This window comes from Delftia sp. PE138, from assembly GCF_018320755.1.
Lineage (GTDB): Bacteria > Pseudomonadota > Gammaproteobacteria > Burkholderiales > Burkholderiaceae_C > Comamonas > Comamonas tsuruhatensis.
In genome coordinates this window covers 1-56381 of sequence record NZ_JABEPN010000009.1, presented here as the reverse complement: position 1 = coordinate 56381, position 56381 = coordinate 1, and the positions used below count along the sequence as shown (strand labels likewise).

Genomic DNA, 56381 nt, shown 5'->3' with positions numbered 1-56381 from the left:
GCATCGAGGCCGGCATCTGCCACGTCAACGGCCCCACCGTGCATGACGAGGCACAGATGCCCTTTGGCGGCGTGAAGAACTCGGGCTACGGCCACTTCGGCGGCCAGGCAGGCATCGATGCCTTCACCGAGACGCGCTGGATCACCATGCAGACCGCGCCCCGCCACTATCCGTTCTGATCGGCAGGACTCGCCGCCCGGCCTGCGCAGCAGCCGGGCCGCCGTGGGAAAATCGCGCCAACGCGGCCGCCGGCATGCCTTCGTCAAACAAGGGCGCGCGCGGCGGTCTTTCTTTTTCCCCACCGCGGCATGGGCCGCACAAGCTGCACACCATGGAAATCACAGAACAATGCGTGGTCGCTCTGACCTGGACCCTCAAGGACACCCTGGGCGAGGAACTGGACGTGCTCGATGAGCCCGTGGAGTTCCTGGTCGGCGGCGACGACCTGCTCAAGCGCATCGAGGAGGCCCTGCAGGGCCACGGCCAGGGCAAGGTCCTGGACCTGCACCTGGAGCCCGAGGAAGCCTTCGGCGACTACAACGAAAGCCTGATCTTCCTGGAGCCGCGCGCCCTGTTCCCGGCCGAGCTGGAAGAAGGCATGAGCTTCGAGGCCAGCGCCCTGCCCAAGGGCTGCAGCGCCGTGCCGCCCGACCTGCTCTACACGGTGACCGAAATCTATCCCGAGCATGTGGTGCTGGACGGCAACCATCCGCTGGCCGGCATCGCGCTGCGCCTGCACCTGAAGGTCGAAGGCGTGCGCGAAGCCACCGAGGAGGAAATCGGCCGCGGCTCGGCCGGCACCGGCTTCTTCCGCATCCAGCCCATGGCACCGGGCAACGACACGCTGCACTGAAATTGCCGCGCTGAAATGGCAAAGGGCTCCCTTCGGGGAGCCCTTTTGCATGGAGCGAGCCTGGTACTCAGCGCAGCAGCTGGTTGTTGTCCACGCGCACGCTCTCGCCTACGCGCAGCTGCGGATTGCTCTGGTAGTCGAACACGCGCGTGCTGCCGTCGTTCAACTGCACGGTGACACGGTAGACATCGCGCAGGTCGCCAGGGCCGGTGTTCTTCTCGATGGCATTGCCCGCCATGGCACCGCCCACCACGCCCGCAATGGTGGCGATGTCGCGCCCGCTGCCCTTGCCCACCTGGCGGCCCAGCACGCCGCCGACCACGCCACCCACCACGGCCCCGGCGCCTATGCCCGAGCCGCCAATGCCGCTGGGCTGCTGGATCTGAACCAGTTGCACATTGGTCACGCGCCCCTGCTGCACATAGCCACCGCCGCCCGGGTAGGCCGTGCCGGGCTGGCCGCTGACGGGATAGCCCCCGCTGGGGTAGCCCCCGGCGGGATATCCGCCAGCGGGATAGCCACCTGCAGGGTAGCCGCCACCCGGATATCCGCCCTGCTGTGGATAGCCCGCGCAAGCGCTGAGCATCAGCGCTGCAATGCAGCTGGTGCCGATGGCGCCCAAGCGATGAATGGAAGGGGGCATGGAAATCTCCTGTGTACTGTCCGTGGATCGATCAAGGGCAGCCGCCGACCCGGCCTGCGGCTGCATACCACTGCAACGCCCCAGGCTGCATGTACGCCGACCGGACTGAACACTTGCTGACAAAAATCAGCCCGCCGGCCCGGCCTCAATTGCGTGCGCGAATGCTGAGCACGTTGCCGTTGTTGCCATCGACATAGAGCTTCACGGGACGGCCATCGCTGGTCTGGCCCTTGACCTGGTAGAGGCCGTCTTCCCACTCGATCTCGCGCAGGTCGCGGTAGCCCAGGCCTTCCATGCGCTCGAAGACTTCGCGGATGCTCAGGCCCGGCCCCTGGAAGGCGCCGCGCACGGAGGCCACCGTGGTGGCCACGGCTTCGCCGGCCTGCACGGTCACCGAAGGACCGCCAGTGGCGGCGGCCTGGGCCTGCACCTGGGCGACCAGCCCGGCAGTGGCGATCAGAACAATGCCCAGGCCCGTCAGGCCATGGCGTGCAGCGCGGGAAATCAGTTGTCGGATGGAAGGCATGAGGTTCTCCTTGGCATGTGAAGGTCGGCGTCTGGGCCGGCGACTGGGCCGGCGACTGGGCCGGCGACTGGGCCGGCGATTGGGTCGGCGATGCATCTGAAAAGGCCGCATCTGCCGGCTGCTGCGCCTTCGTTTCCGGTGGATTGCGACGGCGTGCAGCCATTGTTCGATGCAGGCCATGAACGCAAGCTGAAGCAGCCGTTCATCCGAGGTTCATCCACGCTGGGCTATAAAGTTTTCCATGCCCACTCCATCCTTCTCCACCCCTCGCAGGCCCTGGATGCTGCTGGCCGCACTGCTGCTGATGGCGGCGGCCCTGGCCTCCTGGACCACGCCCTCGGATGCCGGCGACAGCGACCATGAACTCGCGCGCCAGGCCCTGCAGCAAGGCCGCGTGCTGCCGCTGCGCACCGTGCTCGACCAGGTCGAGCGCGACTACCAGGGCCAGGTCATCAAGGTCGAGTTCGAGCATGACGACGGCCGCTTCATCTACGAGATCCGGCTGCTGCAATCGGGCGGCCGCGTGGCCAAGCTCAAGATCGATGCACGCGATGGCAAGGTGCTGAGCTTCAAGCGCAAGGACTAGACGCAGATGCGAATCCTCGTGGTGGAAGACGAGCCCACGCTGAGCAGCCAGCTCGTGCAGGCGCTGCAGCAGGCCGGGCATACGGTGGAGACGGCGGCCGACGGCGCAACGGCCCAGTACCTTGGCGAGGTCGAGGAGTTCGATGCCGCCGTGCTGGACCTGGGCCTGCCCGTGCGCGATGGCCTGACGGTGTTGCGCGCCTGGCGCGACCAAGGGCGGGTCATGCCGGTGATGATCCTCACGGCGCGCGGCGCCTGGCATGAGAAGGTGGCCGGCATGGATGCCGGCGCCGACGACTATCTGGCCAAGCCCTTCCACATGGAAGAGCTGATGGCCCGCCTGCGCGCCCTGCTGCGCCGGCTCAGCCCGCACGCCAGCGCCCAGTGGCAATGCGGCCCCATCGTGCTGGACTCGCGCCAGGCGCGTGTGAGCGTGGCGGGCCAGCCGCTCACGCTGACCAGCCATGAATTCAAGGTGCTGGCCCTGCTGATGCAGCGCGTGGGCCAGGTGATATCGCGCACCGAGCTGTCCGAACACATCTACCCGCAGGACAGCGACCGCGACTCCAACACCATCGAGGTCTTCGTCGGCCGCCTGCGCAAGAAACTACCGGCCGGCAGCATAGAAACCGTGCGCGGAATGGGCTACCGGCTGGTGGAAGGCGCGCCCGCTGCATGAACGCACCACAGGAAGGACAGGTATCCCGGCTCGGTGATTCGCTGCGCCTGCGCCTGCTGGCCGGCACGCTGGCCTGGGTGCTGGCGGCCGTGCTGCTGGCCGGCTGGGGACTGCGCGGACTGTTCCGCGATCACATCGCGCAGCAGTTGCAGGCGCAGCTGGTGCTGCAGCTCGACCAGCTCAGCGCAGCCGTCAACAGCCTGCCTGGAGGGCGAATCGAAGTCGGACTGGCCGTGGGCGATCCGCGCCTGGCGCAGCCGCTGTCAGGCCTGTACTGGCAGATCGACCAGGTGAGCGATGGGGCGGGCCCGCCCGAGAAGGCCGGCCTGCTGCGCTCTCGTTCGCTGTGGGACCAGACGCTGGACTGGCACCAGTTCCGTGCCGATGCCGGCAATCCCGGCGAACACCGGGAAGACACGGCGTTGAGCACGGGCATGCTGCCCGATGGTCAGGGCCACCCGCTCGTGGCCGTGGCACGCCCCCTGCAATTGCCCGAAGCCGACGCGCCGCCGTTGCGCCTGATCGTTGCGGCCGACAGCGCCCTGCTGGCCGAGCCCATGCAGCGCTTCACCACCATGCTGATCGCCGCACTGGGCACGCTGGCGGCCGGGCTGGCGCTGGCCGTGGTGCTGCAGCTGCGCCTGGCGCTGCGGCCGCTGCAGTTGCTGCGCACAGGCCTGGCCGACGTGCGCAAGGGCGCCACGCCGCGCCTTGAAGGCCGGTTTCCGCAGGAACTGCGCCCCCTGGTGCAGGAGTTCAATCATGTGCTGGATGTGAACGCCGACATGGTCCAGCGCGCGCGCACGCAGGCCGGCAATCTGGCCCATGCCGTGAACACGCCCCTGTCGATTCTTGGCAACGCCGCCGCGCAGGAAAGCGGAGCGCTGGCCGAACTGGTGCGCGAGCAGGTGACCAGCGCCAGCCGCCAGGTGGACCACCATCTGGCCCGGGCCCGCGCCGCAGCGCGCCAGGCCACCGGCTTGCGCACGCCCTTGGAGCCGCCACTGGCCTCGCTGGTGCGGACCATGGAGCGCCTGCATGCCGGACGCGGCATCCGCTTCACGCTGAAGAGGGATGCGCAGCCTTGGGACTTTCTGGGCGACGGCCAGGACCTGATGGAAATCCTGGGCAACCTGCTGGACAACGCCGGAAAATGGGCGGCCCAGGCCGTGAGCCTGGAAGTCCAGGGCCTGGAGCACGATCAGGCCGGCGGCCCCTTGCTGCTGACGGTGGACGATGACGGCCCTGGCATCGAAGACGCCGACCTCGACCGCATCTTCGAGCGCGGCGAGCGCCTGGACGAGCGCAGGCCCGGCGCAGGGCTGGGCCTGGATATCGTGCGTGACCTGGTGCAGACCTATGGCGGCAGCATCGCAGCCAGCCGCTCGCCGCTGGGCGGCCTGCGCATGCAGCTGCACCTGCCCGGAGCGCGACGAGAGGCATGAGCGCGGGAGGCCGCAGGGCAGCGGCTCAACCCCCTCTCAGCGCACGCAGCACCTGCACCAGGGTGTCTGCCTGGGGAAACAGCCAGTCGGCCGCAGCGCCCAGCGCCACGGCGGCCACCAGCGCGCCCAGCACCGGCTTCCAGCTCAGGCGCAGCGCGGCCAGCAGCCAGCCTTCGCGCTCCACCACGTAGAGCGTGCGCGCCATCAGCAGCGCAAAGGCCACCTCCACCGCCACGGCCAGGAACAGGTCGGCCCCAAAGACCAGCCACAGCAGCGACCCGGCGCCCGTGACCGCGACCAGCAGCGCCGCAAACACCAGCAGCACCGGCACCAGGACGACAGCGCCTTCGTCCAGCCCATCGATGCCGGGCACGTCAAAGCCTTGCGACGCCGAGGAAGCGGCTTCGGACATGGCACCGCCGTCGTCCCAGCTGCCGCTGGAGCCACCGCCGCCATAAGAGCCGCCCTGCCCGCTCTCGAATCCGCCAGCCTCGGGCGTGCGGGCCGGTGAAGAACCGCTGCCGCCGGGCGTCACATCGGGAACATCGGACACCTCCCAGTCGCGGCGCAGCATGCATTCGGCCCACAGGCGTACCAGCAGCAGATACAGCAGATAGCCGCAGACCAGGGCCACGCCGTAGCGCAGCGCCATGCTGTGCACGCCCGCATGCAGCAAGGCCAGGCTCAGCAGCGACATGCCGGCCAGGCTGAGGCCGCCCGTCAACGCCGCATGCAGTCGCAGCCAGTGGCGCTGCTGCAGGCGGCGGCGCATGCGGTCTTCCTGCGTGAGCACCACGCGCGTCCACGACGCGGATGGGCGATGGCGCGTGCGCCGGGATGGCCTGGCCATGCGGACTCCTCCCTGAAGCGATGCCCTGGCAGCGCAGCTGCGGGCGATGTCTGGCGGAAAGCCTTATTGCTTGCCGGTGGAGCCGTAGCCGCCCGCACCGCGCTCGGAGGCCGACTCGAACTCCTCGACCACATTGAAGCTGGGCTGCACCACGGGCACGATGATCAGCTGGGCCAAGCGGTCCATGGGCTGCAGCGTGAAGGCCGTGGCCGAGCGGTTCCAGGCGCTGACCATGAGCTGGCCCTGGTAATCGCTGTCGATCAGGCCGACCAGGTTGCCCAGCACGATGCCGTGCTTGTGGCCCATGCCCGAGCGCGGCAGGATCATGGCCGCGTAGCCGGGGTCCTTGAGGTACATGGCCATGCCAGTGGGCACCAGTTGCCATTGGCCGGGCTCCAGCGTCAGCGGTGCATCGATGCAGGCGCGCAGGTCCAGGCCCGCGCTTCCCGGCGTGGCGTAGGCGGGCATGTTCTCGCGCAGGCGCGCGTCAAGGATCTTGATATCAACGTTCATGGAAACAATCTGGGGAGCGCCTCACGGCAGGCTCTCTTGAAAAGCAAAGCGCGCATTGTGCCCCGCGCCGTCACCCGGACGACTTGAGCCCGCTGCGAAAGCCTTTGACGATGGCATTGATGATGGTGAGCAGCAGGATGAAGGGGCCGATGCCCGGAATCACCACGGCCAGGATCAGGCCGATCACGATACCCAGCAACTGGCCCGGACCTATCTTGAAGACCGTCTTCTTGACAGCCTTGGCGGCGGAGGAGGCCTGGGCTTGCTGTGCCCGCGCCGCCTGCCGGCCGCGATCGGCCCTGCCACCATTCCTGTCGCCGTTCCTGTCGCCTGCAGACGGCGGGCGCCCCGGCAGGGCAGGCACCGACGCCTGCTGCGCAGCAATGCGCGCCTTCTCGGCCGCAGCCTGCACCTGCTCGCGCACGCGCTCGACCACGGACTGGGACTGCGCGCCCGGCGTGGCCACCGCATCGGTGAAATCGCTGCGTCCCTGCGCCATCCAGCCGTGGGCCGCAGAGCGGTACAGGGGGCTGGCGCGCAGCAGCTCATCCACATAGCGCACATAGTCGCCGTGGCGGGGACCTTCGTAGGTGTTCTGTGACATGCGGGCCTTCGATGGTGTCAAGGGGCGGGTGGCAGGCGCCGGGCGATCTCGGCCACCAGCTGGCGCGCCAGCAGGGACTTGGAGGCGTGCGGCAGCTCCTGGGTGCCGGACTCGTCGATCAGCAGCAGGGCATTGTCATCCCGCCCAAAGGTTGCGGGACCGATATTGCCCACCAGCAGCGGCACCTGCTTGCGCAGGCGCTTGGCGCTGGCGTGCTGCAGCAGGTCATGGCTTTCGGCGGCGAAGCCCACGCAGTACAGCCGTCCGCTGCGTGCGGGCTCGGACTGCGCGGCGGCCGCCAGGATGTCGGGGTTCTCGACGAAGGTCAGCGTGGGGGTCTGGCCCGAGCCGTCCTTCTTGATCTTCTGGTCTGACGCCGTGGCCGGGCGCCAGTCGGCCACGGCCGCCGTGGCGATGAACACGCCAGCCTGGGGCAGTTGCTGCTGCACGGCATCGAACATCTGCTGCGCCGACTGCACGTCGATGCGCTGCACGCCACGCGGCGTGCGCAGGTGCACGGGCCCGGCCACCAGGGTCACCTGGGCGCCCGCCTCGCGTGCGGCGCGCGCAATGGCAAAGCCCATCTTTCCGCTGGAATGGTTGGTAATGCCGCGCACGGGGTCGATGGCCTCGAAGGTCGGGCCCGCCGTGACCAGCACCTGGCGGCCCTGCAGCAGCTTGGGCGTGAAGAAGGCGGCCAGCTCCTCCATGATTTCCTCGGGCTCGAGCATGCGGCCGTCGCCCACCTCGCCACAGGCCTGGTCGCCCGTTCCCACGCCCAGCACCAGTGCGCCGTCGGCGGCCACCTGCGCCAGGTTGCGCTGCGTGGCCGGGTGTGCCCACATCTCGCGGTTCATGGCCGGAGCCAACAGCAGGGGCACGCGGTCCATGGGGCGCGCCAGGCACATCAGGCTCAGCAACTCGTCGGAGCGGCCCTGCACCAGGCGCGCGATGAAGTCGGCGCTGCAGGGCGCGATCAGCATCGCGTCGGCCTCGCGGCTGAGGTTGATGTGGGGCATGTTGTTGGGCTCGCGCGCGTCCCACTGCGATCCGTAGACAGGGCGGCCCGACAGCGCCTGCATGGTCACCGGCGTGATGAACTGCTCGGCCGCCTCGGTCATCACCACCTGCACGGTGGCCCCGGCCTGTACCAGCAGGCGCACCAGCTGGGCAGATTTGTAACAAGCCACGCCTCCGGAGAGGCCGAGCACCAGATGTTTACCAGCGAACACTTCAGTCATGGCGCGCAATTTAGCAGAGCCGCAACGTCCGAGCAGCCCCGCGCGGCGCGGCGAATTCGGCGGCGCATCTATAATCCTGCTTTACCACCACCAATAAAAGACATGACCAAATTTGTCTTCGTCACAGGCGGTGTGGTGTCTTCCCTGGGCAAGGGAATCGCCTCAGCCTCCCTTGCTGCGATCCTCGAATCGCGCGGCCTCAAAGTCACTCTCATCAAGCTGGACCCGTACATCAACGTGGACCCGGGCACCATGTCGCCCTTCCAGCACGGTGAAGTGTTCGTGACCGACGATGGCGCAGAGACCGATCTGGACCTGGGCCACTACGAGCGTTTCATCGAAACGCGCATGAAGCAGTCCAACAACTTCACCACCGGCCGCATCTACCAGAGCGTTCTGGAGAAGGAGCGCCGCGGCGACTACCTGGGCAAGACCGTGCAGGTGATCCCTCACGTGACCAATGAAATCCAGGAGTACATCAAGCGCGGCGCCGGCATCGGCACGCCGGATGCCGTGGACGTGGCCATCTGCGAAGTCGGCGGCACGGTGGGCGATATCGAGTCCCTGCCCTTCCTCGAAGCCGTGCGCCAGCTGGCCCTCAAGCAGGGCCCCAACAACACGGCCTTCGTGCACCTGACCTACCTGCCCTGGATCGCCACGGCTGGCGAGCTCAAGACCAAGCCTACGCAGCACACCGTGCAGAAGCTGCGCGAGATCGGCATCCAGCCCGACGCCCTGCTGTGCCGCGCCCAGCACCGCGTGCCGGACGAGGAAAAGGAAAAGATCTCGCTGTTCACCAACGTTCCCGAATGGGGCGTGATCTCCATGTGGGACGTGGACACCATCTACAAGGTGCCCCGCATGCTGCACGAGCAGGGCCTGGACGGCCTGATCTGCGACAAGCTGCGCCTGAACACGCCGCCCACCAACCTCAAGCGCTGGGATGACCTGGTCCACGAGACCGAGCACCCGCAGGGCGAGGTCAAGATCGCCATGGTCGGCAAGTACGTCGAGCTGTCGGACGCCTACAAGTCCGTCAACGAGGCGCTCAAGCACGCCGGCATGCAAAGCCATGTGGCCGTGAAGATCACCCATGTGGACTCCGAGACCATCAGCGACGCCAATGCGCGCGACAAGCTCTCGCAGTACGACGCCATCCTCGTGCCCGGCGGCTTCGGCTCTCGCGGCGTGGAAGGCAAGATCTCCACGGCCCGCTACGCCCGCGAAAACAAGGTGCCCTACCTGGGCATCTGCCTGGGCATGCAGGTGGCCACCATCGAATACGCCCGCCATGTGGCCGGCCTCGAAGGCGCCAACTCCACCGAGTTCGACCCCAAGTCCGCCAACCCCGTGATCGCCCTGATCACCGAGTGGAAGGATGCCGACGGCACGGTCAAGACCCGCGACGAGAACTCCGACCTGGGCGGCACCATGCGCCTGGGCGCGCAGTCCTCCGACGTGCAGGCCGGCACGCTGGCCCACAGCATCTACGGTGACGTGGTCACCGAGCGCCACCGCCATCGCTATGAAGCCAACGTCCAGTATCTGGACCAGCTGCGCGAAGCGGGCCTGGTGATCTCGGCGCTGACCCAGCGTGAGCAGCTGACCGAGATCGTCGAACTTCCCAAGGAAGTTCACCCCTGGTACATCGGCGTGCAGTTCCACCCCGAGTTCAAGTCCACGCCGTGGAGCGGCCACCCGCTGTTCAATGCCTTCGTGAAGGCTGCGATCGAGCGCCAGAAGGCACCGCGCAAGTCCTGAGCCCCGCAACGCCGCCCACCATTTCCCAAGGAATCCCCACCATGAAACTCTGCGGCTTCGACGTCGGCCTCGACCGGCGCTTCTTTCTCATTGCAGGCCCCTGCGTCGTCGAGTCCGAGCAGCTGCAGATGGACGTGGCGGGGCAGCTCAAGGAAATCACGGCGGCCCTGGGCATCCACTTCATCTTCAAGAGCAGCTACGACAAGGCCAACCGCAGCTCGGGCGCCAGCTTTCGCGGCCCGGGCATGGACAAGGGCCTGGAGATCCTCGCCAAGGTGAAGAAGGACCTGCAGGTCCCCATCCTGACCGACGTCCACACCGAGGCCGAGATACCGGCCGTGTCCCAGGTCGTGGACGTACTGCAGACGCCGGCCTTCCTGTGCCGCCAGACCGACTTCATCCGTGCCGTGGCCCAGTCGGGCCGGCCGGTGAACATCAAGAAGGGCCAGTTCCTGGCCCCGCATGACATGAAGAATGTCATCGACAAGGCCCGCGCCGCCGCCAAGGAGGCCGGCCTGCCCGAGGACAGCTTCATGGCCTGCGAGCGCGGCGCCAGCTTCGGCTACAACAATCTGGTCTCGGACATGCGCAGCCTGTCCATCATGCGCGAGACCGGTGCGCCCGTTGTCTTCGATGCCACGCACAGCGTGCAGCTGCCCGGCGGCAACGGCACCAGCAGCGGCGGCATGCGCGAGATGGTGCCCGTGCTCTCACGTGCGGCCGTGGCCGTGGGCGTGGCGGGCCTGTTCATGGAAACCCATCCCAATCCTCCCTGCGCCCTCAGCGACGGCCCCAACGCCGTGCCGCTCAAGCACATGAAGGCCCTGCTCGAAACCCTGGTCGCGCTCGACGACGTGACCAAGAAGAACGGCTTCCTCGAAAACGACTTTGGAGTCTGACCCATGGCCAGCGGCTACATCATTGCGTCCGTCACCGTCACCAAGCCCGAGCAGTACGAGGAGTACCGCAAGTGGAGCACCGAGGCCATGCGCGCGCATGGCGCCGAAGTCTGCGTGCGCGGCGGCAAGGTCGAAGTGCTCGAAGGCGACTGGAACCCCGGCCGCACCGTGATCCTCAAGTTCCCCAGCTTCGAAGCCGCCAAGGCTTTCTACGACACGCCCGAGTACCTGCGTGCCCGCGAAGCCCGCGAAGGCGCGGCCATCATGCGCATGGTCTGCGTCGAGGGTGTCTGACCGCGGCCAGCGATACCCGGCCCGTCAAGAGCGCAGCGCATACAAAGCCATCCACCCAATTTGTGCACAATGGCCGCCGCCCGATCGCAGATACTGCGCCGCGGAGCATGGCTGTGCACGGTGGCGCGGCAGCCTGCCACGCCACCGACCACACATACCGCTTGCCCGGCAAGCACCAGGGCGCAACCTCACCGGAACCCGCCTGCACACCGATTTCAAAAACCGCAAAGGAAATGCCATGAGTGCAATCGTTGACATCGTAGGCCGCGAAGTGCTGGACAGCCGCGGCAACCCCACCGTCGAGTGCGACGTGCTGCTGGAATCGGGCGTGATGGGCCGCGCGGCCGTGCCTTCGGGCGCGTCCACCGGCTCGCGCGAAGCCATCGAGCTGCGTGACGGCGACAAGAGCCGCTACCTGGGCAAGGGCGTGCTCAAGGCCGTCGAGCACATCAACACCGAAATCTCCGAAGCCGTGCTGGGTCTGGACGCCTCCGAGCAGGCCTTCCTGGACAAGACCCTGATCGACCTGGACGGCACCGACAACAAGGGCCGCCTGGGCGCCAACGCCATGCTGGCCGTCTCCATGGCCGTGGCCCGCGCCGCTGCCGAAGAGGCCGGCCTGCCGCTGTACCGCTACCTGGGCGGCATGGGCGGCATGCAGCTGCCCGTGCCGATGATGAACGTCATCAACGGCGGCGCGCACGCCAACAACAGCCTGGACCTGCAGGAATTCATGATCATCCCCGTGGGCGCGCCTTCGTTCCGCGAAGCCGTGCGCTGGGGCGCCGAAGTCTTCCACGCGCTCAAGAAGATCATCCACGACAAGGGCATGAGCACGGCCGTGGGCGACGAAGGCGGTTTTGCGCCTTCCGTGGAAAACCACGAAGCCGCCATCCAGCTGATCCTGCAGGCCATCGAGAACGCAGGCTACAAGGCCGGCGAACAGATCGCCCTGGGCCTGGACTGCGCCGCCAGCGAGTTCTACAAGGACGGCATGTACGTGCTGGCCGGTGAAGGCAACCTGACGCTGACCGCCACCCAGTGGACCGACATGCTGGCCGGCTGGTGCGACAAGTACCCCATCATCTCCATCGAGGACGGCATGGCCGAAGGCGACTGGGATGGCTGGAAGATCCTGACCGACCGTCTGGCCGCCAAGGTCCAGCTGGTGGGCGACGACCTGTTCGTCACCAACACCAAGATCCTGAAGGAAGGCATCGACAAGAAGATCGCCAACTCCATCCTGATCAAGATCAACCAGATCGGCACGCTGACCGAAACCTTCGCCGCCATCGAAATGGCCAAGCGCGCAGGCTACACGGCCGTGATCTCGCACCGCTCCGGTGAAACCGAGGATTCGACGATTGCCGACATCTCGGTGGGCACCAATGCCGGCCAGATCAAGACCGGCTCGCTGAGCCGTTCGGACCGCATCGCCAAGTACAACCAGTTGCTGCGCATCGAGGAAGACCTGGGTGACATCGCCCACTACCCCGGCCGCGAGGCTTTCTACAACCTGCGCTGAAAAGCGTTAGGCTTGCAAGCCATCGGGCCTGCAAGCCTTTTTCCTTTCCGCAACATCTGCTGCCATGGTCAACCGCGTCGTCCCCCTTGTCCTGCTCGCCCTGCTCGCCGCCGTGCACGCGCAGTTGTGGCTGGGCCACGGCAGCGTGGCCTATGTGAAGGAACTGCAGCAGCAGATCCACGACCAGAACGTGGCCAACGCGCTGGAAAAAGCCGAGAACGACCGCCTGGCCTCCGAGGTCAACGACCTCAAGGACGGCTTGGCCATGGTCGAGGAAAAGGCCCGCAGCGAACTGGGCATGGTCAAGCCCAACGAGATCTTCGTGCAGATCGTGCGGCGCTGAACATAGTTCACGCCATCGATTTGAAGCCGGCCCTCAGGCTGTACGTGTCAAGGACATGGGTAACAACTCAGCTCACAGACATGGGTAACACTTCAAGCTCACATAGTCCTTCTGGGGTCCTCGCACATCCTCTTCGTTGAAGCAGCCCAGTCGCACCGGCCCCAGATACACATCCCACTGCCCAGCGGCCACCTCCTGCATCCCGATCCACTGCCCCGCCAGCAGGTAGCCTATGTAGATCCGCAGCGCTCGCCAGTAAATCAAGCCGTTGTGGCTGACCCGAACTCTTTCCCAATGCTTCGGATACTCCAGCTCCGGTAGCTTTGAGGGGTATGGCCTGACCGAGTCGCTGTAGTGCTGGGCCGGCATGCTTTGCTGCAAGGCCTCATGCGGGCGCTGCTGGTTGTAGTGCTCCACAAAGGCATCGAGCTGCATCTGCAATGCCGCTTTGTCCGCCGCAGGCTCTTTGCCCAGGGCATGCTTGACCGTGCGGTGCATCCGCTCGTGGCGACCGTTTTGCTGTGGCTTGCCCCTCTCGATGCGCTCCGGCCTGATGCCCAGCCTTATCCACCATATCGCCAGGCGTGACAGGCCCGCCACGCCAGTAGTCGCGAACGGCGGACCGTTGTCACTGCGTATGCGCTCGGGCAGTCCGTATTGCCGAAACACCTGTTCGAAGCTGCGTTTGGCATCCTCGTAGTTGGGGCTGTCGTAGACATGCACGGCCAGCAAATAGCGGCTGGCGTGGTCCATGATGGTCAATGGGTAGCACCAGTGACCATCGGCTGTCTTGAACTGGCCTTTGTAGTCTGCACTCCACACCCCATTGGGCTGCTTGCTCGTTCGCAAGGGCTGGGCCGTAGGCACCGAGCGTCTGCGTACACGCCTGCTGCAAACAAGCCCCTCAGCCTTCAGCACGTTGTAGATGGTGGTTTTGCTGGGTGTCTCCTGTGGGCCCCAGCGCTGCAGGAGCAAAGCGTGCAGCTTCTTGGGCCCCATCTGTGACCTTTGCTGCGTGCGCAGCTCAATGATGGCCCGGCGCTGTGCATAGCTGATCGCCTGATTGTTCCCGTGGGGCCTGCGACTGCGCTCTTGCAATCCATCCATGCCCAGTTGGCGGTAACGCTCAACCCACTTGTAGGCCGTCTTGCGGCTGATGCCGTAGCGCCTGCACAGCTCGCTCAGCGGCACGCCACTGCGCAGATGGTCGGCTATGAAGAGCAGTTTCTCGTCCATGGGTGCGCACTCCTTCCAGGGCATGGTGATCGCTCCTTGGCTGCTGTTGGCTCCAGCTGCCAAGCTTGGATCTGTTACCCATGTCCTTGTACTGATGTGTCACCTATGAGTGTGAGTCGTACCGGCCGGCTTTTTTTCGCGAATTTCTTGCACTTGGCAATTAGAATAAGGTAAAAACAGTCCGCACGCGACATGTGCCCAACGGTCTCTTGCATACCAACATCATGAATGGATTCTCAATGCCTATCCAAGGAAGAGCCGCATCAACTGCTGCCATACTTTCTATATCCATGTTAACGACAGCATGCGGTGGTAGCGACTCTACACCACAGACAGCAGCACACTGCTTCGATGATGCAATCTACCAATCAAGCAACAAAATTGAGCAAAAATTAAGCCTTCCCAATGAGGGGAATGCACAACGCACCTATACGACCAGTGCTCAGAAATCCAGCTTCAATGGGCAAACCGATCTTATAGAGCACAATGTTCAGTATCTGAGATTGAACAGTCTTCCAACCGGCTCGTATTCCAACACATATTACTTATCCCCCGAGTCCCCGCATATCTACAAAAATTACGGATTTATCCACGAAACTCGCACAGATGTTATTCGCAAAGGAATCTACACCTATTTTTCACCAGCCATTGATCGCCGCGCCCTACTTGAATTAGGGTCATCCCTGGAATATCGTATTCAGGGCAATGCCAAACTAGAACCTAACGGAACCACCACACCGATAAATGAATTTTATATCATCACCTATGCAGGAGATGAAAACATATCCATCGGCAACAGAAATTTAAAAGCATGTAAATTCAAGATCTCTAAAAATGAAAAAATCAGCTTCGAATGGATTTATAAAAGTATTCCTATCCAAAGCAGCCACATCCTGCAAGGCAATCTTGCCGAAGAAAATATAGTTATTGAAAAAACGACCCAACTGACAAATAACGGGCAGGACTTTTAATACCAACAAAAAATACTTACAGAGAGCCAAAGGGGGTACGACTCACACTCATAGGTGACACATCAGTACAAGGACATGGGTAACAGATCCAAGCTTGGCAGCTGGAGCCAACAGCAGCCAAGGAGCGATCACCATGCCCTGAAAGGAGTGCGCACCCATGGACGAGAAACTGCTCTTCATAGCCGACCATCTGCGCAGTGGCGTGCCGCTGAGCGAGCTGTGCAGGCGCTACGGCATCAGCCGCAAGACGGCCTACAAGTGGGTTGAGCGATACCGCCAACTGGGCATGGATGGATTGCAAGAGCGCAGTCGCAGGCCCCACGGGAACAATCAGGCGATCAGCTACAGACGTGCATGTGCGTTGGTGAACCGCCAGCGTGCGGCACGGGGCGCCCCGAGGGTCAATGCCAAACGCGTCTATCGCGTCATGGCACAAGCCGCTCTGCTGCTACCCAAGGCGCCTCGCCGGCGCTAGTCCGCACGCACGCATGAGGGCCGTATTGCGGTCTCGCGCAGCGACCTTCGATGGTGCTCCGATGGTCTGGAAATCAAGTGCGATTCAGGTCATACCGTGACGGCCACCTTCACCAAGGATTGCTGCGTCCGTGGGGTGATGGCTTGGCGCGCGTGGGAGGGCAAAGGGCTACCAGGTGAGCCGGTACGCGAGATGCTCATCGAGGCCGTGGAGCGCCGCTTCGGCTCGGTCGAAGCGGTCCCGCAGGGCCAGGAGTTGGAGTTCCTCAGTGACAACGGCGGTGCCTACATCGCCGCCGAAACGAGGGCGCTGGCGCGCGCTCTGGGTCTGATCAACATGCCCGTCTGCAGCCCGCAGAGCAACGGCATGGCCGAGAGTTTCGTCAACACCTTCAAGCGCGACTATGTGGCGCGCATGGACCTGAATGACGCGCAGACGGTACTGGCACAACTGCCAGCGGCCTTCGAGCACTTCAACGAGGTGCATCCGCATTCTTCGCTGAAAATGCGTTCGCCTCGGGAGTTCAGGCGGCAACAGGCAGCAGGGGCTGAGCAGGCGCTTTATTGCGAATAGGGCGGGAATACGGGGGCAACATCAGGAGGACATGCTTCACATTTAGCTCGAGCACATCGTCAGACCCAGTCACCGAGTGACTGGCAATCAGCATAACTCAGTCGATGAGGCCAGCTGAGAGACGTTTTTCGTGGTCATCGGCGACCACGCGCGCATCGCTTTTTGCCGCCATACACCCCAATATAAAGAAGCACGAAGCCACCGCGTTCCCGCACAATATTTGATCCTTATGCGAATCTCAGGGCCATACTTGAAATAGAAAAACCTCTAACACATCGGATCGAGACTAAAGAAGAAGTAATCAAGATACTGACATCCAAATCATTGAAGAAACCGATATCCAAATTCACCCCGGAGACGTTCAATTAATCACAAGAAAACGCAAGATCAATGTTTGCAAATTTTATACCAAAATGAAGAATATGAATCTCCCGAATCGATGCGCAAAGCTGTCCAATACTGCGAACCAACATCGATGCTAATCCGTTTACATAAAATCCAACAAGATGGCACTGTACAGCAAAGACTATTGATCCCCAAAGGTCAGCATCTTTGTCAGATTTCTTATATCCGCGCCATAATATGGACGGGCAAAATTACGGCATCGGCTAAATGAAATCCACCACAAAGTGATTTACGCAACCATGGCACGGCACCTCGACCTTGCCATCCTTGGCACTCCTGCGCAGGTCAGTCTCATGGCCTATGCATTGCGTCAAGTGTGGCTGAAAAACAGCAGTGACAGCGAGAACTGGCGCTGTCTGGCGCCAGAACCAAGCGACCATCTTGCACCCGAGACCATGCTCTATCTTCTGGGAATCGATTGGCGCGCGGCAGATCCGCAGGCCACATTACGGCACCAACTCTGGCGCCAAAGGCTGCATGTCGAAGGGCGCGGCTACGTGGTGCTCCATGGCAACATGCAACAGCAATGGCAACAGATGACGCAATCCCTGCGGTCACTGGCTTCAACCGTAAACTGGAGCTGGCTGCCGCAGGAGCCCACTCGCCAATCCTCCCGCCTTCGCCCCTACGGCTGCGAGCAATGCAGCGACCCGGACTGCGAGCGGCGATTGTTCGACGCGCTGCGCAGCGGGCGAGACTGAAGCCGGGCGTATTTACTGGACGTTCGTCGAGGTCGGCGGCTGCTTGCCGGCCTCGGTGAACAGCTGAGCTGCGTCGATGGGATCGAATTCGTACTGCTTGCCGCAGAAGTCGCAGCCCACCTCGATGCTGCCGCGCTCCTCCAGGATGCTCTCCACCTCTTCGGAGCCCAGCGACACCAGCATGGACGCCACACGGTCACGGCTGCAGGTGCACGCAAAGCGCGGATGCTCCTCGTCCTGCTGGGGCACGAAGCGCATCAGCTTCTCTTCCCAGAACAGGCGGCGCAGTATGGTCTCCACATCCAGCGTGAGCAGCTCGTCGCGCGTGAGGCTGGAGGCCAGCGTGGCGATACGGTTGTAGTCCTCGTTCAGCCCGATGGCATCCTGACCCGACTGCTCGCTTTCGGTGGCAGCGGCCAGGTTGGCCTCACCCTTGACCGGCATGCGCTGGATCAGCAGGCCGGCGGCCACCTGGTCGTCGGCCGCCAGCACCAGCACGGTGTCCAGCTGTTCCGACTGCAGCATGTAGTGCTGCAGCGCGTCGGACACCTTGGTGAAGCGCCGGCCCTGCGCATCCTGCAGCGGCACCACGCCCTGGTAGGGCTGCTGGCCCGGCTGGCGCCCCTTGGGGTCCAGCGTGATGGCGCAGCGGCCGCCGCCGTGCACATTGAGCAGTTGTTCCAGCGTGGCGCCTTCGGGAGGGTCGCCGATCAGGGTGGCGGTGGCGCGCAGGCCGAAATCGGACTGCACCTCGGCCACAGCCAGCTTGACCGGGCCATCGCCCATGACCTGGAAGACCAGGGCGCCGTTGAACTTGATATTGGACTGCATGAGCACGCCCGCAGCCGCCATTTCTCCCAGCAGTTCGCTCACGGCAGCGGGGTAGGCGCCGGTCTCGCCGTTGCCCGCGCGGCGCTGCAGGATTTCCTGCCAGGCATCGGTGAGGCGAACGATGGAGCCGCGCACGGGCAGGCCTTCGAAGATGAATTTATGCAGTTCAGACACGCTGATGGATTCCGTAAAAAAGTGCCGGGCCTCGCTCAGCCCAGCTTGCGCAGCCCGGTCTTGAACCGTCGCGCATTGTCGACATAGTGTTGGGCGCTGCGGCGCAAGCCCTCGATCTGCTCGGGCGTCAATTGGCGCACGGCCTTGGCCGGGCTGCCGATGATCATCGAGCCATCGGGAAATTCCTTGCCTTCGGTGATGAGGGCGCCTGCGCCGACCAGGCAGTTGCGGCCGATCTTCGCGCCGTTGAGCACCACGGCACCGATGCCTATCAGCGACTCGTCGCCAATGGTGCAGCCATGCAGCATGACCTGGTGGCCCACGGTCACGTGGCGCCCCACGACCAGCGGCTTGCCCAGGTCGGCATGCAGCACGCTCGCGTCCTGGATGTTGCTGCCCTCACCGATGGTGATGCTCTCGCAGTCGCCACGCAGCACGGCGCCGAACCAGATGCTGGCGTCTTCGGCCAGCTGCACATTGCCCATCACTTCGGCGCTGTCGGCCACCCAGGCCGACGCCGCCACTTCAGGGGCCACTCCATCCAGTTCATAGATCGCCATGGGTCTTTGTCTCCGTCAATTATTGGTGATGGCAGGAAACCTAGAATTGTAGGGATGGAGTTACGTCACCGCGCCCTTGAGGTCTTGTGCCTCACGGACCCCGAAGAAAAGGCCGCCGCCGCGTTGGACATGTATGCGCGGCAGGCGCTTTATTCAATAGCACCGCAGGCACCGGCCCTGCCGGATCCCGTGCCGGACCTGCCGGGCCGCCCGCTGCGGCCCGAGCTGCGCCACCACACCGCCGTTGCAAGGCGTTCGCCGGCGACGCCGGAAGGCCGGGCCGTGCTGATCCACGCCATAGCCCACATCGAGTTCAACGCCATCAATCTGGCGCTGGACGCCGTCTGGCGCTTTGACGGCATGCCGCAGCAGTACTACCTGGACTGGCTGCAGGTGGCCGCCGAGGAGGCCAGGCACTTTCGCCTGCTGCGCGAGCATCTGCGCGCGCACCTGGGCCACGACTACGGCGATTTCCCGGCCCACCAGGGCCTGTGGACCATGTGCGAGAAGACCGCCCATGACGTGGTGGCCCGCATGGCCCTGGTGCCGCGCACGCTGGAGGCGCGCGGCCTGGACGCCACGCCCCAGATCCAGAACAAGCTGCGCAACACGCGTGCGCCCGATGCGCTGGCGGCGGTGGACATCCTCGACATCATCCTGCGCGAGGAAGTGGGCCACGTGGCCATAGGCAATCATTGGTACCGCTGGCTGTGCGAGCGCGAAGGCCTGGAGCCCGAGGCCCACTACCAGGCGCTGACCCTGCGCTACGAGGCGCCGCGCCTGCGCCCGCCCTTCAACGAACGCGCACGCCGCGCCGCAGGCTTCACCGATACTGAACTGGCCTGGTTGCAGCAGGTCTGAAGAAAGCCTGCCTGCGCCGTGCGGACAGGCCCAGGCCGCTCGTGAAGCCACACAATGGTTTACAAACTAGGATGGGTCCGACTCCGCAATCGGACTTGTCCCAGCAGACACTGCCTGTCGGCATATTTATTCAGAACATTCCTACAATCAGATCTGCTGCTTCCCGTGTCCCTTCGACCGAACACTCCATGACCGAATTGCCTGTCCATCTCTTCAACGATGCCCCTGTGGCCAGCCCCGCGTCCACGGATCGGGGAATGATTGCGCGCCAGGCCATCGTCAACGGGGTGCAGCAGATCATCGGCTATGAGCTTTTCAACCGTTCGCGCGCCTACCCGGACCATACGGCGGCCTCGGATGTGTCCCTGGTGTTCACGGCCCTGTCGCATGCGGGCGAAGAAGATCTGGTTGGCACCAAGCTGATGTTCGTCAACTGCACGCATGAAAGCCTGGCCGGCGGGCATCTGGAGCTGCTCAACCCCGACAAGGTGGTGCTGGAGATACCGCCGCTGGGCCTGGCCGCCCAGCAGGAGGTACAGGCCCGCCTGCCCATCCTCAGCAATCTGCGCGCACGCGGTTTCAACCTGGCCTTCAATCACACGGTGCTGGAGTCCGCCTATGCAGCCTGGCTGCCCCTGGCCGACTACATCAAGTTCGACCTGTCCGTGCTGGCCCCTGACCAGTTGGCCGTGCTGGTCAATTTTGCCGGCCGCCACACGCGCGCCGAGCTGATCGCCGAGAAGGTGGAAAGCGCCCAGCAGCATGAGCAGGTGGGCCGCCTGGGCATACAGCTGTTCCAGGGCTTCTGGTTCGCGCGGCCCACGGTGGTGCGCACCAAGCTGCTGTCGCCCTCGCAGCAAAGCATTGTCCAGCTGCTGAATCTGGTGCGCCAGCAGGCCAGCACCGATGCCATCGAGGATGTGCTCAAGAAGGATGCGGGCCTGGCCTTCAACCTGATGCGCCTGATCAATTCCGTGGGCTTCGGCGTGCAGCGCGAGATCACCTCGTTCCGCCAGGCCGTGATGCTCATGGGCCTCAAGAAGCTGTTCCGCTGGGCGGCCATGCTGCTGACCGCATCGCGCAACGGCGGCCCGCCGCCGGCCATCGGCCAGACCGCCGTGATCCGCGGGCGGCTGATGGAGCTGCTGGCCCAGGAATCGCTGAGCGAGGAAGACTCCGACCAGGCCTTTGTCGTCGGCATCTTTTCGCTGCTGGGCAGCATGCTGGACCTGCCGCAGGACGTGGCCATGAGCCTGATCCCCGTGCCCGATGCCGTCTCCGCCGCCGTGCTGCGCCACGAAGGCGTGCTGGGCGAGCTGCTGATCCTGGCCCAGGCCTGCGAAGCCAGCGACGATGCAGCCTTCCACCGCAGCGCAGGCGCGCTGCGCCTGAGCAGCCAGCAGATCAACTGGGCCCATCTGCAGGCCCTGGCCTGGACCGACCAACTGGCAGACAGCTCGCTATAGCTATAAGCTATAGAACGCCATCGAAAGCCATCGCTCATCCATCTTTCTCAGCTTCCAAATGACTACCAACGACAACTCCTCCGCTCCGCCGCCCCCCCTGCCAGCCGGGGTGGAGGACGGGCAGGTGGCCGTCATTGCGCGCCAGGCCATCGTCAACGAGGCGCGCGATGTCTTCGGCTATGAGCTTTTCGACCGCTCCACGGCCCAGCATGCGCACACGGCTGCCTCCGATGCCGCCCTGCTCTTCAACGCGCTGTCGTATGCGGGCGCCGAAGCGCTGGTGGGCAAGAAGACGGTCTTCATCAACTGCACGCATGACAGCCTGGCCGGCGGCCACCTGGAACTGATCCACCCCGACAAGGTGGTGCTGGAGGTGCCCACGCTGGGCGAGAACGCCACGGCTGCCGATATCGAGGAACGCCTGCCCACCTTCCAGGCCCTGCGCCAGCGCGGCTTCCGCCTGGCCTTCAACCAGCACCTGCTGCGCCGCGCCTATGCCAGCTGGCTGCCTGCGGCCGCCTTCATCAAGCTGGACATGCAGACCTTCGCACTGGCCGATGCCGAGACCCTGGTGAAGTTCGCGCGCGCCCATACCAATGCCCAGATCGTGGCCGAAAAGGTCGAGACCTCCGAGCAGTTCGAGCGCATGCGCGACCTGGGCGTGCGGCTGTTCCAGGGCTTTTGGTTCGCCCAGCCGCAACTCGTGCAGGCGCGCACCATCCGCCCCACGCAGGCCACCATCATCCAGCTGATCAATCTGGTGCGCCAGCAGGCCAGCACGGACGAGATCGAAGCCCTGCTCAAGAAGGATCCCACGCTGTCCTTCAACCTGCTGCGCTTCATCAACTCCTCGGGTTTCGGCCTGTCCTGCGAGATCACCTCGTTCCGCCACGCGGTGATGATCCTGGGCCTCAAGAAGCTGTTCCGCTGGGCGGCCCTGCTTTTGACCACTTCGCGCGCGGGCGGCACGCCGCCGGCCGTGGGCCAGACCGCCGTGGTGCGCGGGCGCCTGATGGAGTTGCTGACGGCCGAGCTGCTCTCGCCCGAGGAGTGCGACAACGCCTTCGTGGTCGGCGTGTTCTCGCTGCTGGACGTGATGCTGGGCCAGCCCATGGAAAAGGCGCTGGAGTCCATCGCCCTGCCCCAGCCCGTGATCGATGCGCTGGTGCACAACAAGGGCGTGTTCGCGCCCTTCCTGGAGTTGACGCGTGCCTGCGAAAGCGGCGATGACGAAGGCTTCGCGCGCGCAGCCAATGCACTGCAGCTGTCCAACCACCAGGTCAACTGGGCGCATCTGCAGGCCCTGGCCTGGGCCGACAATCTCACGGCGGACGACGCCACGGTCTGAACGGGCCAGCCACCATGGCAAAGGGCTTGTGGCCGGGAAGCCGCAAGCCCTTTTTGCATGCCACGCGCCGCAGCGGTATCAGTTCAGCTTGATCCCTGCAGCCTGGATGATGCGCGCGTTGGACTGGGACTCGGCCTCGATCTGGCGCGCGAAATCCTCGGCCTTGCCGCCCGTGGCCACGTTGTCGGTGGCCTCCAGCTTGGCTCGCATGTCGGGCTGGGTCAGCACCTGGTTGATCTCGGCATTGAGCCTTTGCAGCACGGGCGCAGGCGTTCCTGCGGGCGCGAAGATGCCGAACACCGAGGTCATGTTGGCGCTCTTGTAGCCCAGCTCGGCCAGCGTGGGCACGCCGGGCAGCGACTCCAGGCGCTGGGGGGCGCCCACGGCCAGGGCCTTGAACTTGCCCGCCTTGATGTGCTGCAGCACGGCCGGCCCGGCGTTGGTGGAGAGCACCTCGAACTGGGCGCTCAGGCCATCATTGAGCTGCTGGCCGCCGCCCTTGTAGGGGATGTGCGTGATCCTGGCCTGCGAGGCATACATGATCTGCTCGAGCATGATGTGGCCCAGCGAGGCCAGGCCGGCCGTGGCCCAGCGGACTTCGCCGGGCTGGGCCTTGGCCTGCGCCACCAGTGCCTTGAAATCGGTCGCCGTGGAGCGCGCCGTGCCCAGCAGCAGCACGGGCGAATACATCACGCTGGTCACGGGCACGAGATCGCGCTGCGGATCGAACAGCGGCTTGCCCAGGTGCGGGCTCAGCGTCAGCGGGCTGATGGAGGAAAAGCCCAGCGTATAGCCATCAGGTGCGGCCTTGGCCACCAGGTCCAGGCCGATGGCGCCGCCGGCGCCGGCCTTGTTGTCCACCACCACGGGCTGGCCCAGGCGGGCAGCCAGCTTCTCGCCCAGGGCGCGGGCCACCACATCGCTGACGCCGCCGGCCGGGTAGGAAACCACCACGCGGATGGGCCGGTTGGGCCATGCCGCATCGGCAGCCGACACAGACATCGGCAGGGCCGCGGCAGCCACCGTCGCCGCCAGCATGGAAGTCACCAGCACATGCCGGCGCAGGAAATCAGTCATCGAGAACTCCGCAGAAACACATCGAACACGGCGGTGATTGTTGTGCAAAGCACATATCCCCGAGGCGGGCTTTGCCACTTCGACGGTTTCAACGCCAGAAATAGGCAATCCGGCGAACCGACCACATCCAATCAACCACGCGGATGGTGCAAAGCGTGCAGGGCCTTGAGCCGCTCGCGCGCCACATGGGTGTAGATGGTGGTGGTGGAGATATCGGCATGGCCCAGCAGCATCTGCACCACGCGCAGGTCAGCGCCGTGGTTGAGCAAATGCGTGGCGAAGGCATGGCGCAGCGTGTGCGGCGACAGCGGTGCCGTAATGCCGGCCATCTGCGCACAGCGCTTGACGATGACCCAGAACATCACGCGGCTCATGGCAGCCCCGCGCTGGGTCACGAAGACCGCATCGCTGCGCTGCCCGCCCAGGATGGCGCCGCGCGCCGTGGCCAGGTAGCGCTCCAGCCACCAATGTGCCTCCTGGCCGAAGGGCACCAGTCTTTCCTTTTGCCCCTTGCCGGTCACGCGCAGCACGCCCGAGCGCAGATCGATGCCATGCATCGGCAGATCCACCAGCTCGCTCACGCGCAGGCCGCTGGCGTACATCAGCTCCAGCATGGCGCGGTCACGCAGGCCCAGCGGCGTATCGACATCGGGCGCCTTGAGCAGCGCCTCCACCTGAGCCTGCGTCAGCGTATGCGGCACGCGCGGCGGCTGCCGTGCCGCCAGCATGCGCACCGTGGGATCGGCCGCAATGCGCTGCTCGCGCAGCGCCCAGTGGTAGTAGCGGCGCAGCACCGTCAACCGCCGGTTGGAAGAACTGGCCTTGGTCTGCTCCACCCGCACCGCGAAATAGCCCTGCAGTTCCAGCTCGCCCGCCGCATCCAGCGCCAGCGGCGGCCGCTGGTGCGCCAGCCACCGGCCCCAGGCCATCAGATCGCGGCGGTAGGCCGCCAGCGTATTGCGCGACAGCCCGTCCTCCAGCAGCAGCGCATCCATGAACAGGTCCAGCGCATCCAGGCTGGCCGGCAGCGGCGCGGGCCAGGATGCAGGATCGGCAGCAGGTTCGGCTTCGGCAGCCGAGGGGGACATGATGGAAGCGGCAGGCACTTGGGACATCCCATCAAGCCTACAACGAAAAAACCCGAGGTCCGCAAGGAACCTCGGGCTCTGAGCCAACCGCTCAGGGCGGTGCTTACTCCAGCGTGAGTTTTTGCTGGGCAACCACCTTCTTGTAGGTCTCGTACTCTTCCTTGATCTGCTTGGCGAACTCTTCAGGCGAGTTGCCGATGACCAGGGAGCCCGTGTCCTCGATGCGCTTGCGCACGGCCGGGTCCTGCAGCACCTTGCGCACGGCGGCGTTGATCTTGTCCACCACATCCTTGGGCATGTTCTTGGGGCCCAGGATGCCGTAGTAGGCCATGCGGTTCACCGGCTCCAGGCCCACTTCCTTGAAGGTGGGCACATTGGGCAGCACGGCCAGGCGCTGGGGCGCGGCCACCACGATGGGCACCAAGCGGTTGTCCTTGATGAACGGCAGGGCCGAGGGCAGGTTGTCCAGCACCATGGGCACCTGGCCCGCCACCACGTCGTTGAGCGCAGGGCCCGCGCCGCGGTAGGGGATGTGGGTGACGAAGGTGTTGGTCAGGCTCTTGTACAGCTCCATCAGCATGTGCTGGATGCCGCCCGTGCCCGAGGACGCATAGGAGTACTTGCCCTGGGACTTCTTGAGTTCGGCCTCGAAGCTCTTGTAGTCCTTGGCGGGGAACTTGGGGTTCACCGCAATCACGTTGGGCGTGGCCGCCACGTTGATGATGGGCGTGAAGTCCGTCAGCGTGTTGTAGGAGATCTTGGGGTTGATCGCGGGGTTGGTCGCCGTGGTCGAGACCGTGGCGATGCCCAGGCTGTAGCCATCGGGCTGCGAGCGCGCGGTTTCCATGGCGCCGATGACGCCACCGCCGCCGCCGCGGTTGTCCACCACCACGGGCTGGCCCAGTTCCTTGGTCAGGGGTTCGGCGATCACGCGGGCGATGATGTCGGTCGTGCCACCGGGGGCGAAGGGCACCACCAGCTTGATCGGCTTGGTGGGGTAGGCCTGGGCCAGGGCTCCGGTGCTTGCGAGGACCAGGGTCAGTCCCATCCAGCTGCGACGATTCATACAGGATCTCCTTTTGGGGGTCGTGTTGACGAAGAGGTTTTCATGGACATCCGCAAGGCCGTGCCTGCGGATGGATGGTCTGCGAAACGAAGGCTCGCAAACGCTGCCACGGAACAGCCATAGTGGGGCCTGGAGCCCGCTGCGCGCTTGACGGTCGTCAGGACCTGCGCTTTCGGATCGGCTGTGTGGACCCAGCGATGCTAAGGCCCGGGGCCCGGTTGTCACAGTTTGTCGCAGCACTGATTTCCCGGTGTTTACCCCTAGCCTCGCGCCATGGTTTCTCGGGCGACGCGGCGACTGCGGGGTTGCGCTTATGCTCAGCCCCCGTGAACTACGCCGTGCTGCTCTTCCCCGATTTTTCGCTCATCGTGCTTGGCTACGTGCTGTGCCGCTTCACACAGCTCAATCGCACGGTCTGGCAGGCGGTGGAGGCGCTGGTGTACTACCTGCTGTTCCCGGTGCTGCTGTTCCACTCCATCGTCAAGAGCCCGGTGGACTGGGGTGCCACCTCCCACTTGCTGGCCGCTGGCGTGTGTGCGGCCCTGGTCGGCATCGGCCTGGCCTACAGCCTGCCCTGGTGGCCGGGCCTGCGCGGCCGCATCGATGTGCGCGAGCATGCCGGCGCCGTGCAGGTGGCGTTTCGCTTCAACTCCTTCATCGGCCTGGCGCTGGCCAGCCGACTGGCGGGGCCTGAGGGCCTGCTGTTCATCTCGGTGCTGATCGGCGTGAGCGTGCCGCTGTGCAATATCGCGGCCGTCTGGCCCATGGCGCGCGGCAGCAACCAGCACTTCCTGGGGCAACTGGTGCGCAATCCGCTGATCGTGGGCACGCTGTCGGGCCTGGTGTTCAGCGCGCTGGGGCTGAAGCTGCCCGCACTGCTCGAGCCGTCAGTCTCCCGCATAGGCGCAGCCTCCATCGCGCTGGGCCTGATGTCGGCCGGCGCCGGCATGCAGTTCGGCGCGCTGGCCGCCGGCAAGCTGCTGGCCGTGTGCCTGCTGGCCGTGCGGCATCTGGTGCAGCCGCTGATCGCCTATGCCATGGTGCGGGCATTTGGCCTCAGCGGTGCGCAGGCCCTGATCCTCATGGCCTTCTCGGCCCTGCCCACCGCATCGTCATGCTATGTGCTGGCCGCGCGCATGGGCTACAACGGCTCATATGTTGCGGGGCTGGTCACGCTGTCCACGCTGCTGGGCGTGCTCAGCCTGCCGTTTGCGCTGAGCCTGCTGCAGTACTGATGCCGCGGTGCCGCGGCGCCCCTACAGCACGGCACGCATGTCGTCCGTGAAGGCGGCCGTGATGTCGTCCTGGCGTGCGCGCTTCCTGGCCACCATGGTGATGTCCACGTCATAGCTGAAGAGGGATTCGTCCAGCGCATGCAGCAGGCCAGCAGCCACATAGGGCGCTGCGTAATGCTCTGGCAGGTAGCCCAGGTGGGCGCCTGACAGGATGAGGATGGCGGCCGCCTCCATGTTGTCCGCCTCCGAGGTGACATGGCGCGGGCGCCCCGTCAGCGGCGCCTGCGGCAGTGGATAGGTGCGCCAGGTCCAGTCGGCTTCGCCCGCCTCCTGCGCGCCGATGCGGCCCGCGCGCGCGGCAAAGGGATGGCTGGCGCTGCAATAGGCCACCTGCCTTTCGCTGAACAGCCGCGTGTATTCCAGCGCCGGGGCGCGGTGCAGGAAATAGCCCACGGCGACCTGCAGCTCATCGCGCAGCAGCATTTCCTCCAACTCGCGCGGCCCGCGCACCAGCACAGACAGGCGCACGGCCTCGTCGCGCTGGCGAAAGCGCTGTATGGCCCGCCCCATCAACGCGTTGTATTCCGTGGGTGCATTGCCGATCAGGCCGATGGCCAGGCTGCCGACCAGCTGCCTGTGCATGTTGCGCGCCTGCGCGCTGAATCCTTCCAGGCCTTGCAGCGCAGCGCGGGCCAGGTCGACGAAGCGCCGGCCCTTGGCCGTCAGGCGAAAGCCGCCGCGCCCGCGCTCGCACAGGCTGAACCCCAGGCGTGTCTCCAGCGTGGACAGCTGGCTGCTGAGCGTGGACTGCCCCACGCCAAGAATGGCCTGCGCAGCCGATACACCGCCCGCGTCAACGATGGCCAGAAACACGCGCAGCAGCCGCAGGTCGAGATCTGAAACGGTATGGAGCATGGGGTTTTCACTCAGCAAAGATCGATGTTCATCGATGTTTGTAGATGGAACTTGAAATGGATGCAAGCCCGGCTGCTGTCTAGCATTCACGGCTGTTGCGGCGCGCTTCGGTTCACCGAAGCACGCCGCCAGCGCAGAACAAGAGGGGCGGTCCGTGACATTAACTTGCGTGAATACCGCTGTTTCAGAAGGACCCTGCACACGGGGTCGGAACAAAAGGGGAGAGAGACCATGGTGCTTGATATCTCGGTGGTAGTGATCTACGCGGCAGCCATGCTGCTGCTGGGCTGGTACGGCATGCGCCGCGCGAAGACGCAGGAGGATTTTCTCGTGGCGGGCCGCAACCTCGGGCCGGGCCTGTACATGGGCACCATGGCTGCCACGGTGATCGGCGGGGCCAGCACGGTGGGCACGGTACGCCTGGGCTACGTGTACGGCATCTCGGGCTTGTGGCTGTGCGCGGCTCTGGGTGCGGGCCTGCTGGTGCTGAACCTGTTCCTGGCCAAGCCCCTGCTCAGGCTGCGCATCTGCACCGTGACCCAGGTGCTGGAGCGGCGCTACAGCGCCCGCACCCAGCAGGCCAGCGCACTGGTGATGCTGGCCTATGCGCTGATGCTGGCGGCCACGTCGGTGATCGCCATCGGCACCGTGATGCAGGTGCTGTTCGACCTGCCTCTGTGGATCTCCATCCTGGTGGGCGGGGGCGTCGTGGTCATCTACTCGGCTGTGGGCGGCATGTGGTCGCTGACGCTGACGGACATCGTGCAGTTCGTGATCAAGACCGCGGGCCTGATGCTGATCCTGCTGCCCATCTGCCTGTACCGCGTGGGCGGCTGGGACCAGCTGGTTGAACGGCTGCCTGCGTCCAGCTTCGATGTCACATACATCGGCTGGGACACCATCGCCACCTACTTCGTCATCTATTTCTTCGGAATCATGATCGGCCAGGACGTGTGGCAGCGCGTGTTCACGGCCCGCAGCGAACGCGTGGCCGCCGTGGCGGGCAGCCTCGCCGGCCTGTACTGCGTGGTCTACGGGCTGGTCGGCGCCCTGGTGGGCATGGCGGCGCGGGTGCTGCTGCCGGAACTGGACAACCCCAACAACGCCTTTGCCGCCATCGTGCAGGCCAGCCTGCCGGACGGCGTCCGCGGCCTGGTGATCGCTGCCGCGCTGGCCGCCATGATGTCCACCGCCAGCGCGGCCATGCTGGCGGGCTCCACCGTGCTGGCCGAAGACCTCGTGCCCCTGCTGCGGCAAGGCAAGCCGCTGGCCGATGTGCGCTGGCACCGGCTGCTGACGCTGCTGGTGGGCCTTGCCGTGCTCGGCATCGCCCTGGTGGTGGACGACGTGCTCAATGCCCTGACCACCGCCTACAACCTGCTCGTGGGCGGCATGCTGGTGCCGCTGATCGGCGCCATCTACTGGCGCCGCGCCACCACGGCCGGCGCCATTGCCAGCATGCTGCTGGGCTGCGCCACGGCAGTGGTCTTCATGGTCCGCGACGGATTGGCCGCCAACACGCCGATCTACGCCAGCCTGGCCATGAGCACGGCCAGTTTCATCCTCATCAGCCTGGCGCAGCGCTCGCAGCAGCGCTCCCTGTCGGGCATCCAATCCTGAACCAAGGGACACCCATGACCCTCTTTACTGCAGACAGGCTGGCCGCGCTGCGTGCGCGCTTCGGCGGAGACAACGAGTCCGTCATCCACGATCCGCATTTCCGCACCGTGGCCGCCCACATCATCGACGCCAGCGGCACGCGCAGCGCACCCTACGCAGGCATTCCCACGCTGCTGGATGCCCCCATGCACCCCATGGACTGGAGCCGCCCGGACTTCGGCGAACTGCAGGCCGCGCTGATCGGCGTGCCCATGGACCTTGGCATCAGCAACCGCAGCGGCTGCCGCTTCGGGCCCAGGGCGCTGCGCGCGATAGAGCGCGTGGGCCCCTACAACCATGTACTCAGATCCGCGCCCACGCGCGAGCTGCGCGTGGCGGACATCGGCGACGTGCCGCTGTCCAGCCGCTACAGCCTGGAGCAGTCGCACCGCGACATAGAGTCGGCCTACGCGAAGATCCATGCGGCCGGCGTGATTCCGCTGTCTGCGGGCGGAGACCACTCCATCACCCTGCCCATACTGCGCGCGCTGGGCCGCGACCGGCCACTGGCCCTGGTCCACTTCGATGCCCACTGCGATACTGGCGGCCCCTTCGACGGCAGCCGCTTCCACCACGGCGGCCCCTTTCGCCAGGCCGTGCTGGATGGCGTGCTCGACCCCACGCGGACCATCCAGATCGGCATACGCGGTGCGGCCGAATATCTCTGGGAGTTTTCCTATGAGTCGGGCATGACGGTGATCCACGCAGAGGACCTTCCCGCGCTGGGCGTGGACGGCGTCATTGCCCGCGCACGCGAGGTGGTGGGCGATGCGCCCGTCTACGTCTCCTTCGACGTCGACTGCCTGGACCCGGCCTTTGCGCCCGGCACGGGCACGCCCGAGGTGGGAGGCCTGACGGTGCGCGAAGCCCAGGCCATGGTACGCGGCCTGGCCGGCATCCACATCGTGGGCGGTGACGTGGTCGAGGTCTCGCCCGCCTACGACGCCACCACCAACACCGCCCATGCGGGCGCGCAGATGCTGTTCGAAATCCTCAGCCTGATCTGCGCACGCCACGCCGACCGAGGCGCCGCAAGCCCTGTCTAGGTGTCCGCCCCGTCCCCGTGCCGGGTGGACGGCCCCATGCCCTCCGCCCCCGGCTCACGCAGCAGCTCCAGCGGCGTGCTGCCGTAGCGTGCCCTGAAGCGCCGGGAAAAATGCGCGAGCGAGTTAAAGCCGCAGCGCTGCGAGATTTCCGTGACGCCCAGCGTTCCCGGCTTCGCTGCGCGCAGCAGCGCATGGGCGCGCTCCAGTCGATAGTCCATGAGTTCGGCGCTGAGGCTGGTGCCTTCGCGCGACAGCCGCGATTGCAGCGAGCGCACGGAAAGTCCCAGCCTCGATGCCACGCGCTCCGGCCCCAGCGCCGGGTCCGGATATTGGCGGGCGATCAATTGGCGCACCCGGCACAACAGCACGTGCATGGGCGCGTCAGGCCGGGCTGCAGCCCTTTCGGCCCCGGCCTGCAGCACGGTCTTCAAGGTGTTGATGACCAGATCGGACAGCTGCGCGGACTCGCCCTCGGGCAGGGGAGCCTGCCATGCATGGATCAGTTGCATCTGCTGGACGAGCAGCTGCAACGACGCGCAGTCAGGCAGGCTGCGTGCCAGCAGTTGCGAAGCCATGCCTGCGCACGAATCGATCAGCGCCAGCGGCACGGCCAGCACGAGCAGGTCCACGGCTTCGTCCTGCCAGATGCGGTAGCCGCACCGCTCGTCCAGCAGGAACAGTTGGCCGGGCTGCGCATGCGACTCGCCGCCCGCAACCGCCGCGCCCGGCCCATCGAGCGCAGACACCCGGGCGCGGCCCTTGAGGTAGAGCAGGCACAGCAGGCTGGCCGGGCTCGCGCGCTGGCAACCCGCCTGCAGGCGCTGCATGCCGTGGCCCGCCGCCATCTGGATGCGGTTGAACACCACCGCGCCCACGCCACGCGATGTGAGCACGGCCTCGAAGCGCTCGGGCTGCGCCACCAGGGGCGTGTGCGGCATCTGCGCCTCACGGCTGGCATCGCTCCAGAATTGCGCTCGCCCCAGGGGGGCGACATGCATCGTGGACCACCGGTTGTATGTCATACATTCCTCGCCCGGCGCGCAGCGCGCGGCCTGTTTTTGTGAGGGGCTGTGCGGGGAAGTCGATCGCGCCCCGGGGACTCGGGCAGACGGACCGACGACAGGGCCACGCGGCAGCATGAACCCTGGATTTTCGGGATTCCGGCGCCATCAGGCCATTGGACCATTCTGAAAATCGGCAGTTGACCGGGATGAATTCCTAGGCCGTTGCGCCGAAGCGGCCCGGATCACCGCGCGATGGCTGGCAGCCGCTCGCTCCACAGCGTGGACTGGTTGCGGCCATTGCGCTTGGAGTAGTACAGCGCCGCATCGGCCCGCTCCAGGCAGCCCTGGGCCGATGCATCGCTGCGCTGCAGCTCGTACACGCCCAGGCTGATGGTGATGTGCAGGTCTCCGGCCTTGCCCGCATCGATGGCCTGCCCGGCAATGGCTTCGCGCAGGCTTTCGGCGCGCCGCAGGCCCACCTCCGCATTGGTGTCGGACAGCAGCACAGCGAATTCCTCGCCGCCCAGCCGGCCCACCATGTCTTCCCTGCGCATCTCCTGCGCCACCGAGGCCAGCAGTTCCTTGAGCACGATGTCGCCCACCGCGTGGCCGTAGCCGTCGTTCACCTGCTTGAAGTGGTCTATGTCCAGCATGATCAGCGTGGAATGCGCGACCAGGCCGCTGCGCAGATGGTCCAGCTCCATCGCCAGCCGCTCCAGGAAGGCGCGGCGGTTGGGAATGCCGGTCAGCGCGTCGGTCAGCGCCAGCGTTTCCAGCTGGGATTCGCGCTGCTGCCGCTCCGTCGCATCGTGGAAGACCCAGCAATGGCCGATGGAGCGGTCGCCGTCGCGCAGCTGCATGCCCTCGATCTCCACATAGTGGCCATCGGGCAGCGCATGCAGGGAGCGGCCGGCCACGGGCCCTGCGCTGAGTACGTCCGCCACCGACGCCGGCAGCAGCTGGATCAGCGCCGGCATGCCCAGCCCCACAAGGGCGGCAGGCGCCATGTCCAGTTGCAGGGCAGCGGCCAGCATGCGGTTGGCCGCCAGCACATGGCGGCCCTGCGCGTCGGTGACCAGGATGCCTGCGGGAAAGCGGTCGATGATGGCCTCCAGCCGGTGCTGGGTCTCGGCCAGCGCGGTCTCGGCGCGCCGGCGCGCATCGGTGTCGATCATGGTCCAGATGACGCGGCCATCGTCCTCGTCGGGGTCCAGCAGCGAGCCCTGCATGTCGAACCAGTGGTCCGAGCCCGACGGCATGCGCAGGATCCATTCCGTGCGCACCGTGCCGCGTGCGTTGAGCTGCCCGTACAGCTGGCCAAAGCGTTCGAAACTCTCGTCGCTGACATGCAGCGAGCGCAGGTTCACGCCACCGGGCAGCCGCTCCGTCTCGATCTGGAAGGTCTGCGCCGCGCGCTCGTTGGCATAGAGGATTTCGCGCTGGGGACCGGCCATCACGATGAGGGCGCTGCCCCGGTCCAGCAAGGCCTTGATCAGGCGGGACTGCTCCACGCGCTGCTGTATGTCGGTGTGCGTGCCCAGCATGCGCACGGGCTTGCCGTCGGCATCGCGCTGGGTGATCTCGCCGCGCGACTCCACCCACAGCCAGCTGTCGGCCGAGCCGCGCAGCCGCATCTCCACACGGAAGTCGGCACCGGCCTCGGCATGGCGCTGCAGCCGCGCCAGCACGCGCGCCCTGTCCGAGGGATGGACCATCGCGCAGAAGGCGTCGTAGTTCATGGGGAACTGGCCTGCCTCGAAGCCCAGCATCTGGTAGCAGCGCGCATCCCACTCCACATGGCCGCTGCGGCAGTCCCACTCCCACAGGCCGTCACGCACGGCGCCCACCGTCAGGCGCAGGCGCTCCTCGCTGTGGCGTATGGATTCCTGTATGGCCTGGTCCTGCGTGACGTCGTGCACATAGCCATGCCACAGCAGCGAGCCGTCTTCCTCCTGCTGCGGCCGGGCGTGGCCGTGCAGCCAGCGCAGCTCGCCTCCAGGCCCGTAGACGCGGTATTTGTGCTCCCAGACATCCTTGCGCCCCACGCTGTCCTGCACCGAGGTCGCCAGGGCGGGCAGATCCTCGGGGTGCACGCGCTTGAGCAGTTCATGGTCGGCGAAACGCACGGCGTCGGCCCTTGCGCCATGCAGCTCGAAGAACCCCGGGCTGGTGAAGGGAAACTGGAACTGGCCATCCGCGCCGATGCGGAACTGGAACAGCCCCCCGGGCACCTCCTGCGCCAGCCGCGCGAAGCGCCGCTCGCCCTGCAGCCGCATGCGCTCGCTGAGCTGGCGCTGGCGCGCCAGCCACAGCGTCAGCAGTACGGCCAGCAGCAGCACCGCCGTGCCTATGCCATTGCGCAGCAGGCCGCGCTCCAGCGATTCCTCCAGCGATTCGAAGATGGCCTTCTTGTCCAGCCCTGCGCTGACGATCAGCGGATAGCCCTCCACCCTGCTCCAGGCATACATGCGCAGCACGCCATCGACCGAGGACTCGGCCTCGTAGGTGCCGCGCTCCATGGCCGGCGCGAACTGTGACACGCGCACATCGGAGACCGAACGCCCCATCACCTCGTCCTGTCCCTGAGAGCGCGCCAGATAGACACCGTCGGTGCGCAGCAGCAAGATCACGTCCTTGGCGCCATCGAAGATGGACTGGAAATACCCCGAGATGTAGTCGGGCGACAGCGACAGCACCAGCACGCCCGAGAAGCGCCCCTGGCGGTACAGCGCGCGGCTCAGCTGTATGGTCCATTTATGGGAGACGCGCCCCTGCACGGGCCGGCCGATGAACATCCCCATGGTCTCGCGGTTGGCATGGACCTGGAAATGCTCCCGGTCGCGGATCGAGACCTTGGCGGCCCGGGTCTGCGCATCCTGCTGCAGATTGGAGTAGACGATGTCCCCGCTCTCGTCGGCCACGGCGATCTGCAGGAAGGTGCCGGCCGGATAGGCATCGAAGGTGGTCTGCACGGCATGCTGAAAGACGTCGGCCTCGCCATCGGCAAAGTCGGACTCCAGGCCGCGCATGGTGTAGTCCAGGCCGGACAGCAGGGTCTGCACCTGCACCGAAACCGCATGCGACATCTGCCCCACGCGCAGCCAGGACTGGGCTTCGGTGAAGTTTCGCTGCGTGCGATGGCTGTCCACCAGCACCGTCCAGTACGCCACCGTGGCCAGCAGCACGCAGCACAGGCCTACCCAGACGGCCACGGCGGTCTGGGTGAGAGGTTCGGCGTTCAGCAGACGGAAAGGCTTTGCGCGCATATCGAACACCATGTTGAGTCACACAGACCCCGCGCCCTCAGGGGCGGTGGCCCGCAACAGGCCGCCGGGGAGCCATCAGACTGAGCGCAACAATTGTTTCACACACCAGCGCCCCGGCTTATCAGCTCAATCCGATCTTTGCGACAGTGCCCAGGCCACATGCTCGCGCACCATGGCGTCGGGATGTTCGGCGCGGCTGGCCAGCGCCTGGCGCAGTGCCGTATCGCCGGTTTCACGCCAGGCGTTTCCCAGCGCCACGGCCACGTTGCGCAGCCAGCGCGCATGGCCTATGCGCCGGATGGGACTGCCTTCGGTCAGGCGCAGGAAGGTCGCCTCGTCCCAGGCGAAGAAGTGCACCAGCTGCCCGCCAGCCAGGATCTCGCGCGCATCAAAATCAGGCAGGCGGCTGGGCTGGGCAAACTTGTTCCAGGGGCAGGCCAGCTGGCAGTCGTCGCAGCCATAGATGCGATTGGCCATCAGCGGCCGCAACTCCTCGGGAATGGCGCCCGCATGCTCGATGGTCAGGTAGGAGATGCAGCGCCGCGCATCCACCCGGTGCGGCGCCACGATGGCGCCCGTGGGGCAGGCCGTGATGCAGGCCGCGCAGCTGCCGCAGTGCGCGGTCACCGGCGCCGTGGGCGCCAGCGCCAGGTCCACATAGATCTCGCCCAGGAAGAACATGGAGCCTGCCTCGCGGTTGAGCACCAGCGTGTGCTTGCCGCGCCAGCCCTGGCCGCTGCGCCAGGCCAGCTCGGCCTCCAGCACGGGAGCGGAATCGGTGAAGGCGCGGTGGCCGAAGGGGCCGACCTCCTGGGCGATGCGCTCTGCCAGCTTCTGCAGCCGGTTGCGCAGCACCTTGTGGTAGTCACGGCCCCGGGCATAGACGGAGACGATGCCCTCGGCGGGCCGCTGCAGCCTCTCCCACTCCATGGCCTGCCAGGCGCCGGGCGCGTCGGCGGGCGTGTCGCGCGGCAGGTAGTCCATGCGGGCCGTGATCACGCTCACGGTGCCTGGCACCAGCTCGGCAGGCCGCGCGCGGCGCAGTCCGTGGGCCTGCATATAGTCCATCTCGCCATGGAACCCCTGGGCCAGCCACTGCATCAAACCCGGCTCCGCAGACGACAAATCCACGCCAGCCACGCCAATTTGGGAAAATCCCAGTTCGCGGGCCCAGCCTTGCATCAAAGGAACCAATTGACTGCTGCACAACATACTCCCTCGATTGTAGAAAGCGCCCGGCCGCAGGATGCGGAAACTGCGGGCCATCGCTGGATATGGGGCAGCGAGGAAGACACGCAGCGGTTTGCGCAGCAGCTCGCGGACCATCCGGCGCTGCGCAATGCCTACGTCACGCTGCACGGCGACCTGGGCGCCGGCAAGACCACGCTGGTGCGGCACTGGCTGCGCGCACTGGGCGTGCAGGGCCGCATCAAAAGCCCCACCTATGCCGTGGTGGAGCCGCACGAGGCGCCGGGCCTGTCCATCTGGCATTTCGACTTCTACCGCTTCGATGATCCGCGCGAGTGGGAGGATGCAGGATTTCGCGATATTTTCGCCAGCCCCGGTCTCAAGCTGGCAGAATGGCCCGAAAAGGCCGCAGCGCTTACGCCTGCGGCAGATATAGCTATTCATATCGAAGCAATCGACGAGACGCAGCGCCAGGTGAGCCTGATCGCCGGCACGCCCGTCGGACGCGCCGTGATCGAAGCACTCAAGGCATGAGCGACGCCCAATCCTTCTCCTATCCGTCCGGCCTGTCGCGCCGCAACCTGCTGCAGGCGGGCTCCATCGTGCTGCTGCTGGGCCGCCAGCACATTGCGCACGGCGCCACCATCGTGGCCGTGCGCGTCTGGCCTGCGCCAGAGTACACGCGCGTGACCATCGAGTCCGACCGGCCGCTGGCTGCCAAGCAGTTCTTCGTGGACCAGCCGCCTCGGCTGGCCGTGGACATCGAAGGCATCGACCTCAATCCCGCGCTGCGCGAGCTGGTCGCCAAGGTGCGCTCCGACGACCCCAACATCGCATCCATCCGCGTGGGCCAGAACTCGCCCAGCGTGGTGCGCCTGGTGATCGATCTCAAGCAGCCCGCCAAGCCCCAGGTCTTCACCCTGCAGCCGGTGGCGGCCTACAAGCACCGGCTGGTGTTCGACCTGTACCCGGCCAAGGCCGTGGACCCGCTGGAGGCGCTGATCAGCGAGCGCCTGCGCGATGCCTCCGGCGACGACACCGCCGTGGCGTCGGCACCTCCACCACCTCCTGCACCCGCAATGCCCCGCCCCCCAGGCGCCGCGGCGCCGGCCCCCGACCCCCTGGGCGACCTGATCGCCCAGCACAGCGGCGGCCCGGGCGGCAAGACGCCTGCGCCGCCGCCTGCCGTGATCGCGCAGGCGCCGGCTCCCGCGGCTGCGCCGCGTCCTCCTGCCCCAGCGCCTGCGCCCGTTCCGGCCCCTGCCCCCATTGCCGCGCCCAACATCGCCACCTCGCGCCAGACCGACCGCATCATCATCGTGGCGCTGGACCCGGGCCACGGCGGCGAGGACCCCGGCGCCACCGGCCCCAGCGGCACGCGCGAGAAGGATGTGGTGCTCAAGATCGCCCACCTGCTGCGCGACCGCATCAACAACACCCGCATCGGCGGCAGCCCCATGCGCGCCTTCATGACGCGCGACGCCGACTTCTTCGTGCCGCTGGCCACCCGCGTCGAAAAAGCCCGGCGCGTTCAGGCCGACCTTTTCATCAGCATCCATGCCGATGCCTTCACCACGCCAGCTGCGCGTGGCGCCAGCGTCTTTGCGCTCAGCGACAAGGGCGCCTCCAGCACGGCCGCGCGCTGGCTGGCCAACAAGGAAAACCAGTCCGACCTCGTGGGCGGGCTGAACATGGGCTCGCAGGACCAGCACGTGCAGCGCATGCTGCTGGACATGAGCACCACGGCCCAGATCAAGGACAGCCTCAAGCTCGGCGGCGCCCTGCTGGGCGAGATCGGCAACATGGCCAAGCTGCACAAGCCGCGCGTGGAGCAGGCCGGCTTTGCCGTGCTCAAGGCGCCCGACATCCCCAGCGTGCTGGTGGAGACCGCCTTCATCAGCAACCCCGAGGAAGAAGCCCGGCTGCGCAGCAGCGCCTACCAAGTGCAGCTGGCCGACGCGCTGATGCGCGGCATCCGCAACTACTTCGCGCACAACCCGCCGCTGGCCCGCAGCCGCTCCGTCTGAGCCGCGAGGGTTGCCACAGGCACGGCGGCATGCCGTCCGCCGCCCCTGTCGGACAGGCAGGACCGGACGCTTCCAAACCGCCCGGCCCCAGCTCGGGCAACTCTCCTACCACGGCCGCAGGCCGTGAATGAGAGCATGCCAACATGTTCCACACAATGCTTGCGCCACCATCCATCCGCCGAAGCAACGCAGGCCACGACAGGAGATGAACATGAAGACACGCCTTTATTCCATTGCCGCCGCTGCTGCCATTGCCTTGTTCTCTGCCGGCTGTTCCACCAACCCCAGCAACGCCCAGATCGGTACCGGCGTCGGCGCCGTGGCCGGTGGTGTGGTGGGTGACGCACTGTTCGGCAGCACGCTGGGCACCGTGGGCGGCGCAGCCGCTGGCGCACTCATCGGCAACGAGGTGGGCAAGCGCAACGACCGCCGCTGACCGCTGCCGCCGCCGTTCGGCCACTGAACGAAAAAGCCCCTTGCGCCATCACGGCGCAAGGGGCGTTTTGCTGGGCGCTGAAGGCTCAGGAAGCCGTCTTGGGCGCGCGGCCCGCGCGCCATGCGCCGAAGATGGCGATCAGGCCCGGCACCAGGATCAGGCCCCAGATGATCTTCTCCAGGTTCTCGCGCACCCAGGGCAGGTTGCCGAAGAAATAGCCGGCGGCGCTGATGCCGAACACCCAGACAATGGCTCCGCCCACGTTGAAGGCCGTGAACTTGCCCCGGTCCATGGCAGCCACACCGGCCACGAAGGGGGCAAAGGTGCGGATGAACGGCATGAAGCGCGCCAGCACGATGGTGATGCCGCCGTAGCGCTCGTAGAACGCATGGGCCTGGTCGAAGGCACGCCGGTTGAACCAGCGCGAATCCTCCCACTGGAACACCTTGGGCCCTATGTAGCGGCCTATGGTGTAGTTGCACTGGTCGCCCAGCACGGCCGCCACCAGCAGCACGGTGCAGGCGATCGAATAGTCCATCAGCCCCACGCCGCACAGCGCGCCGACGATGAACAGCAGCGAGTCGCCGGGCAGAAAGGGCATGACCACCACGCCCGTCTCCACGAAGACGATGAGAAACAGCAGCGCATACACCCAGGGTCCATAGGCCACGACGAAGGCCTCCAGGTGCTTGTCTATGTGCAGGATGAAGTCGATCAGGAACTGAATGATTTCCAAAAGAAGGTCCTCCGCGGCGGGCGCCGCACCGGCCCGTACTGTACTTCGCCGGCATGCCCCCACAGCCGAGCCAGAGCCAATCGCACCGCCGCGCACACCGGCGCTTGCATGGAACTACAAATGCTTGGAATCGCGCCTGTTTTGTTACACAACTTGATAAAACTCTACGAAAAACTCACGAGTGCGTCAGCTTTTTGCAGGCAAAGTCCTTGCATGCCGTCGGCACCGCCGTCCCGGCCTCACCACCATCATCAGGACAAAAGGAAGCAAGCCATGAACAAGACCCTTCGCACCTTCGAGCGCATGACTGAACGCAAGTCGGGCACCACCATGGGCCGCAGCCTGGCCGTCGCCGCCCTTGTGGCCGGCTCGCTGGCCCTGGGCGGCTGCGCCCACCGTCCCAACAACGCGCAGCTGGGCACGGGCGTGGGTGCCGTGGCCGGTGGCGTGCTGGGCAGTGCCCTGTTCGGCACCACGCTGGGAACCGTGGGCGGCGCGGCCGCCGGTGCGCTGGTCGGCAACCAGATGGGCAGCAACAGCGACCGCGCCGGCCGCCGCCGCTGAGGCCGCGCGGCCCCGGCCGCTCTCATCAAAGAGTGCCCCCGGCTCTGGCCTTTGTGGCCGGGGACGCCTCTTGGAGCCGCCTGTGCGGCTCCTTTTTTTGCGGGTGCCCAAGGCACTCCGACCCCATTCCCACAGGCCTCAAGCGGTGGATGCGAGCCCCTAGAATTGCCCTGTGAACGCATCCACCCCCTCCCCAGACACCCTTCCCCGCCGCCCCATCCGCGACCTGCCCGACGAGCTGATCAGCCAGATCGCGGCCGGCGAAGTCGTCGAGCGTCCTGCCTCGGTGGTGCGCGAACTCGTGGACAACGCCCTGGATGCCGGTGCCCGCCAGATCAACGTGCGGCTGCTGGCCGGCGGCGTGCGCCTGATCTCGGTGGAGGACGACGGCGGCGGCATCCCGCGCGATGAGCTGCCCGTGGCATTGCGCCGCCATGCCACCAGCAAGATCACCGATCTGCACGACCTGGAGACCGTGGCCACCATGGGCTTTCGCGGCGAGGCGCTGGCGGCCATCTGCTCGGTGTCGGAGGCGTCCATCCTCTCGCGCCCTGCGGGCCAGGAATCGGCCTATCTGCTCGATGCGCGCAGCGGCGAGCTGCGCCCCGCCGCCCGCAACCAGGGCACGACGGTCGAGGTCAAGGAGCTGTTCTTCTCCACGCCGGCCCGCCGCAAATTCCTCAAGAGCGATGCCACGGAGCTGGCCCACTGCATAGAGTCCGTGCGCCGCCATGCCCTGGCCCGGCCCGACGTGGGCTTTGCCATCTGGCACGAAGGCAAGCTGGTCGAGCAGTGGCGTGCCGCCGGCAGCATGTCGGACGAAGCCCTTGCGCGCCGCCTGGGCGATGTGCTGGGCGACGCCTTCGTGCAGAACTCCGTGACCGTGGAGCACTGGTCGGGCGCCGTCCATGTCACGGGCCGCGCGGGCATTCCCGATGCGGCGCGCTCCCGGCCCGACCACCAGTTCTGCTACGTCAATGGCCGCTTCGTGCGCGACAAGGTGCTGACCCACGCCTCGCGCAGCGCCTACGAGGATGTGCTGCACGGCCACAAGCAGCCCGTGTATGCGCTGTATGTGGAGATCGACCCCGCGCGCGTGGACGTGAACGTGCACCCCACCAAGATCGAAGTACGCTTTCGCGACAGCCGCGAGGTGCACCAGGCCGTGCGCCACGCCATAGAGAACGCGCTGGCCGCACCGCGTGCCGCCGCAGCAGCCGCTGCGGCTGCCGAAGAGGCCGCGCGCACGCCCGAGCTTGCGCCCGCCGCTGCGGCAGCGCCGGCCACGGCGCCCAAGGCATCCATGCCCGCCTGGCCCCAGGCCCGCATGAGCTTTGGCGATGAGCAAGGCGGCCACAAGGTCAGCAATATGGCGGGGCTGTGGGCCCCCATGCGCGAGGCCGCAGCCGCAACGGTTGCAAGTCCGGCCCAGGCCTTGGCCGCCGAGCAGCCAGCCGTGCTCGCCGTACCCGCTGTGCCCACTGCTGCCCTGGCCCCCGTCAGCTACGCGCCCCCGGCTTACGCGCCGGCCGTCCAGTCCCCGACTGTTGCCGTTGCCGAGCCTGCTCCTGCGGATTTCTCTGCGCCCCGCACATCATCCGCAGCGGCCCCGGCAGCGTCCGACGAGCCCGTCTGGCCCCTGGGCCGCGCCGTCGCCCAGATCCACGGCGTCTACATCCTGGCCGAGAACGCCCAGGGCATGGTCGTGGTGGACATGCATGCGGCGCACGAGCGCATCGTCTACGAGCAGCTCAAGAATGCCGTCAATGCGGCAGAACAGATCCCCAGCCAGCCGCTGCTGATTCCCGCCACCTTCGCCGCCACGCCCGAGGAAGTGGCCACGGCCGAGGCCCATGGCGACACGCTGCAGGCGCTGGGCATGGAAGTCTCGCCCTTCTCTCCCAAGACGCTGGCCGTGCGTGCCGTGCCCGCCACCCTGGCCCAGGGCGATGCCGTGGAGCTGGCGCGCAGCGTGCTGGCCGAGCTGGCCCAGCACGACGCCAGCACCGTGGTGCAGCGCGCGCGCAATGAGATCCTGGCCACCATGGCCTGCCACGGCGCCGTGCGCGCCAACCGCCGCCTGACGCTGGACGAGATGAACGCCCTGCTGCGCCAGATGGAAGTCACCGAGCGATCCGACCAATGCAACCACGGCCGCCCCACCTGGCGGCAGATGAGCATGAAGGAGCTGGACGCGCTGTTCCTGCGCGGCCGGTAAACCGCCCCGGCAACACTCAGTCGCGCATTTTTGCGAAGGCCGCGAGCTGCTCGTACTTGCGGTCTTCCTCGGCGATCAGGCGCGCCAGGTCCTCGCGGCCCGTGGCCGGCACCATGCCGGCATCTTCCAGGCGCTTGCGCACGGCGGGCTCGGCCAGCGCCTCCTGCAGCGCAGCGGTGATGCGCTGGGCCGTGTCCGCAGGCAGGGCGCGCGGCGCCATCAGCGCAAACCAGCCCACCAATTCATAGCCGCGCAGCGGCGCCAGCTCGGCCATGGCCGGAACCTGGGGCAAGGCGGACAGGCGCTGCGCGCTGGTGACCGCCAGCGGCACGATGCGCCCGCTCTGCAGGAACGGTTGCGCCGCCGTGGGCGAGAGCACGGCCAGGTCCAGGCTGCCGCCCGCCAGGTCGCTGGTCAGCGGCGCCACGCCCCGGTAGGGCACATGGGCGATGGAGATGCCCGCGCGCTGGTTGAGCAGCTCGCCCGCGAAATGCAGGGTCGATCCCACGCCCGAGCTGCCGTAGCTGAGCTTGCCGGGCTGGCGCTTCGCCAGCTCCAGCAAGTCGGCCATGCTCTTCACGCCCAGGCCGGGGCGTGCGGCCAGGATCAGCGGGCTGGTGGCCACCAGGCCCAGCGGCGTGAAATCGCGGCGCCCGTCATAGCGCTGAGCGGGGTTGACGATGCGCGTGGCCACCAGTTCGTTGCTGGCCCCCACCAGCAGCGTGTAGCCATCGGCCGGTGCCGAGGCCACGCGCTGGGCCGCAATGGCGCCGGCCGCCCCGCCCACGTTGTCCACCACCACCGTGCCGCGCAGCCGCACGGCCAGCCCATCCCCCACCACGCGCGCCGCCAGGTCCACCGATCCACCGGCCGGGTATCCGACGACCAGCTTCAAGGGCTTGGAGGGGAAGCTGCCCTGAGCAACGGCCGGCAGGACCAGCCCCAGCGCGGCCGCGCCCAGGAGGCTGCGGCGGCTCAGGACCTGGCGGGCCTCGGAGAAGAGAGGAAATGCAGTGCGCATGGTGGCAATCGCAGGTGAAGTCGTGAAAGGAATCCGGTGCGGGCGCGGCGCCTCAGGCGGCGGACAGAAAGCGCCGGGCCAGCTTCACCCAGTATGTGGCGGCCAACGGCAGGATGCGGTCGTTGAAGTCGTAGCCGGGGTTGTGGACCATGCAGCCGCCCGTGCCATGGGTGTCGCCCACGCCGTTGCCCACGATCAGGTAGCTGCCCGGGCATTGTTCGAGCATGAAGGAGAAGTCCTCGCTGCCCGTCAGCGGCTGCAGGTCGGGGATCAGCGCCTGCTCGCCCAGCCAGTCGCGCGCCACCTCGCGGGCGAAGGCCGTACTGGCCGCATCGTTGACCAGGGCCGGATAGCGCCAGCGGTAGTCCACCACGGCCTCGGCCCCCAGCGTGGCGGCCTGGGCATGGGCCAGCGCGGTGATGCGTTCACGCAGCAGGGCACGCACCTCGGGCCGGTAGGCGCGCACGGACAGGCGAAGCTCCACCTCGCCAGGGATCACGTTGGGAGCATCGCCGCCATGGATGGCGCCCACGCTGACCACGGCCATGTCGCGCGGATCGACATTGCGCGAGACCACGGTCTGCAGCGCCAGCACCAGGTGGGCCGCCGCCACCACCGGGTCGGCCGACAGGTGGGGCGCCGAGCCATGGCCGCCCTTGCCGCGCACGGTGATGATCACCGTGTCCGACGAGGCCATGAACGAGCCCTCGCGAAAGCCGAACTGCCCCTCGGCAAAGCCCGGCATGTTGTGCAGCGCAAAGATGGCATCGCAGGGGAAGCGCTCGAACAGGCCGTCCTCCACCATCTTGCGGCCGCCGCCCAGGCCCTCCTCGGCCGGCTGGAAGATCAGGTGCAGCGTGCCGTCGAAGCCGCGTGCCTGGGCCAGCTCGCGCGCGGCGGCCAGCAGGATGGCGGTATGGCCGTCGTGCCCGCAGGCATGCATGCGGCCCGCATGGCGGCTGGCGTAGGGCAGGCCGGTCTGCTCGTGGATGGGCAGCGCATCCATGTCGGCGCGCAGGCCCAGCCGGCGCGTGCCCGAACCGCAGCGCAGCGTGCCGACCACGCCCGTGCCTCCCAGGCCCCGGTGCACTTCATAGCCCCAGGAGGCCAGGCGCTCGGCCACCAAGTCGCTGGTGGCGAACTCCTCGAAGGCCAGTTCGGGATGGGCATGCAGGTGATGGCGCAGGGCCACCATCTCGGCCTGCGTGGCACGAATGCCGGCAAGCACCGGATCGGCGGCTTCGGCCGTGGTGGAAACGGGCGGATCAATGTTCATGCCCGCAGTCTAGGAAGCGTGGGCAGCGGGCGGAAGACCGCCAGCGCCTGCCCTGCCAGGCATTGCCTGTCATCCCCCGGCATGCGCCGATCACAGCAATGGCAGGGATGGCGGCCATGGCACGAAACCTGCAAGATCGGCCCATGCATTCCCAGCCCCACCTCGATGCCGGTCCCGCCATGAAGCTGCACCAGATGCGCTACCTCGTCGCCGTGGCCGGCTGCGGCAGCGTGCGCGCCGCGTCACGCGCGCTGGGCATCACCCAGTCGGCCATCACCCAGGCTCTGCGCGAGCTGGAGGAAGGCCACCGCCTTGCGCTGTTCGAGCGCCAAAGCAGCGGCATCGTCCTCACGCCGGCCGGGCGCACGCTGCTGCGCCATGCCCAGCTGATCACCGGGCAGATGGCCCAGGCCGAGGATGAAATGGCCCGCCTGCGCGACACCTGCGCCGTGGCGCGCCTGTCCGTGGGCGTGACGCCCTGGGTGGGCCAGAGCCTGCTGCCCCATGTGCTGCGCGCCTTCCGCGCCGAACTGCCCCAGGTGCGGCTGGAGCTGTTCGAGGGCCTGTCGGCCGTGGCCCATCCGCGCCTGCGCGAAGGCACGCTGGACCTGCTGATCGGCCGCGTGCCCTCGGGCCCCTCGGGCGGCGACCTGCATGGCACGCCGCTGTTCCGCTACGACGCCACCGTCGTGGCCCGCACGGGCCATCCGCTGGCAGGCGCCCGCTCGCTGGCCGAGCTGATGGACTGCGACTGGCTGCTCAACTACACGCCGCCTGAAGAAGACGACCTGGTGCGGCGCCTGTTCCTGCGCCACGGCCTGCCCGTGCCAGTGGGCCACATCCACCTGGTGCATTCGGCATCGCTGCTGCTGCACCTGATCGCGCACAGCGACATGCTCTCGTTCTGCCCCTGGCCGCTGATCGAATCGGGCGTGCCCCAGGGTACCCTGGTGCCGCTGTCCCTGCGCGAGCAGTTCGAGCCCCACACGGTGGGCGTGGTCCAGCGCGGCCACGGCCCCCTGCCCTGGGTGGCCGAGCGCTTCGTGCACCACCTCATGGAGCAGGTCCACGCCTGCCGCCACAGCCCGGACCCGGTGCTGCAGCGCGTGTTCCGCTCCATTGACGTGCTGGCCTGAGGGTGCCTCAGCGCAACGTGGCCTGGGCCACCGGCACGTTCGCCGATTCGCCGGCCGGCACGTCAGCCGGCACATCCCAGCCCCCGCCCAGCGCGCGGATCAGGCCCACGGCGGCCTGGTACTGCGCGGACTTCACCTGCAGCGCCTGGCGGCGGTTGCGCAGTTCGCTGCGGCGCGCATCCAGCAGGTCCAGCTGGCTGACGTAGCCATTGCGGTAGCGCGTGTCCGACAGGCTGGTGGCACGCTGGGCGGCCACCACGGCCTGGCCCTGCACGGTGGACTGCTCCTGCAGGATGCGGATGGATGACAGCTGGTCCTCCACCTCCTGGAAGGCCACCAGCGCCTGCTGGCGGTAGGCGGCCAGCGCGGCATCGAGCTGCGCGCCTGCGGCCTGCACACCGGCCTCGCGCCGGCCGCCGTCGAACAGCGGCAGCGACAGCAAGGCGCCCACGCCCCAGGAGCGCATGGACCACTTGAACAGGTCACCGACCTCAGGCGAGGCATGGCCGGCCGCGCCGGTCAGCGAGATGCTGGGGAACCATGCCGTCTTCGCCACGCCCACGCGCGACTGCGCGGCGAACACGGCGCGCTGCGCAGCCGAGATGTCGGGCCGGCGCATGAGCACCGTGGCCGGCACGCCGGCTGGGATGGAGGGCAGAGCCGTGGTCCAGGCACCTTCGCCCAGGCCGAAGCGCGAGGCCGAGTCACCCACCAGCACGGCCAGCGCATGCTCGACCTGGGCGCGCTGGCGGTCCAGTGCCAGCGCATCCGATTCGGTGGCCGACAGCTCGGCCTGGATGCGGGCCACGTCCAGTTCGGCAATGTCGCCGGCCTGCAGCCTTCGCTCCGACAGGCGCAGCGTGTCGCGGTAGGCCTCCACAGTCTCGCGCATCAGGGCGCGCTCGGCGTCCAGAGCGCGCAGTTGCAGATAGGTCTGTGCGACCTCGGCCTGCACGGCCAGCCGCGTGCTTTGCAGCAGGGCCTCGCGGCCCTCGGCGTCCAGCCGCGATGCGTCGGCCGCCTGGGAAATGCGGCCGAACAGATCGACCTCGTACGATAGGTTCAGCCCCGCATTGACCAGGGTGGCAGGCCGTGTGCCCGAGGCCTTGTCCAGCCCCGCGCCGCGCGTGGCCCCTGCGCCCAGGCCCAGTTGCGGCATGCGCTCGGCATTGGCGCTGCGCGCCAGGGCGCGGGCCTCGGCCAGGCGTGCGGCCGCGGCCTGGATGCTCTGGTTGTCCAGCGTGGCCTTGTCCACCAGCGCGTCCAGCGCCGGGTCGGCAAAGGCCAGCCACCATTGGCCGCGTGCCTGAGCTTCGGCGGGCAGGGCCTGGGTCCAGCCCGCCTGCGGCGCGGCGCCCTGCTCCTTGAAGGCGGGGGCGGCCGGCAGCTCGGGCAGGCTCTGGGACACGCTGGCGCAGCCGGCCAGGGCCAGCGTCGCCACCAGGGGCAGCAGACGCCTGGACAGTTTCGAAAGCGATGGGATCTTCATGATCGGTTCCTGTTCTTGTGGTGTGGGCTCATTCATGCTCGCCACGCGCAGCAGAGGGCATGGGCAGCGCGCCGCCACCCGAGGCATGGCCGTGGGCGGGTGCCTGTGCAGGGGCCTCTTCCTCCATCTCGGGCCCATGCTGCTTGAGCGGCCGGTTGCCTGCCAGGCGGCGCATCAGCACGTAGAACACGGGCGTCAGGAACAGGCCGAAGGCCGTCACCCCGATCATTCCCGAGAACACGGCCACGCCCATGGCACGGCGCATTTCCGAGCCAGCGCCCGTGGACAGCACCAGGGGCAGCACGCCCATGACGAAGGCCAGCGAGGTCATCAGGATGGGGCGCAGGCGCAGCCGGCTGGCCTCGATGGCGGCCTGTATGGGCGTGCGGCCCTCGAACTCCAGCTCCCGTGCGAACTCCACGATCAAGATGGCGTTCTTCGCACTCAGCCCCACCAGCACGATGAGCCCGATCTGCGTGAAGACGTTGCTGTCGCCGCCCGACAGCCAGACGCCGGTCATGGCCGCCAGCAGGCCCATGGGAACGATCAGGATGATGGCAATCGGCAGGGTCAGGCTTTCGTACTGCGCGGCCAGCACCAGGAACACCAGCAGGATGGCCAGCGGGAACACCAGCACCGCCGAATTGCCGGCCAGGATCTCCTGGTAGGTCAGGTCGGTCCATTCGAAATCGATGCCCTTGGGCAGGGTCTCGGCCGCGATGCGCTTGATGGCGTCCTGCGCCTGGCCCGAAGAGAAGCCCGGTGCGGCACCGCCGTTGATGTCGGCCGTGAGGTAGCCGTTGTAGCGCATGGCGCGCTCGGGGCCGAAGCTGGAATCCACCTTCATCAGCGCCGACAGCGGAATCATCTCGCCCGAGCTGGAGCGCACCTTGAGCATGCCCACGTCCTCGGCACGCGCGCGGTAGGGCGCGTCGGCCTGCACGCGGACGCTGTAGGTGCGGCCGAACTTGTTGAAGTCGTTCGCATACAGGCTGCCCAGGTAGATCTGCATGGTGTCGAAGATGTCCGTCACCGGCACGCCGAGCTGGCGCGCCTTGGTGCGGTCGATGTCGGCGTACAGCTGGGGCACGTTGACCTGCCAGCTGGTGAACATGCCGGTCAGCTCGGGCGTCTGGTAGGCCTTGGCCATGAAGGCCTTCACGGCCGCGTCCATCTGGTCATAGCCCAGGGAGGCGCGGTCTTCCAGCTGCAGCTTGAAGCCGCCCGTCGTGCCCAGGCCCGCCACGGGTGGCGGCGGGAACATGACGATGAAGGCGTCCTGGATGCCCGCGAAGGCCTGGTTGAGCTGGCCGGCCACGGCACCGCCGCTCTGGTCGGCGCGCTTGCGCTCGTCAAAGGGCTTGAGCGTGGCGAAGACGATGCCCGAGTTGGAGCTGTTGGTGAAGCCGTTGATGGACAGGCCCGGGAAGGCGATGGTGTCCTCCACGTTGGGGTTGTCCTTCATGATCTCGCCCATGCGGCGGATCACCTCGTCCGTGCGGTCCAGCGTGGCGCCGTCGGGCAACTGGGCAAAGCCGATCAGGTACTGCTTGTCCTGCGCGGGCACGAAGCCCGAAGGCACGGCCTTGAACAGGCCGAAGGTCACGGCGATCAGCGCCAGGTAGATGGCCAGCATCAGCGCCTTGCGCGAGATCACGCGGCCCACGCCGCCGCTGTAGGCCTCGGAGCCCCGGTGGAACATGCGGTTGAAGCCGCGGAACAGCCAGCCGAAGGCCCGGTCCATGCCGCGCGTCAGCGCGTCCTTGGGCGCATCGTGGCCGCGCAGCAGCAGGGCCGCCAGCGCGGGCGACAGGGTCAGCGAGTTGATGGCCGAGATCACCGTGGAGATGGCGATGGTCACCGCGAACTGCTTGTAGAACTGGCCCGTGAGGCCGCTGATGAAGGCCAGCGGCACGAACACCGCCACCAGCACCAGGGCGATGGCGATGATGGGCCCGGACACTTCGCGCATGGCGCGGTAGGTGGCGTTGCGCGGCGTCAGGCCCACCTCGATGTTGCGCTCCACGTTCTCGACCACGACGATGGCGTCATCCACCACGATGCCGATGGCCAGCACCAGGCCGAACAGGCTCAGCGCGTTGATGGAAAAGCCCAGCAGATGCAGCACGGCGAAGGTGCCGATCACCGACACCGGCACGGCCAGCAGCGGGATGATGGAGGCGCGCCAGGTCTGCAGGAACAGGATCACCACCAGCACCACGAGCACGATGGCCTCCAGCAGCGTGTGCACCACCGATTCGATGGAGGCGCGCACGAACTGCGTGGGGTCGTAGGCGATGCGGTACTCCAGGCCCTCGGGCATGTTCTTGTTCAGGGCCTCCATGGTCTTGCGCACGTTGGCCGAGATCTCCAGCGCATTGGAGCCCGGCGCCTGGAACACGCCCATGCCCACGGCCGGGTCGTTGTTCAGCAGCGAGCGCAGCGAATAGTCGGCCGCGCCCATCTCCAGGCGGCCGATGTCGCGCAGGCGGGTCACGGCGCCGTCGGAGCCGCTCTTGACGATGATGTCGCCGAAGTCCTCCTCGCTTTGCAGGCGGCCCTGGGCGTTGATGGACAACTGCATGTCCACGCCCGGCAGTCCCGGCGAGGCGCCGACCACGCCGGCCGCAGCCTGCACGTTCTGGCCACGGATGGCGGCCACCACATCGCTGGCCGACAGGCCGCGCTGCGCCACCTTCTGCGGGTCCAGCCACACGCGCATGGCGTAGTCGCCGCCGCCGAAGATCTGGATCTGGCCCACGCCCTCGATGCGCGCCAGCGGATCCTTCACGTTCAGCACCGCGTAGTTGCGCAGGTAGTTGATGTCATAGCGCTGGTTGGGCGAGACCAGGTGCACCACCATGGTCAGGTCGGGTGCGCTCTTGACCGTGGTGATGCCCAGGCGGCGCACTTCCTCGGGCAGGCGCGGCTCGGCCTGCGAGACGCGGTTTTGCACCATCTGCTGCGCCTTGTCGGGGTCGGTGCCCAGGCGGAAGGTGACGGTCAGCGTCATCACGCCGTCGCTGGTGGCCTGGCTGCCCATGTAGAGCATGCCTTCGACGCCATTGATCTGCTCTTCCAGCGGCGTGGCCACGGTCTCGGCGATCACCTTGGGATTGGCGCCCGGGTACTGGGCGCGCACCACCACGGATGGCGGCGCGACCTCGGGGTATTCCGAGATTGGCAGCCCGCCCATGGCGATCAGGCCGGCGATCAGCATCAGCAGCGAAAGCACGCCCGCGAAGATCGGCCGGTCAATGAAGAATTTGGATAGGTTCATGGTGTTTGGCTCCGCCACGGCAAAGCGCGGCCCATGCCGCCTGCGGTCAGGCGGCATTTCAGAGGCAGGAAAGGTGTGCGGCTAGATCAGGACTTGGTTGCGTCAGCCACTTGTTCGGCTGCCTGCCGGGTGCCCGGCTGGCGGGCATCGGCCCGCGCATCCATGGACACCTCCTTGGGCGCGACCAGGGCGCCGGGGCGGATGTGCTGCAGGCCGTTGACCACCACGCGCTCGCCAGGCTGCAGGCCCTGGGTCACGTTGCGCAGGCCGTTGACCGAGGCGCCCAGCACCACCTCGCGGTAGACGGCCTTGTTGTCGCCGCCCACCACCATCACGTACTTCTTGCTCTGGTCCGTGCCGATGGCGCGCTCGCTGACCAGCAGCATGCTGCTGTCGCGCGCCTGGCCCATGCGGATGCGGGCGAACTGGCCGGGCATGAGGGCGCCATCCTTGTTGTCGAAGGCGGCGCGCACGCGCACGGTGCCGCTTCGGGCATCGACCTGGTTGTCGATCAGCTGCAGCCGGCCCTCGAAGGGCGTGCTGCCGGCCGTGGCCGTGCCCATCTGCACGGGAATGCTGTCGATCCTGGCGCGGTTGCCCGCGCCGCCGCCCAGCTCCTTGAGCGCGCGCGTGATGACCTGCTCATCGGCATCGAAGCTCGCATAGATGGGGCTGACCGAGACCAGCGTGGTCAGCACCGGCGCGCCCGGGCCTGCGGCCACCAGGTTGCCCACGGTGATCTCGCGCTTGCCGATGCGGCCCGACACGGGGGCGCGCACCTGGGTGTAGCCCAGGTTCAGCCGCGCCGATTGCAGGGACGCCTGGGCCGCGCGCAGATTGGCCTCGGCCTCGCTGCCTGCGTTGATGCGCTCGTCCAGCTCGCGCTGGGCAATCGCCCGCTCGTCCCACAGGCGGCGTGCGCGCTCCTGCTCGCTGCGTGCATAGGACTGGCGTGCCTGGGCCGAGGCCACCTGGGCTTCGGCACGCTCGACCTCGGCCGCATACGGTGCGGGGTCGATGGTGATCAGCAGATCGCCCTGCTTGACCAGCGCGCCCTCTCGAAAGTGCACGGCCTGCACGGCGCCGGCGACGCGGGAGCGGATGTCCACGCGCTCCACGGCTTCAAGGCGGCCCGAGAACTCGTCCCAGGCGGTGACCTCGCTTTCGGCGACCGTGGCCACCGACACAGGCGTGGCGGCGGGCTGGGCGCTGGCGGGCGCGTCATCGGCCTTGGCATCGAAGCCGTGCAGGCCGAACAGGCCGGCGCTGACGGCGAGGATGGCCGCAGCGGCGGCCGGCAGCTTCCAGCCCTTGCGCTGGGCCGAGGCGGAAGAAGAGGGTGAGGAGGATGAGGTGGATTGGGTGGACATGGTGTTTTTTTGCGTAATTCAGGGAACACGATGCCCGCCCGGCGCCTGAACGCGCCGGGAAGGCGGAATCGAAATGGAAAAACGGGGGCAGCAAGGTTCGCCGGCTGCGGCGGCGCGGGGCCTAGCCCGGTGCTGCGGGCTTGTTCATGGTGGCCTCGAAGAAGTCATGCACATGCTGGAACACGGCGGCGCTGCAGGCCGTACAGGCCTCGGCCTCGGACAGGGCCTGCGGCCAGTTCGACGCGCTGGGCAGCACATGGCTGCTGGCCGTCACGCCGGCCGCGCGCAGGCGGGCCGCATAGGCCTGGGCCTCGTCGCGCAGCGGGTCGTCGCCACCCACCAGCACCAGAGCCGGCGGCAGCTGGGCCAGGCGCAGCGAGCTGCCGGGTACGGCATAGGGATGCATGGCGTCCTTGGGGCAGCTCAGGTACTCGCGCCAGCCCGTGGCCCAGCGGCATTCGCCGGCCTCGGGCGTGGCCTCGCGCTGCGAGGCGGTGCCGGTGCAGGGATCGAGCATGGGCGACACCAGGATCTGGCCTGCCAGCGGAGGGTGGCCCCGGTCTCGCGAGATCACGGCCACGGCGGCGGCCAGGTTGCCGCCGGCTTCTTCACCCGCGAGGAACAGCGGCGCGCCCTTGCCCGCCATCTTCACGCGGTGCTTGTACAGCCACTGCAGCACGGCGTAGCCCACCTCGATGGGCTGGGGAAACGGATGCTCGGGCGCCAGCGGATAGGCCAGCGACACCACGACGGCGCCCGCCTCGGCCAGCAGCCGGCCGATGTAGCGGCCGTTGTCCAGCGTGCCGCAGACAAAGGTGCCGCCATGGAAATGCAGCACCAGAGGCGAAACCGTGCCGGGCCTGCGCTGGCCATAGGCGCGCGCAGCCACGGTGCCGTGCTCGGGCAGCTCGATGGAGAATTCTGTTTCGGCAATCTGCGCCCCGGCGGCGGGGCCGTTCGGAGGCGACGAGGAAGTGGACATGGCGCGAACCTGCGGCAATGGTCGATGGTTGGAATATAGGCGGCGCCGGCCATGTCTGAAATAGCAACGCAGCCATCGCTCTGTTTCCGTTTCACGAACAATCGCCCGACACGGCGCGTGTGAGAATTCCGCCGAGCCGGCATTCCCTTGCCGGGCGCTGCAGGAGCATCTTTCCATGGACCAGATCCAGGCCATGCGTGTCTTCGTTCGCGTGGTGGAAGCCGGCAACTTCACCCGCGCCGCCGATTCGCTGGACCTGCCCAAGGGCACGGTCACCAAACAGATCCAGGCGCTGGAGGCGCGCGTGCGCGTCAAGCTGCTCAACCGCACGACGCGGCGCGTCACCGTCACGCCCGATGGCGCCGCCTACTACGAACGCGCGGCACGCCTGCTCAACGACTTCGACGATCTCGAAGCCAGCATGGTCAACACCCAGACCGCGCCCAGCGGGCGGCTGCGGCTGGACGTGGGCAGCTCCATGGCCCGGCTGATCATCATTCCGGCGCTGACCGAATTCTGCGAACGCTATCCCGACATACAGATCGACCTGGGCGTGGGCGACCGCCTGGTGGACCTGATCAGCGACAACGTGGACTGCGTGATCCGCGGGGGCGAGCTCAGCGACCAGTCCCTGGTGGCGCGCCGCATCGGCTCGATGAACTGGGTCACCGTGGCCTCGCCCGCCTACCTGGCACGCCATGGCGTGCCCCAGCATCCGTCCGAACTGGATACGAAGCACCAGATCGTCGCCTTCTTCTCGGGCCATACGCGGCGCATGTACCCGCTGGAATTCCAGCGGGGCGATGAATCCATCGAGGTGGCGGGCAACTACCGCATCGCGGCCAACGACAGCAATGCCTACACGGCCGCCGTGCTGGCGGGCTTTGGCATCGCGCAGCTGGTCACGGCCTTTGCCCAGCCGCTGATCGACAGCGGCGAACTGGTCGAGGTCCTGCCCGATTGGACCCAGCCGCCGCTGCCCATTCACGTGGTCTACCCGCCCAACCGCCACCTCAGCGCCAAGGTGCGGGCCTTCGTGGACTGGGCGGCCGACCTGTTCGCGCGCCATCCCCAGCTGCAGCGCAACTGAAAGGCCGGCGATGGGATGGCCGGGCGGGCCCAAGCCCCGTCCGGCTGCAAGGCCTTCCCAGCCATTCTTCATGTCAGCGGGCATGGCGCCAGCCATTCCCATTCGCCATGACCATGCACGCCACCGGATACGGCCGATCCAGGGGCCTGCCTGCCCGCCCACTGCTGCACGCAGCTTTCTGCCATGCACCAAATACCGTCAACCCCCTCTGAAGATGCACCGAAACACGGCACGAAGGCACCAAGCTCGGGCGCCGTTCACCAAAACGATGCATGACGGCATAACTTTTAGGCATAATCTTGGTTTGCACTCACCCCTTCCCGCAGCCGTTTTTAGTCAGAGGTTTTTTCCATGAAGTACGAGTCCGTCGGCCAGTTCCTTGATGAAGTCGCGCAACGCAATCCCGGCCAGCCCGAATTCCTGCAAGCCGTCACCGAAGTGATGGAAAGCCTGTGGCCCTTCATCGAGAAGAACCCCAAGTACGCCGAGCACGGACTGCTGGAGCGCCTGGTCGAGCCCGAGCGCGTGGTCATGTTCCGCGTGAGCTGGACCGACGACAAGGGCCAGGTGCAGGTCAACCGCGGCTTCCGCATCCAGCACAGCATGGCCATCGGCCCCTACAAGGGCGGCCTGCGTTTCCACCCCTCGGTCACGCTGTCGGTGCTCAAGTTCCTGGCGTTCGAGCAGACCTTCAAGAACGCGCTGACCACGCTGCCCATGGGCGGCGGCAAGGGCGGCTCGGACTTCGATCCCAAGGGCAAGAGCCCCGCTGAAGTCATGCGCTTTTGCCAGGCCTTCGTCACCGAGCTGTTCCGCCACGTGGGCCCGGACACCGACGTGCCGGCAGGCGACATCGGCGTGGGCGGCCGCGAAGTGGGCTTCATGGCCGGCATGTACAAGAAGCTGTCCAACAGCGCCGCCAGCGTGTTCACGGGCAAGGGCCTGTCCTTCGGCGGCTCGCTGATCCGCCCCGAAGCCACCGGCTACGGCACCGTCTACTTCGCCCAGGAAATGCTGGCCACGCGCGGCCAGTCCTTCGCAGGCAAGACCGTCTCCGTCTCCGGCTCGGGCAACGTGGCCCAGTACGCCGTGGACAAGGCCCTGCAACTGGGCGCCAAGGTGGTGTCGGTCTCCGACTCCTCGGGCACCGTGTATGACCAGGACGGCTTCACCACCGAGAAGCTGGCCATCCTGATGGACGTGAAGAACCACCGCTACGGCCGCGTGGACGAGTACGCCAAGCTGGTGGGCGCTGAGTTCCTGCGCGGCAAGACGCCGTGGCACCTGAAGGTGGACGTGGCCCTGCCCTGCGCCACGCAGAACGAACTGACCGAGGAAGATGCCAAGGTGCTGATCGCCAACGGCGTGGTCTGCGTGGCCGAAGGCGCCAACATGCCCTCGACCATCGAAGCCGCCAAGGCCTTCGAGAAGGCCGGCGTGCTGTACGCACCGGGCAAGGCCAGCAATGCCGGTGGCGTGGCCACCTCGGGCCTGGAGATGAGCCAGAACGCGGCCCGCCTGTCCTGGCCAGCCGAGGAAGTCGATGCCCGCCTGCTGCAGATCATGCAAGGCATCCACGCCGCCTGCCTGAAGTACGGCAAGCGCGAGGACGGCACGGTCAGCTACATCGACGGCGCCAACATCGCCGGCTTCGTCAAGGTAGCCGATGCCATGCTGGCCCAGGGCGTGATCTGAGCGTCAGCGCTCCCCACCCCTGACGAAAGCCCATGCAGCCTGCTGCATGGGCTTTTTTCATGGAAAGAGATGGATTCGCGCGCCTTACCTGTCGCGCACCGCATCGGCCAGCGCCGCCCAGGCCTTGAGCGTCAGCGCATGCGTGAAGGCCGCGCCCGCCACCGGGTGCGATGACAGCTTGACCACCACCATCTGCGCGGCCGGGTTCACGTGGATGAACTGGCCGTGAATGCCGGCGGCCTCATAGGCGCCATCGGCGTTGTGCAGTACCCACCATTGGTTGCGGTAGCTGTAGCCGGGCCGCGCGGCCTGGATGCCGCGGAACTTGAACTGCTCGCGGTCGCCGCCGCGCGCAATGTCGTCCAGTACCGCCTTGTCGAAGATCTTGTGGCCGTTGAAGCTGCCGCCCAGGCGCAGCATCTCGCCCACGCGCGCCAGGTCACGCGCCGTGGCGTTCAGGCCCGCGCCCTGCAGCGGCGTGCCGGTGCTGTCCACCATCACATAGGCGTCTTCCTGCATGCCCAGCTTCTGCCAGATGTTCTCGCTCATGAGATCGCTCCAGCGCCGGCCCGTGACGCGCGAGACGATCCAGCCCAGCACCTCGGAATGCACGGTGCGGTAGACAAAGCCCTCGCCATGCGTGCCTTCCTTGGGCAGCGTCTTGAGGAAGTCGTACACATTGGTCGGCCCCGCGTAGCCGGGCGGACGCGGCAGCATGCCCGAGGCCCAGGAGTAGCCGAAGATCTCGGTCCTGGGGTCGGTGTAGTCCTCGCGAAAGCGCACAGCCCCGGTCATGTCCATGACCTGGCGCACCGTCATGTCGCCCCAGGCAGAGCCTTCCAGCTCGGGCACGTATTTAGAGCGGCTAACACCACTTGGTCAGAAGCCCCCCGCAGAGCGTTATGCTCGCTGCCCTCATGGCACGACGACCCGTAAGCAAAGAACTGTGGCGACAGCTACAACCTCTCATCCCAGCCTTCGTACCTTCCTCCAAAGGCGGTGCGCGCAAGCTCGCAGTCAGCGATGAAGCCGCCCTCAACGGCATCCTGTTTGTGTTGCAAACAGGCATTCCGTGGGAAGACCTTCCCCAATCCCTTGGGTACGGCAGCGGCATGACTTGCTGGCGCCGCCTGCGCGACTGGAACGCTGCTGGTG

General features: G+C 66.8%; 50 protein-coding genes and 2 pseudogenes (1 of these 52 running past the window's edge). 28 read left to right on the top strand and 24 right to left on the bottom strand.

Annotated features, from left to right (window positions below; genetic code table 11):
* Positions 1-179: the 3' portion of an aldehyde dehydrogenase gene (locus HFGMBDPB_RS24910; RefSeq protein WP_212646505.1), read on the top strand. The gene continues 1273 nt to the left of window position 1, outside the view; the window shows 179 of its 1452 coding nt (coding positions 1274-1452); its start codon lies beyond the left edge, outside the window; its stop codon occupies positions 177-179.
* Between the two features lie 152 nt (positions 180-331).
* A complete protein-coding gene (locus tag HFGMBDPB_RS24905) occupies positions 332-853 on the top strand; it encodes an FKBP-type peptidyl-prolyl cis-trans isomerase (RefSeq protein ID WP_043789867.1) in 522 nt (173 codons plus the stop codon).
* 67 nt (positions 854-920) lie between these two features.
* Here HFGMBDPB_RS24905 and HFGMBDPB_RS24900 read toward each other — a convergent pair whose 3' ends face one another.
* Positions 921-1496 carry a glycine zipper 2TM domain-containing protein gene (locus tag HFGMBDPB_RS24900; protein ID WP_212646504.1) on the bottom strand — a complete coding sequence of 192 codons (576 nt, stop codon included), beginning with the start codon at positions 1494-1496 and terminating at the stop codon, positions 921-923.
* Between the two features lie 145 nt (positions 1497-1641).
* A complete protein-coding gene (locus HFGMBDPB_RS24895; RefSeq protein WP_043789865.1) occupies positions 1642-2022 on the bottom strand; it encodes a PepSY domain-containing protein in 381 nt (126 codons plus the stop codon).
* Positions 2023-2302: 280 nt separating this feature from the next.
* Between HFGMBDPB_RS24895 and HFGMBDPB_RS24890 the strand changes: the two genes are divergently transcribed.
* From HFGMBDPB_RS24890 to HFGMBDPB_RS24880, 3 genes are read left to right on the top strand one after another with little or no spacing between them, the layout of a single operon-like run.
* Positions 2303-2608 (top strand): PepSY domain-containing protein, encoded by a 306-nt coding sequence (locus HFGMBDPB_RS24890; protein WP_012206897.1) that lies wholly within the window; start codon positions 2303-2305, stop codon positions 2606-2608.
* A 6-nt stretch (positions 2609-2614) separates the two neighbouring features.
* Entirely contained in the window at positions 2615-3286 is a 672-nt protein-coding gene (locus tag HFGMBDPB_RS24885; protein ID WP_212646503.1) for a response regulator transcription factor, read from the top strand.
* Positions 3283-4731 (top strand): ATP-binding protein, encoded by a 1449-nt coding sequence (locus tag HFGMBDPB_RS24880; protein WP_212646502.1) that lies wholly within the window; start codon positions 3283-3285, stop codon positions 4729-4731. Before HFGMBDPB_RS24885 ends, HFGMBDPB_RS24880 begins: the two co-directional genes overlap by 4 nt.
* 25 nt (positions 4732-4756) lie before the next feature.
* Here the strand turns inward: HFGMBDPB_RS24880 and HFGMBDPB_RS24875 are convergent, their stop codons facing one another.
* The 4 genes from HFGMBDPB_RS24875 to coaBC form a co-directional block, all read right to left on the bottom strand.
* A complete protein-coding gene (locus HFGMBDPB_RS24875; RefSeq protein WP_160851770.1) occupies positions 4757-5581 on the bottom strand; it encodes a hypothetical protein in 825 nt (274 codons plus the stop codon).
* A 63-nt stretch (positions 5582-5644) separates the two neighbouring features.
* Complete coding sequence (dut, locus tag HFGMBDPB_RS24870) at positions 5645-6094, bottom strand: dUTP diphosphatase (protein ID WP_017404378.1); 450 nt, start codon at positions 6092-6094, stop codon at positions 5645-5647.
* Positions 6095-6164: 70 nt separating this feature from the next.
* Positions 6165-6698: a hypothetical protein gene (locus HFGMBDPB_RS24865; RefSeq protein ID WP_047219403.1), complete on the bottom strand. Its 534-nt coding sequence runs from the start codon at positions 6696-6698 to the stop codon at positions 6165-6167.
* Between the two features lie 17 nt (positions 6699-6715).
* On the bottom strand, positions 6716-7939 hold the full coding sequence (coaBC, locus tag HFGMBDPB_RS24860) for a bifunctional phosphopantothenoylcysteine decarboxylase/phosphopantothenate--cysteine ligase CoaBC (RefSeq protein ID WP_026062130.1): 1224 nt from the start codon (positions 7937-7939) through the stop codon (positions 6716-6718).
* Between the two features lie 102 nt (positions 7940-8041).
* On the opposite strand from coaBC, the gene pyrG reads away from it, so the two are divergent.
* The 5 genes from pyrG (at position 8042) to ftsB (ending at position 12761) form a co-directional block, all read left to right on the top strand.
* Positions 8042-9700: a CTP synthase gene (gene pyrG, locus HFGMBDPB_RS24855; RefSeq protein ID WP_016447642.1), complete on the top strand. Its 1659-nt coding sequence runs from the start codon at positions 8042-8044 to the stop codon at positions 9698-9700.
* A gap of 41 nt (positions 9701-9741) precedes the next feature.
* A complete protein-coding gene (gene kdsA, locus HFGMBDPB_RS24850) occupies positions 9742-10599 on the top strand; it encodes a 3-deoxy-8-phosphooctulonate synthase (RefSeq protein ID WP_017404374.1) in 858 nt (285 codons plus the stop codon).
* 3 nt (positions 10600-10602) lie between these two features.
* Positions 10603-10893 (top strand): DUF1330 domain-containing protein, encoded by a 291-nt coding sequence (locus tag HFGMBDPB_RS24845; RefSeq protein ID WP_016447644.1) that lies wholly within the window; start codon positions 10603-10605, stop codon positions 10891-10893.
* A gap of 238 nt (positions 10894-11131) precedes the next feature.
* Positions 11132-12418, top strand: coding sequence for a phosphopyruvate hydratase (gene eno / locus HFGMBDPB_RS24840; protein ID WP_012206907.1), 1287 nt, complete (start codon positions 11132-11134; stop codon positions 12416-12418).
* Between the two features lie 64 nt (positions 12419-12482).
* Positions 12483-12761 (top strand): cell division protein FtsB, encoded by a 279-nt coding sequence (ftsB, locus tag HFGMBDPB_RS24835; RefSeq protein WP_012206908.1) that lies wholly within the window; start codon positions 12483-12485, stop codon positions 12759-12761.
* Positions 12762-12833: 72 nt separating this feature from the next.
* Here the strand turns inward: ftsB and HFGMBDPB_RS24830 are convergent, their stop codons facing one another.
* The gene (locus tag HFGMBDPB_RS24830) at positions 12834-14021 is read right to left on the bottom strand and encodes an IS481 family transposase (RefSeq protein ID WP_212646501.1); all 1188 of its coding nucleotides are present in this window, start codon (positions 14019-14021) and stop codon (positions 12834-12836) included.
* A gap of 200 nt (positions 14022-14221) precedes the next feature.
* Here HFGMBDPB_RS24830 and HFGMBDPB_RS24825 point away from each other — a divergent pair, with 200 nt between their 5' ends.
* The 3 genes and pseudogenes from HFGMBDPB_RS24825 (at position 14222) to HFGMBDPB_RS24815 (ending at position 17122) form a co-directional block, all read left to right on the top strand.
* Positions 14222-14968, top strand: a complete 747-nt coding sequence (locus tag HFGMBDPB_RS24825; RefSeq protein ID WP_212646500.1) for a hypothetical protein — start codon at positions 14222-14224, stop codon at positions 14966-14968.
* Between the two features lie 157 nt (positions 14969-15125).
* Positions 15126-16016, top strand: a pseudogene (locus HFGMBDPB_RS24820) (IS3 family transposase).
* A 644-nt stretch (positions 16017-16660) separates the two neighbouring features.
* Complete coding sequence (locus tag HFGMBDPB_RS24815) at positions 16661-17122, top strand: hypothetical protein (RefSeq protein WP_249343688.1); 462 nt, start codon at positions 16661-16663, stop codon at positions 17120-17122.
* A gap of 12 nt (positions 17123-17134) precedes the next feature.
* Here HFGMBDPB_RS24815 and hslO read toward each other — a convergent pair whose 3' ends face one another.
* Positions 17135-18127 (bottom strand): Hsp33 family molecular chaperone HslO, encoded by a 993-nt coding sequence (hslO, locus tag HFGMBDPB_RS24810; protein ID WP_017404370.1) that lies wholly within the window; start codon positions 18125-18127, stop codon positions 17135-17137.
* Positions 18128-18162: 35 nt separating this feature from the next.
* Positions 18163-18687 carry a gamma carbonic anhydrase family protein gene (locus HFGMBDPB_RS24805; RefSeq protein ID WP_016451248.1) on the bottom strand — a complete coding sequence of 175 codons (525 nt, stop codon included), beginning with the start codon at positions 18685-18687 and terminating at the stop codon, positions 18163-18165.
* A gap of 54 nt (positions 18688-18741) precedes the next feature.
* Between HFGMBDPB_RS24805 and HFGMBDPB_RS24800 the strand changes: the two genes are divergently transcribed.
* The 3 genes from HFGMBDPB_RS24800 (at position 18742) to HFGMBDPB_RS24790 (ending at position 22362) form a co-directional block, all read left to right on the top strand.
* Complete coding sequence (locus tag HFGMBDPB_RS24800) at positions 18742-19548, top strand: ferritin-like domain-containing protein (RefSeq protein ID WP_043789857.1); 807 nt, start codon at positions 18742-18744, stop codon at positions 19546-19548.
* Between the two features lie 188 nt (positions 19549-19736).
* A complete protein-coding gene (locus HFGMBDPB_RS24795) occupies positions 19737-21014 on the top strand; it encodes an EAL and HDOD domain-containing protein (protein ID WP_016451246.1) in 1278 nt (425 codons plus the stop codon).
* A gap of 58 nt (positions 21015-21072) precedes the next feature.
* A complete protein-coding gene (locus HFGMBDPB_RS24790) occupies positions 21073-22362 on the top strand; it encodes an EAL and HDOD domain-containing protein (RefSeq protein ID WP_212646499.1) in 1290 nt (429 codons plus the stop codon).
* Positions 22363-22440: 78 nt separating this feature from the next.
* Here HFGMBDPB_RS24790 and HFGMBDPB_RS24785 read toward each other — a convergent pair whose 3' ends face one another.
* The 3 genes from HFGMBDPB_RS24785 to HFGMBDPB_RS24775 form a co-directional block, all read right to left on the bottom strand.
* A complete protein-coding gene (locus HFGMBDPB_RS24785) occupies positions 22441-23439 on the bottom strand; it encodes a Bug family tripartite tricarboxylate transporter substrate binding protein (RefSeq protein WP_212646498.1) in 999 nt (332 codons plus the stop codon).
* 131 nt (positions 23440-23570) lie between these two features.
* A complete protein-coding gene (xerD, locus tag HFGMBDPB_RS24780; RefSeq protein WP_212646541.1) occupies positions 23571-24527 on the bottom strand; it encodes a site-specific tyrosine recombinase XerD in 957 nt (318 codons plus the stop codon).
* A 103-nt stretch (positions 24528-24630) separates the two neighbouring features.
* Positions 24631-25593: a tripartite tricarboxylate transporter substrate binding protein BugE gene (locus HFGMBDPB_RS24775; protein ID WP_016447654.1), complete on the bottom strand. Its 963-nt coding sequence runs from the start codon at positions 25591-25593 to the stop codon at positions 24631-24633.
* A gap of 326 nt (positions 25594-25919) precedes the next feature.
* Here HFGMBDPB_RS24775 and HFGMBDPB_RS24770 point away from each other — a divergent pair, with 326 nt between their 5' ends.
* Complete coding sequence (locus HFGMBDPB_RS24770) at positions 25920-26828, top strand: AEC family transporter (protein ID WP_212646497.1); 909 nt, start codon at positions 25920-25922, stop codon at positions 26826-26828.
* A gap of 21 nt (positions 26829-26849) precedes the next feature.
* Here HFGMBDPB_RS24770 and HFGMBDPB_RS24765 read toward each other — a convergent pair whose 3' ends face one another.
* Complete coding sequence (locus HFGMBDPB_RS24765; protein ID WP_016447656.1) at positions 26850-27743, bottom strand: LysR family transcriptional regulator; 894 nt, start codon at positions 27741-27743, stop codon at positions 26850-26852.
* A gap of 231 nt (positions 27744-27974) precedes the next feature.
* On the opposite strand from HFGMBDPB_RS24765, the gene HFGMBDPB_RS24760 reads away from it, so the two are divergent.
* Both HFGMBDPB_RS24760 and speB read left to right on the top strand, forming a co-directional pair.
* Positions 27975-29363: a sodium:solute symporter family protein gene (locus HFGMBDPB_RS24760; protein WP_209801621.1), complete on the top strand. Its 1389-nt coding sequence runs from the start codon at positions 27975-27977 to the stop codon at positions 29361-29363.
* Between the two features lie 14 nt (positions 29364-29377).
* Positions 29378-30448, top strand: coding sequence for an agmatinase (gene speB / locus HFGMBDPB_RS24755; protein ID WP_160851766.1), 1071 nt, complete (start codon positions 29378-29380; stop codon positions 30446-30448).
* Here the strand turns inward: speB and HFGMBDPB_RS24750 are convergent.
* The 3 genes from HFGMBDPB_RS24750 to queG form a co-directional block, all read right to left on the bottom strand.
* A complete protein-coding gene (locus HFGMBDPB_RS24750; RefSeq protein ID WP_212646496.1) occupies positions 30445-31470 on the bottom strand; it encodes a helix-turn-helix transcriptional regulator in 1026 nt (341 codons plus the stop codon). The genes speB and HFGMBDPB_RS24750 overlap by 4 nt on opposite strands.
* 224 nt (positions 31471-31694) lie before the next feature.
* On the bottom strand, positions 31695-34730 hold the full coding sequence (locus HFGMBDPB_RS24745) for a diguanylate cyclase (protein ID WP_209801623.1): 3036 nt from the start codon (positions 34728-34730) through the stop codon (positions 31695-31697).
* Positions 34731-34844: 114 nt separating this feature from the next.
* The gene (gene queG / locus HFGMBDPB_RS24740; RefSeq protein ID WP_212646495.1) at positions 34845-35900 is read right to left on the bottom strand and encodes a tRNA epoxyqueuosine(34) reductase QueG; all 1056 of its coding nucleotides are present in this window, start codon (positions 35898-35900) and stop codon (positions 34845-34847) included.
* Positions 35901-35912: 12 nt separating this feature from the next.
* On the opposite strand from queG, the gene tsaE reads away from it, so the two are divergent.
* The 3 genes from tsaE (at position 35913) to HFGMBDPB_RS24725 (ending at position 38369) form a co-directional block, all read left to right on the top strand.
* Positions 35913-36440, top strand: coding sequence for a tRNA (adenosine(37)-N6)-threonylcarbamoyltransferase complex ATPase subunit type 1 TsaE (gene tsaE, locus HFGMBDPB_RS24735; RefSeq protein WP_016447663.1), 528 nt, complete (start codon positions 35913-35915; stop codon positions 36438-36440).
* On the top strand, positions 36437-37933 hold the full coding sequence (locus HFGMBDPB_RS24730; protein WP_061287429.1) for an N-acetylmuramoyl-L-alanine amidase: 1497 nt from the start codon (positions 36437-36439) through the stop codon (positions 37931-37933). Before tsaE ends, HFGMBDPB_RS24730 begins: the two co-directional genes overlap by 4 nt.
* A 211-nt stretch (positions 37934-38144) precedes the next feature.
* Entirely contained in the window at positions 38145-38369 is a 225-nt protein-coding gene (locus HFGMBDPB_RS24725; RefSeq protein WP_016447665.1) for a YMGG-like glycine zipper-containing protein, read from the top strand.
* A gap of 85 nt (positions 38370-38454) precedes the next feature.
* Here the strand turns inward: HFGMBDPB_RS24725 and HFGMBDPB_RS24720 are convergent, their stop codons facing one another.
* Positions 38455-39105, bottom strand: coding sequence for a DedA family protein (locus HFGMBDPB_RS24720; protein WP_016447666.1), 651 nt, complete (start codon positions 39103-39105; stop codon positions 38455-38457).
* A gap of 273 nt (positions 39106-39378) precedes the next feature.
* Here HFGMBDPB_RS24720 and HFGMBDPB_RS24715 point away from each other — a divergent pair, with 273 nt between their 5' ends.
* Both HFGMBDPB_RS24715 and mutL read left to right on the top strand, forming a co-directional pair.
* Positions 39379-39669 carry a YMGG-like glycine zipper-containing protein gene (locus HFGMBDPB_RS24715; RefSeq protein WP_016447667.1) on the top strand — a complete coding sequence of 97 codons (291 nt, stop codon included), beginning with the start codon at positions 39379-39381 and terminating at the stop codon, positions 39667-39669.
* Positions 39670-39841: 172 nt separating this feature from the next.
* Positions 39842-41887, top strand: a complete 2046-nt coding sequence (gene mutL, locus HFGMBDPB_RS24710) for a DNA mismatch repair endonuclease MutL (protein WP_212646494.1) — start codon at positions 39842-39844, stop codon at positions 41885-41887.
* 16 nt (positions 41888-41903) lie between these two features.
* On the opposite strand, the gene HFGMBDPB_RS24705 is transcribed toward mutL, so the two are convergent.
* Complete coding sequence (locus tag HFGMBDPB_RS24705) at positions 41904-42908, bottom strand: Bug family tripartite tricarboxylate transporter substrate binding protein (protein ID WP_212646493.1); 1005 nt, start codon at positions 42906-42908, stop codon at positions 41904-41906.
* A gap of 52 nt (positions 42909-42960) precedes the next feature.
* Complete coding sequence (locus HFGMBDPB_RS24700; RefSeq protein WP_070080928.1) at positions 42961-44184, bottom strand: M20 aminoacylase family protein; 1224 nt, start codon at positions 44182-44184, stop codon at positions 42961-42963.
* 116 nt (positions 44185-44300) lie between these two features.
* On the opposite strand from HFGMBDPB_RS24700, the gene HFGMBDPB_RS24695 reads away from it, so the two are divergent.
* Positions 44301-45320, top strand: coding sequence for a LysR family transcriptional regulator (locus tag HFGMBDPB_RS24695; protein ID WP_074921123.1), 1020 nt, complete (start codon positions 44301-44303; stop codon positions 45318-45320).
* A gap of 7 nt (positions 45321-45327) precedes the next feature.
* Here the strand turns inward: HFGMBDPB_RS24695 and HFGMBDPB_RS24690 are convergent, their stop codons facing one another.
* The 4 genes from HFGMBDPB_RS24690 to HFGMBDPB_RS24675 form a co-directional block, all read right to left on the bottom strand.
* Positions 45328-46809: an efflux transporter outer membrane subunit gene (locus tag HFGMBDPB_RS24690; RefSeq protein ID WP_212646492.1), complete on the bottom strand. Its 1482-nt coding sequence runs from the start codon at positions 46807-46809 to the stop codon at positions 45328-45330.
* A gap of 28 nt (positions 46810-46837) precedes the next feature.
* On the bottom strand, positions 46838-50089 hold the full coding sequence (locus HFGMBDPB_RS24685; protein WP_212646491.1) for an efflux RND transporter permease subunit: 3252 nt from the start codon (positions 50087-50089) through the stop codon (positions 46838-46840).
* Between the two features lie 86 nt (positions 50090-50175).
* Entirely contained in the window at positions 50176-51459 is a 1284-nt protein-coding gene (locus HFGMBDPB_RS24680) for an efflux RND transporter periplasmic adaptor subunit (protein ID WP_016447674.1), read from the bottom strand.
* Between the two features lie 121 nt (positions 51460-51580).
* On the bottom strand, positions 51581-52441 hold the full coding sequence (locus HFGMBDPB_RS24675; RefSeq protein WP_016447675.1) for an alpha/beta hydrolase: 861 nt from the start codon (positions 52439-52441) through the stop codon (positions 51581-51583).
* A gap of 175 nt (positions 52442-52616) precedes the next feature.
* On the opposite strand from HFGMBDPB_RS24675, the gene HFGMBDPB_RS24670 reads away from it, so the two are divergent.
* Together HFGMBDPB_RS24670 and gdhA are read left to right on the top strand one after the other, a co-directional pair.
* Complete coding sequence (locus tag HFGMBDPB_RS24670) at positions 52617-53531, top strand: LysR family transcriptional regulator (protein ID WP_212646490.1); 915 nt, start codon at positions 52617-52619, stop codon at positions 53529-53531.
* Between the two features lie 351 nt (positions 53532-53882).
* On the top strand, positions 53883-55226 hold the full coding sequence (gene gdhA, locus HFGMBDPB_RS24665; protein ID WP_212646489.1) for an NADP-specific glutamate dehydrogenase: 1344 nt from the start codon (positions 53883-53885) through the stop codon (positions 55224-55226).
* 84 nt (positions 55227-55310) lie between these two features.
* On the opposite strand, the pseudogene HFGMBDPB_RS24660 reads toward gdhA, so the two are convergent.
* A pseudogene (locus HFGMBDPB_RS24660) lies at positions 55311-56087 on the bottom strand (serine hydrolase domain-containing protein); the annotation flags it as partial.
* Between the two features lie 56 nt (positions 56088-56143).
* Between HFGMBDPB_RS24660 and HFGMBDPB_RS24655 the strand changes: the two are divergent.
* The coding region (locus HFGMBDPB_RS24655) for a transposase (protein ID WP_249343495.1) at positions 56144-56381 on the top strand (238 nt) is incomplete at its 3' end.

What these genes read in the sequence shown, in the direction of transcription:
- HFGMBDPB_RS24790 (WP_212646499.1), top strand. Translation starts at nt 21,073, where the DNA reads ATGACTACCAACGACAACTCCTCCGCTCCGCCGCCCCCCCTGCCAGCC.
- HFGMBDPB_RS24815 (WP_249343688.1), top strand. Translation starts at nt 16,661, where the DNA reads ATGGCACGGCACCTCGACCTTGCCATCCTTGGCACTCCTGCGCAGGTC.
- HFGMBDPB_RS24900 (WP_212646504.1), bottom strand. Translation starts at nt 1,496, where the DNA reads ATGCCCCCTTCCATTCATCGCTTGGGCGCCATCGGCACCAGCTGCATT.
- HFGMBDPB_RS24885 (WP_212646503.1), top strand. Translation starts at nt 2,615, where the DNA reads ATGCGAATCCTCGTGGTGGAAGACGAGCCCACGCTGAGCAGCCAGCTC.
- HFGMBDPB_RS24845 (WP_016447644.1), top strand. Translation starts at nt 10,603, where the DNA reads ATGGCCAGCGGCTACATCATTGCGTCCGTCACCGTCACCAAGCCCGAG.
- HFGMBDPB_RS24750 (WP_212646496.1), bottom strand. Translation starts at nt 31,470, where the DNA reads ATGACATACAACCGGTGGTCCACGATGCATGTCGCCCCCCTGGGGCGA.
- coaBC (WP_026062130.1), bottom strand. Translation starts at nt 7,939, where the DNA reads ATGACTGAAGTGTTCGCTGGTAAACATCTGGTGCTCGGCCTCTCCGGA.
- HFGMBDPB_RS24825 (WP_212646500.1), top strand. Translation starts at nt 14,222, where the DNA reads ATGAATGGATTCTCAATGCCTATCCAAGGAAGAGCCGCATCAACTGCT.
- HFGMBDPB_RS24795 (WP_016451246.1), top strand. Translation starts at nt 19,737, where the DNA reads ATGACCGAATTGCCTGTCCATCTCTTCAACGATGCCCCTGTGGCCAGC.
- pyrG (WP_016447642.1), top strand. Translation starts at nt 8,042, where the DNA reads ATGACCAAATTTGTCTTCGTCACAGGCGGTGTGGTGTCTTCCCTGGGC.
- HFGMBDPB_RS24745 (WP_209801623.1), bottom strand. Translation starts at nt 34,730, where the DNA reads ATGGTGTTCGATATGCGCGCAAAGCCTTTCCGTCTGCTGAACGCCGAA.
- HFGMBDPB_RS24715 (WP_016447667.1), top strand. Translation starts at nt 39,379, where the DNA reads ATGAACAAGACCCTTCGCACCTTCGAGCGCATGACTGAACGCAAGTCG.
- kdsA (WP_017404374.1), top strand. Translation starts at nt 9,742, where the DNA reads ATGAAACTCTGCGGCTTCGACGTCGGCCTCGACCGGCGCTTCTTTCTC.
- speB (WP_160851766.1), top strand. Translation starts at nt 29,378, where the DNA reads ATGACCCTCTTTACTGCAGACAGGCTGGCCGCGCTGCGTGCGCGCTTC.
- HFGMBDPB_RS24805 (WP_016451248.1), bottom strand. Translation starts at nt 18,687, where the DNA reads ATGGCGATCTATGAACTGGATGGAGTGGCCCCTGAAGTGGCGGCGTCG.
- eno (WP_012206907.1), top strand. Translation starts at nt 11,132, where the DNA reads ATGAGTGCAATCGTTGACATCGTAGGCCGCGAAGTGCTGGACAGCCGC.
- HFGMBDPB_RS24875 (WP_160851770.1), bottom strand. Translation starts at nt 5,581, where the DNA reads ATGGCCAGGCCATCCCGGCGCACGCGCCATCGCCCATCCGCGTCGTGG.
- dut (WP_017404378.1), bottom strand. Translation starts at nt 6,094, where the DNA reads ATGAACGTTGATATCAAGATCCTTGACGCGCGCCTGCGCGAGAACATG.
- HFGMBDPB_RS24760 (WP_209801621.1), top strand. Translation starts at nt 27,975, where the DNA reads ATGGTGCTTGATATCTCGGTGGTAGTGATCTACGCGGCAGCCATGCTG.
- HFGMBDPB_RS24890 (WP_012206897.1), top strand. Translation starts at nt 2,303, where the DNA reads ATGCTGCTGGCCGCACTGCTGCTGATGGCGGCGGCCCTGGCCTCCTGG.
- HFGMBDPB_RS24725 (WP_016447665.1), top strand. Translation starts at nt 38,145, where the DNA reads ATGAAGACACGCCTTTATTCCATTGCCGCCGCTGCTGCCATTGCCTTG.
- HFGMBDPB_RS24705 (WP_212646493.1), bottom strand. Translation starts at nt 42,908, where the DNA reads ATGCGCACTGCATTTCCTCTCTTCTCCGAGGCCCGCCAGGTCCTGAGC.
- queG (WP_212646495.1), bottom strand. Translation starts at nt 35,900, where the DNA reads ATGCAAGGCTGGGCCCGCGAACTGGGATTTTCCCAAATTGGCGTGGCT.
- HFGMBDPB_RS24830 (WP_212646501.1), bottom strand. Translation starts at nt 14,021, where the DNA reads ATGCCCTGGAAGGAGTGCGCACCCATGGACGAGAAACTGCTCTTCATA.
- HFGMBDPB_RS24670 (WP_212646490.1), top strand. Translation starts at nt 52,617, where the DNA reads ATGGACCAGATCCAGGCCATGCGTGTCTTCGTTCGCGTGGTGGAAGCC.
- HFGMBDPB_RS24905 (WP_043789867.1), top strand. Translation starts at nt 332, where the DNA reads ATGGAAATCACAGAACAATGCGTGGTCGCTCTGACCTGGACCCTCAAG.
- gdhA (WP_212646489.1), top strand. Translation starts at nt 53,883, where the DNA reads ATGAAGTACGAGTCCGTCGGCCAGTTCCTTGATGAAGTCGCGCAACGC.
- HFGMBDPB_RS24800 (WP_043789857.1), top strand. Translation starts at nt 18,742, where the DNA reads ATGGAGTTACGTCACCGCGCCCTTGAGGTCTTGTGCCTCACGGACCCC.
- ftsB (WP_012206908.1), top strand. Translation starts at nt 12,483, where the DNA reads ATGGTCAACCGCGTCGTCCCCCTTGTCCTGCTCGCCCTGCTCGCCGCC.
- HFGMBDPB_RS24865 (WP_047219403.1), bottom strand. Translation starts at nt 6,698, where the DNA reads ATGTCACAGAACACCTACGAAGGTCCCCGCCACGGCGACTATGTGCGC.
- HFGMBDPB_RS24685 (WP_212646491.1), bottom strand. Translation starts at nt 50,089, where the DNA reads ATGAACCTATCCAAATTCTTCATTGACCGGCCGATCTTCGCGGGCGTG.
- HFGMBDPB_RS24775 (WP_016447654.1), bottom strand. Translation starts at nt 25,593, where the DNA reads ATGAATCGTCGCAGCTGGATGGGACTGACCCTGGTCCTCGCAAGCACC.
- HFGMBDPB_RS24675 (WP_016447675.1), bottom strand. Translation starts at nt 52,441, where the DNA reads ATGTCCACTTCCTCGTCGCCTCCGAACGGCCCCGCCGCCGGGGCGCAG.
- HFGMBDPB_RS24880 (WP_212646502.1), top strand. Translation starts at nt 3,283, where the DNA reads ATGAACGCACCACAGGAAGGACAGGTATCCCGGCTCGGTGATTCGCTG.
- HFGMBDPB_RS24690 (WP_212646492.1), bottom strand. Translation starts at nt 46,809, where the DNA reads ATGAAGATCCCATCGCTTTCGAAACTGTCCAGGCGTCTGCTGCCCCTG.
- HFGMBDPB_RS24695 (WP_074921123.1), top strand. Translation starts at nt 44,301, where the DNA reads ATGGCACGAAACCTGCAAGATCGGCCCATGCATTCCCAGCCCCACCTC.
- HFGMBDPB_RS24895 (WP_043789865.1), bottom strand. Translation starts at nt 2,022, where the DNA reads ATGCCTTCCATCCGACAACTGATTTCCCGCGCTGCACGCCATGGCCTG.
- HFGMBDPB_RS24680 (WP_016447674.1), bottom strand. Translation starts at nt 51,459, where the DNA reads ATGTCCACCCAATCCACCTCATCCTCCTCACCCTCTTCTTCCGCCTCG.
- HFGMBDPB_RS24730 (WP_061287429.1), top strand. Translation starts at nt 36,437, where the DNA reads ATGAGCGACGCCCAATCCTTCTCCTATCCGTCCGGCCTGTCGCGCCGC.
- HFGMBDPB_RS24785 (WP_212646498.1), bottom strand. Translation starts at nt 23,439, where the DNA reads ATGACTGATTTCCTGCGCCGGCATGTGCTGGTGACTTCCATGCTGGCG.
- xerD (WP_212646541.1), bottom strand. Translation starts at nt 24,527, where the DNA reads ATGTCCCCCTCGGCTGCCGAAGCCGAACCTGCTGCCGATCCTGCATCC.
- HFGMBDPB_RS24700 (WP_070080928.1), bottom strand. Translation starts at nt 44,184, where the DNA reads ATGAACATTGATCCGCCCGTTTCCACCACGGCCGAAGCCGCCGATCCG.
- HFGMBDPB_RS24765 (WP_016447656.1), bottom strand. Translation starts at nt 27,743, where the DNA reads ATGCTCCATACCGTTTCAGATCTCGACCTGCGGCTGCTGCGCGTGTTT.